Annotated in this window: 62 protein-coding genes and 5 tRNA genes (1 of these 67 only partly in view); 12 read left to right on the top strand and 55 right to left on the bottom strand. The window is 60.7% G+C overall.

What is annotated here, in order from left to right; all coding sequences use genetic code 11:
- Positions 1-51: 51 nt before the first annotated feature.
- Entirely contained in the window at positions 52-402 is a 351-nt protein-coding gene (locus tag H6979_11570; protein MCP5140480.1) for a helix-turn-helix domain-containing protein, read from the top strand.
- Entirely contained in the window at positions 399-1,706 is a 1,308-nt protein-coding gene (locus tag H6979_11565) for a type II toxin-antitoxin system HipA family toxin (GenBank protein MCP5140479.1), read from the top strand. Before H6979_11570 ends, H6979_11565 begins: the two co-directional genes overlap by 4 nt.
- Before the next feature lie 46 nt (positions 1,707-1,752).
- On the opposite strand, the gene H6979_11560 is transcribed toward H6979_11565, so the two are convergent.
- Positions 1,753-2,397 (bottom strand): hypothetical protein, encoded by a 645-nt coding sequence (locus H6979_11560; GenBank protein MCP5140478.1) that lies wholly within the window; start codon positions 2,395-2,397, stop codon positions 1,753-1,755.
- A gap of 359 nt (positions 2,398-2,756) precedes the next feature.
- On the opposite strand from H6979_11560, the gene H6979_11555 reads away from it, so the two are divergent.
- Genes H6979_11555 through H6979_11545 form a run of 3 tightly spaced genes read left to right on the top strand, consistent with a single transcriptional unit; the run spans position 2,757 to position 6,648 of the window.
- The gene (locus tag H6979_11555) at positions 2,757-3,722 is read left to right on the top strand and encodes a magnesium and cobalt transport protein CorA (GenBank protein ID MCP5140477.1); all 966 of its coding nucleotides are present in this window, start codon (positions 2,757-2,759) and stop codon (positions 3,720-3,722) included.
- Between the two features lie 24 nt (positions 3,723-3,746).
- Entirely contained in the window at positions 3,747-4,577 is an 831-nt protein-coding gene (locus tag H6979_11550) for a DUF1295 domain-containing protein (GenBank protein MCP5140476.1), read from the top strand.
- A 13-nt stretch (positions 4,578-4,590) separates the two neighbouring features.
- Complete coding sequence (locus H6979_11545) at positions 4,591-6,648, top strand: hypothetical protein (protein MCP5140475.1); 2,058 nt, start codon at positions 4,591-4,593, stop codon at positions 6,646-6,648.
- Positions 6,649-6,661: 13 nt separating this feature from the next.
- Here the strand turns inward: H6979_11545 and H6979_11540 are convergent, their stop codons facing one another.
- Both H6979_11540 and trpS read right to left on the bottom strand, forming a co-directional pair.
- Entirely contained in the window at positions 6,662-7,111 is a 450-nt protein-coding gene (locus H6979_11540) for a putative toxin-antitoxin system toxin component, PIN family (protein MCP5140474.1), read from the bottom strand.
- Positions 7,104-8,108 (bottom strand): tryptophan--tRNA ligase, encoded by a 1,005-nt coding sequence (gene trpS / locus H6979_11535; GenBank protein ID MCP5140473.1) that lies wholly within the window; start codon positions 8,106-8,108, stop codon positions 7,104-7,106. The genes H6979_11540 and trpS overlap by 8 nt, the downstream gene beginning before the upstream one ends.
- Positions 8,109-8,247: 139 nt before the next feature.
- Here trpS and pepQ point away from each other — a divergent pair, with 139 nt between their 5' ends.
- From pepQ to H6979_11520, 3 genes are read left to right on the top strand one after another with little or no spacing between them, the layout of a single operon-like run.
- Positions 8,248-9,573 (top strand): Xaa-Pro dipeptidase, encoded by a 1,326-nt coding sequence (gene pepQ / locus H6979_11530; GenBank protein MCP5140472.1) that lies wholly within the window; start codon positions 8,248-8,250, stop codon positions 9,571-9,573.
- Positions 9,574-9,586: 13 nt separating this feature from the next.
- A complete protein-coding gene (locus tag H6979_11525) occupies positions 9,587-10,696 on the top strand; it encodes an efflux RND transporter periplasmic adaptor subunit (GenBank protein ID MCP5140471.1) in 1,110 nt (369 codons plus the stop codon).
- 23 nt (positions 10,697-10,719) lie between these two features.
- On the top strand, positions 10,720-13,854 hold the full coding sequence (locus tag H6979_11520) for an efflux RND transporter permease subunit (protein MCP5140470.1): 3,135 nt from the start codon (positions 10,720-10,722) through the stop codon (positions 13,852-13,854).
- A gap of 60 nt (positions 13,855-13,914) precedes the next feature.
- On the opposite strand, the gene rplQ is transcribed toward H6979_11520, so the two are convergent.
- The 52 genes from rplQ to H6979_11260 form a co-directional block, all read right to left on the bottom strand.
- On the bottom strand, positions 13,915-14,406 hold the full coding sequence (gene rplQ, locus H6979_11515; GenBank protein MCP5140469.1) for a 50S ribosomal protein L17: 492 nt from the start codon (positions 14,404-14,406) through the stop codon (positions 13,915-13,917).
- A gap of 59 nt (positions 14,407-14,465) precedes the next feature.
- Positions 14,466-15,470: a DNA-directed RNA polymerase subunit alpha gene (rpoA, locus tag H6979_11510; protein MCP5140468.1), complete on the bottom strand. Its 1,005-nt coding sequence runs from the start codon at positions 15,468-15,470 to the stop codon at positions 14,466-14,468.
- Between the two features lie 26 nt (positions 15,471-15,496).
- A complete protein-coding gene (gene rpsD, locus H6979_11505) occupies positions 15,497-16,123 on the bottom strand; it encodes a 30S ribosomal protein S4 (protein MCP5140467.1) in 627 nt (208 codons plus the stop codon).
- Positions 16,124-16,134: 11 nt separating this feature from the next.
- On the bottom strand, positions 16,135-16,575 hold the full coding sequence (gene rpsK / locus H6979_11500; protein MCP5140466.1) for a 30S ribosomal protein S11: 441 nt from the start codon (positions 16,573-16,575) through the stop codon (positions 16,135-16,137).
- Positions 16,576-16,640: 65 nt separating this feature from the next.
- Entirely contained in the window at positions 16,641-16,997 is a 357-nt protein-coding gene (gene rpsM / locus H6979_11495; protein MCP5140465.1) for a 30S ribosomal protein S13, read from the bottom strand.
- 28 nt (positions 16,998-17,025) lie between these two features.
- Positions 17,026-17,139, bottom strand: a complete 114-nt coding sequence (gene rpmJ, locus H6979_11490; protein ID MCP5140464.1) for a 50S ribosomal protein L36 — start codon at positions 17,137-17,139, stop codon at positions 17,026-17,028.
- A gap of 24 nt (positions 17,140-17,163) precedes the next feature.
- A complete protein-coding gene (secY, locus tag H6979_11485; protein ID MCP5140463.1) occupies positions 17,164-18,507 on the bottom strand; it encodes a preprotein translocase subunit SecY in 1,344 nt (447 codons plus the stop codon).
- A gap of 23 nt (positions 18,508-18,530) precedes the next feature.
- Complete coding sequence (gene rplO, locus H6979_11480) at positions 18,531-18,959, bottom strand: 50S ribosomal protein L15 (protein ID MCP5140462.1); 429 nt, start codon at positions 18,957-18,959, stop codon at positions 18,531-18,533.
- 17 nt (positions 18,960-18,976) lie between these two features.
- Positions 18,977-19,165 (bottom strand): 50S ribosomal protein L30, encoded by a 189-nt coding sequence (rpmD, locus tag H6979_11475; protein MCP5140461.1) that lies wholly within the window; start codon positions 19,163-19,165, stop codon positions 18,977-18,979.
- A 44-nt stretch (positions 19,166-19,209) separates the two neighbouring features.
- Positions 19,210-19,716: a 30S ribosomal protein S5 gene (rpsE, locus tag H6979_11470; protein MCP5140460.1), complete on the bottom strand. Its 507-nt coding sequence runs from the start codon at positions 19,714-19,716 to the stop codon at positions 19,210-19,212.
- Between the two features lie 23 nt (positions 19,717-19,739).
- The gene (gene rplR, locus H6979_11465) at positions 19,740-20,093 is read right to left on the bottom strand and encodes a 50S ribosomal protein L18 (protein MCP5140459.1); all 354 of its coding nucleotides are present in this window, start codon (positions 20,091-20,093) and stop codon (positions 19,740-19,742) included.
- 44 nt (positions 20,094-20,137) lie between these two features.
- On the bottom strand, positions 20,138-20,671 hold the full coding sequence (rplF, locus tag H6979_11460; GenBank protein MCP5140458.1) for a 50S ribosomal protein L6: 534 nt from the start codon (positions 20,669-20,671) through the stop codon (positions 20,138-20,140).
- Between the two features lie 32 nt (positions 20,672-20,703).
- Positions 20,704-21,102: a 30S ribosomal protein S8 gene (gene rpsH, locus H6979_11455; protein ID MCP5140457.1), complete on the bottom strand. Its 399-nt coding sequence runs from the start codon at positions 21,100-21,102 to the stop codon at positions 20,704-20,706.
- Positions 21,103-21,176: 74 nt separating this feature from the next.
- A complete protein-coding gene (gene rpsN, locus H6979_11450) occupies positions 21,177-21,482 on the bottom strand; it encodes a 30S ribosomal protein S14 (GenBank protein ID MCP5140456.1) in 306 nt (101 codons plus the stop codon).
- Positions 21,483-21,498: 16 nt separating this feature from the next.
- The gene (gene rplE, locus H6979_11445) at positions 21,499-22,038 is read right to left on the bottom strand and encodes a 50S ribosomal protein L5 (protein MCP5140455.1); all 540 of its coding nucleotides are present in this window, start codon (positions 22,036-22,038) and stop codon (positions 21,499-21,501) included.
- A 51-nt stretch (positions 22,039-22,089) separates the two neighbouring features.
- Entirely contained in the window at positions 22,090-22,404 is a 315-nt protein-coding gene (gene rplX / locus H6979_11440) for a 50S ribosomal protein L24 (protein MCP5140454.1), read from the bottom strand.
- A 40-nt stretch (positions 22,405-22,444) separates the two neighbouring features.
- Positions 22,445-22,813: a 50S ribosomal protein L14 gene (gene rplN / locus H6979_11435; GenBank protein ID MCP5140453.1), complete on the bottom strand. Its 369-nt coding sequence runs from the start codon at positions 22,811-22,813 to the stop codon at positions 22,445-22,447.
- A gap of 70 nt (positions 22,814-22,883) precedes the next feature.
- Positions 22,884-23,174 carry a 30S ribosomal protein S17 gene (gene rpsQ / locus H6979_11430; GenBank protein MCP5140452.1) on the bottom strand — a complete coding sequence of 97 codons (291 nt, stop codon included), beginning with the start codon at positions 23,172-23,174 and terminating at the stop codon, positions 22,884-22,886.
- The gene (gene rpmC, locus H6979_11425; GenBank protein ID MCP5140451.1) at positions 23,171-23,383 is read right to left on the bottom strand and encodes a 50S ribosomal protein L29; all 213 of its coding nucleotides are present in this window, start codon (positions 23,381-23,383) and stop codon (positions 23,171-23,173) included. Before rpmC ends, rpsQ begins: the two co-directional genes overlap by 4 nt.
- 26 nt (positions 23,384-23,409) lie before the next feature.
- On the bottom strand, positions 23,410-23,823 hold the full coding sequence (gene rplP, locus H6979_11420) for a 50S ribosomal protein L16 (protein MCP5140450.1): 414 nt from the start codon (positions 23,821-23,823) through the stop codon (positions 23,410-23,412).
- A gap of 12 nt (positions 23,824-23,835) precedes the next feature.
- A complete protein-coding gene (rpsC, locus tag H6979_11415; protein MCP5140449.1) occupies positions 23,836-24,528 on the bottom strand; it encodes a 30S ribosomal protein S3 in 693 nt (230 codons plus the stop codon).
- A 4-nt stretch (positions 24,529-24,532) separates the two neighbouring features.
- Entirely contained in the window at positions 24,533-24,865 is a 333-nt protein-coding gene (rplV, locus tag H6979_11410) for a 50S ribosomal protein L22 (GenBank protein ID MCP5140448.1), read from the bottom strand.
- A 10-nt stretch (positions 24,866-24,875) separates the two neighbouring features.
- Positions 24,876-25,157, bottom strand: coding sequence for a 30S ribosomal protein S19 (gene rpsS, locus H6979_11405; protein ID MCP5140447.1), 282 nt, complete (start codon positions 25,155-25,157; stop codon positions 24,876-24,878).
- Positions 25,158-25,186: 29 nt separating this feature from the next.
- Complete coding sequence (rplB, locus tag H6979_11400; protein ID MCP5140446.1) at positions 25,187-26,014, bottom strand: 50S ribosomal protein L2; 828 nt, start codon at positions 26,012-26,014, stop codon at positions 25,187-25,189.
- Between the two features lie 49 nt (positions 26,015-26,063).
- Positions 26,064-26,372, bottom strand: a complete 309-nt coding sequence (gene rplW, locus H6979_11395) for a 50S ribosomal protein L23 (GenBank protein MCP5140445.1) — start codon at positions 26,370-26,372, stop codon at positions 26,064-26,066.
- Positions 26,369-26,971 (bottom strand): 50S ribosomal protein L4, encoded by a 603-nt coding sequence (gene rplD / locus H6979_11390; GenBank protein MCP5140444.1) that lies wholly within the window; start codon positions 26,969-26,971, stop codon positions 26,369-26,371. Before rplD ends, rplW begins: the two co-directional genes overlap by 4 nt.
- A gap of 7 nt (positions 26,972-26,978) precedes the next feature.
- A complete protein-coding gene (gene rplC, locus H6979_11385; protein MCP5140443.1) occupies positions 26,979-27,635 on the bottom strand; it encodes a 50S ribosomal protein L3 in 657 nt (218 codons plus the stop codon).
- A 304-nt stretch (positions 27,636-27,939) separates the two neighbouring features.
- Positions 27,940-28,254 (bottom strand): 30S ribosomal protein S10, encoded by a 315-nt coding sequence (gene rpsJ / locus H6979_11380; GenBank protein ID MCP5140442.1) that lies wholly within the window; start codon positions 28,252-28,254, stop codon positions 27,940-27,942.
- 20 nt (positions 28,255-28,274) lie between these two features.
- Positions 28,275-29,465 carry an elongation factor Tu gene (gene tuf, locus H6979_11375; protein MCP5140441.1) on the bottom strand — a complete coding sequence of 397 codons (1,191 nt, stop codon included), beginning with the start codon at positions 29,463-29,465 and terminating at the stop codon, positions 28,275-28,277.
- Positions 29,466-29,511: 46 nt separating this feature from the next.
- A complete protein-coding gene (gene fusA / locus H6979_11370) occupies positions 29,512-31,632 on the bottom strand; it encodes an elongation factor G (protein MCP5140440.1) in 2,121 nt (706 codons plus the stop codon).
- A gap of 51 nt (positions 31,633-31,683) precedes the next feature.
- A complete protein-coding gene (gene rpsG / locus H6979_11365; protein MCP5140439.1) occupies positions 31,684-32,163 on the bottom strand; it encodes a 30S ribosomal protein S7 in 480 nt (159 codons plus the stop codon).
- Positions 32,164-32,178: 15 nt separating this feature from the next.
- Complete coding sequence (gene rpsL, locus H6979_11360; protein ID MCP5140438.1) at positions 32,179-32,553, bottom strand: 30S ribosomal protein S12; 375 nt, start codon at positions 32,551-32,553, stop codon at positions 32,179-32,181.
- Positions 32,554-32,785: 232 nt separating this feature from the next.
- Positions 32,786-37,021: a DNA-directed RNA polymerase subunit beta' gene (gene rpoC / locus H6979_11355; protein ID MCP5140437.1), complete on the bottom strand. Its 4,236-nt coding sequence runs from the start codon at positions 37,019-37,021 to the stop codon at positions 32,786-32,788.
- A 59-nt stretch (positions 37,022-37,080) separates the two neighbouring features.
- Complete coding sequence (gene rpoB / locus H6979_11350; protein MCP5140436.1) at positions 37,081-41,160, bottom strand: DNA-directed RNA polymerase subunit beta; 4,080 nt, start codon at positions 41,158-41,160, stop codon at positions 37,081-37,083.
- Positions 41,161-41,316: 156 nt separating this feature from the next.
- Positions 41,317-41,694, bottom strand: a complete 378-nt coding sequence (gene rplL / locus H6979_11345; GenBank protein MCP5140435.1) for a 50S ribosomal protein L7/L12 — start codon at positions 41,692-41,694, stop codon at positions 41,317-41,319.
- A gap of 65 nt (positions 41,695-41,759) precedes the next feature.
- Entirely contained in the window at positions 41,760-42,287 is a 528-nt protein-coding gene (gene rplJ / locus H6979_11340) for a 50S ribosomal protein L10 (protein ID MCP5140434.1), read from the bottom strand.
- Between the two features lie 306 nt (positions 42,288-42,593).
- A complete protein-coding gene (rplA, locus tag H6979_11335; GenBank protein ID MCP5140433.1) occupies positions 42,594-43,289 on the bottom strand; it encodes a 50S ribosomal protein L1 in 696 nt (231 codons plus the stop codon).
- A gap of 1 nt (position 43,290) precedes the next feature.
- Positions 43,291-43,722, bottom strand: a complete 432-nt coding sequence (gene rplK / locus H6979_11330; protein ID MCP5140432.1) for a 50S ribosomal protein L11 — start codon at positions 43,720-43,722, stop codon at positions 43,291-43,293.
- A gap of 85 nt (positions 43,723-43,807) precedes the next feature.
- Positions 43,808-44,341, bottom strand: a complete 534-nt coding sequence (gene nusG, locus H6979_11325) for a transcription termination/antitermination protein NusG (GenBank protein MCP5140431.1) — start codon at positions 44,339-44,341, stop codon at positions 43,808-43,810.
- A 3-nt stretch (positions 44,342-44,344) separates the two neighbouring features.
- A complete protein-coding gene (secE, locus tag H6979_11320; protein ID MCP5140430.1) occupies positions 44,345-44,728 on the bottom strand; it encodes a preprotein translocase subunit SecE in 384 nt (127 codons plus the stop codon).
- 28 nt (positions 44,729-44,756) lie between these two features.
- Positions 44,757-44,832 (bottom strand) — tRNA-Trp (locus H6979_11315).
- A 19-nt stretch (positions 44,833-44,851) separates the two neighbouring features.
- On the bottom strand, positions 44,852-46,042 hold the full coding sequence (tuf, locus tag H6979_11310) for an elongation factor Tu (GenBank protein ID MCP5140429.1): 1,191 nt from the start codon (positions 46,040-46,042) through the stop codon (positions 44,852-44,854).
- Positions 46,043-46,134: 92 nt separating this feature from the next.
- Positions 46,135-46,210: transfer RNA gene (locus H6979_11305), tRNA-Thr, on the bottom strand.
- 19 nt (positions 46,211-46,229) lie between these two features.
- Positions 46,230-46,303 (bottom strand) — tRNA-Gly (locus tag H6979_11300).
- Between the two features lie 105 nt (positions 46,304-46,408).
- Positions 46,409-46,494 (bottom strand) — tRNA-Tyr (locus H6979_11295).
- A 58-nt stretch (positions 46,495-46,552) separates the two neighbouring features.
- Positions 46,553-46,624, bottom strand: a tRNA-Thr gene (locus tag H6979_11290).
- Between the two features lie 35 nt (positions 46,625-46,659).
- On the bottom strand, positions 46,660-47,328 hold the full coding sequence (locus tag H6979_11285) for an SPOR domain-containing protein (GenBank protein ID MCP5140428.1): 669 nt from the start codon (positions 47,326-47,328) through the stop codon (positions 46,660-46,662).
- A 14-nt stretch (positions 47,329-47,342) separates the two neighbouring features.
- The gene (locus tag H6979_11280) at positions 47,343-48,125 is read right to left on the bottom strand and encodes a type III pantothenate kinase (protein ID MCP5140427.1); all 783 of its coding nucleotides are present in this window, start codon (positions 48,123-48,125) and stop codon (positions 47,343-47,345) included.
- Positions 48,122-49,102, bottom strand: coding sequence for a biotin--[acetyl-CoA-carboxylase] ligase (locus H6979_11275; GenBank protein ID MCP5140426.1), 981 nt, complete (start codon positions 49,100-49,102; stop codon positions 48,122-48,124). The genes H6979_11280 and H6979_11275 overlap by 4 nt, the downstream gene beginning before the upstream one ends.
- A gap of 23 nt (positions 49,103-49,125) precedes the next feature.
- Positions 49,126-49,776, bottom strand: coding sequence for a glycerol-3-phosphate 1-O-acyltransferase PlsY (plsY, locus tag H6979_11270; GenBank protein ID MCP5140425.1), 651 nt, complete (start codon positions 49,774-49,776; stop codon positions 49,126-49,128).
- The gene (locus tag H6979_11265) at positions 49,769-51,601 is read right to left on the bottom strand and encodes a M61 family metallopeptidase (protein ID MCP5140424.1); all 1,833 of its coding nucleotides are present in this window, start codon (positions 51,599-51,601) and stop codon (positions 49,769-49,771) included. Before H6979_11265 ends, plsY begins: the two co-directional genes overlap by 8 nt.
- Before the next feature lie 31 nt (positions 51,602-51,632).
- Entirely contained in the window at positions 51,633-52,553 is a 921-nt protein-coding gene (locus tag H6979_11260; GenBank protein MCP5140423.1) for an amidinotransferase, read from the bottom strand.
- Between the two features lie 375 nt (positions 52,554-52,928).
- On the opposite strand from H6979_11260, the gene H6979_11255 reads away from it, so the two are divergent.
- The 4 genes in view from H6979_11255 to H6979_11240 are tightly spaced (each overlapping or abutting the next) and all read left to right on the top strand, a layout consistent with a single transcriptional unit that may run on beyond the window.
- Positions 52,929-54,266: a KamA family radical SAM protein gene (locus H6979_11255; GenBank protein MCP5140422.1), complete on the top strand. Its 1,338-nt coding sequence runs from the start codon at positions 52,929-52,931 to the stop codon at positions 54,264-54,266.
- The gene (locus H6979_11250) at positions 54,251-55,264 is read left to right on the top strand and encodes a D-alanine--D-alanine ligase (protein ID MCP5140421.1); all 1,014 of its coding nucleotides are present in this window, start codon (positions 54,251-54,253) and stop codon (positions 55,262-55,264) included. The genes H6979_11255 and H6979_11250 overlap by 16 nt, the downstream gene beginning before the upstream one ends.
- Positions 55,261-56,250, top strand: coding sequence for an ATP-grasp domain-containing protein (locus tag H6979_11245; GenBank protein ID MCP5140420.1), 990 nt, complete (start codon positions 55,261-55,263; stop codon positions 56,248-56,250). Before H6979_11250 ends, H6979_11245 begins: the two co-directional genes overlap by 4 nt.
- A protein-coding gene (locus H6979_11240; protein ID MCP5140419.1) for a GNAT family N-acetyltransferase crosses the window boundary here: on the top strand, positions 56,228-56,706 show its 5' portion. Its footprint extends 46 nt past the window's final position; only the first 479 of its 525 coding nucleotides appear in the window; its start codon is at positions 56,228-56,230; its stop codon lies off the right edge, out of view. Before H6979_11245 ends, H6979_11240 begins: the two co-directional genes overlap by 23 nt.

Raw genomic sequence — 56,706 nt, 5'->3', positions numbered from 1 at the left:
TATAGCGATATATAGTAATTTAAAGGCTTAATATCGTAATATATGGCGACTTTGAAAATATCCAGCTTGCTTACAGATGATGCGGCGCTGCACGAGATCGGCGAGCGTATTGCCGCGCGCCGGATCGATCTGCAGCTGACCCAGGCTGCCGTGGCCGAGCAGGCCGGCATTGCCAAGCGCACCCTCGAACGCATGGAAGCCGGCTATTCCTCGCAACTGTCCAGTCTGATCCGGGTGTTGCGGGTGCTCGATGCCCTGCCCGGTCTGGACAGCCTGATTCCCGAAACCGGCCCACGGCCCATGGATCTCCTGAAGCGCAAGAGCAAGGTGCGACAGCGGGCCTCGGGTCGACGCGCTGCCAGGCCGGCGAACAAGCCCTGGAGCTGGGACAAGGATGCATGAGCACGGTTGGCGAAGTCCGGCTGTGGGGCCGAACCATCGGCGCCGTCGCGCTGCAGGAAGGCGAGGAAGTCGCGGCATTTGAATACGACCCCGCCTTCGCGCAAAGCGGCATCCAGGTCGCACCGATTGCGATGCCGCTGTCCCGACAGGTGTATCGCTTCCCGGAGCTGTCCCGACAGACCTTTCTGGGCCTCCCCGGCCTGCTGGCTGACTCGCTGCCGGACAGGTTCGGCAACGCCTTGATCGATGCCTGGCTGGCCTCGCAGGGCCGGCAGCCGGCATCGTTCAACGCGGTGGAGCGACTTTGCTATACCGGTGAACGCGGCATGGGGGCGCTGGAATTTGCCCCCTCGATCGGCCCAAAGGCACGACAGACGAATCCCATCGAGATCGGGAAGCTCGTGGAGCTCGCGTCAGAGGTATTGACTCATCGAAACAAGCTGCAGGCTTCCTTTACCGACGCCGAGAAGGAGCATGCGCTGAGAGACATTCTGCGCGTGGGCACCTCCGCCGGTGGTGCAAGAGCCAAGGCGGTGATTGCCTGGAACCCTAAAACCAACGAAGTGCGGTCAGGCCAGGTGCAGGCCGCCAGGGGCTTCGAATACTGGCTGCTGAAATTCGACGGTGTCAGCGGCAACAAGGACAAGGAGCTGGAAGACCCGCAAGGCTACGGCATCATCGAGTATGCCTACGCCCTGATGGCGCGGGAGTGCGGCATCGACATCAGCGAGTGCCGCCTGTTTGAAGAGAATGGCCGGCGCCATTTCATGACGCGCCGTTTTGATCGCCTTGCCAGCGGGGAAAAACTGCATATGCAGTCGCTCTGTGCATTGGCGCACTATGATTTCAATCTGGCCGGCGCCTACAGCTACGAACAGGCGCTGCTCGTGATGCGCCAGTTGCAGCTACCCATGCAGTCCATCGAACAGCAGTTCCGGCGCATGGCCTTCAACATCGTGGCCCGCAATCAGGACGACCACGTGAAGAACATCGCTTTCCTGATGAACAAATCAGGCGAGTGGTCGCTCGCGCCGGCCTTCGACGTGACTTACAGCTTCAATCCCTCGGGAGCATGGACGGCCAGCCACCAGATGACGATGAACGGCAAGCGGGACCGGTTCACCATGGACGACTTCAATGCCTGTGCCAGGTCCGCGTCGATGAAACGGGGTCGCGCAGCGACCATCGTTGCCGAGGTGCAGGCCACGGCATCGAAGTGGCGATCGTTTGCCGAGCAAGCCGGCCTGCCGGAGGCGGTCTACGAGAAGATACAGCGGAGCCTGAATTTGCAGCCGTTTGCGTGAGACGGCCACGAAGAGACTCGCGTCGCAAACGCTGCTGTCCCAGCTTTCACCCCACCGCCTTCCAGATCCACCAAGCGCCCACCGAAATGCTGCCAAGTCCTGCGAATCGGCTGATGGCCCGGGCCCAGTTCGATGAAGCCGCAGATGCGCGGCGAAACGCCAGCGCCGCCAGCAGCGCATATGCGGTCATCGCGATGATGGTACCGGCGCCGAATGCCAGCAGGTAAGCCAGCCCCACCGCCCAGGGCTCCATCATCGTGACCGGCACCAACGCCACCACCGCACTGGTGCCAGCCAGTCCGTGCATGAGACCGACCATCGTCATTCCGCGCTTGCCGTGGTCATGATCGTGGTGATCGTGCCCGTCCGAAGAGTGTGCCGACGCGCGAAAATCCAGGTTGCGAGCGCCACGCATGACCCAGACACCAACCGCGACGAGGAGCGCGCCGACCAATGCCTCGCCCAGCGCATCGCAACTGACCGGCCAGCGGAGTCCCGTCGCGATGAGGATGCCTCCGGCGACCAACACGGCGATCGAGTGCCCCAGGCCCCAGCGAAGACCAAACCCGGCAGCATTGCGGAGCGCGGGACGCGTGCTGACAAAAGCGGTAACGGCAATCATGTGATCCACCTCGATGGCATGAGCCAGTCCGAGGAGAAATGCCGTGCTGAGTACGACCTCTGAATTCATCTGGATCCTCGACTGCGAGAAATGCGGGAATAGCCATATTGGCGGCCGTTCGCGTGAAGTGACAGGGATATTTGGCTTAGTATCCGAACCGATATGAGCGATCCCATCAACCAGCAGCCGATCGCGCGCACCATAGGCCGCCGCCAAGTGCGCGAAGGCGGGGCGCTTGGCCCGGCGAATCGCGAAGCAATGGCGCAGTTTGCGCAATACCGGACACGCGGGCCGGATTGAAATACCGGGGATTGCCGCTGCCCGGGAAGCCCTGAAACAGGCCACGCGATGCTGGCGCAGCATGCTGAATGGATTGCAAGGCCTATGCGATACTCACCCCATCCCCGCCCCGACAAGGAAAGGCCGCGATGATCGTCAACTGCATCGCTTACCGCGCTGGTAAAAGCCTCGGCGACATCTCCATCGATGCCATCAGCGATGTACTCAAGGAGCCCCACACCCTCGTCTGGCTCGGCGTGCATGAACCGGACAACCAGCTGTTGCGCAAGGTGCAGGAAGAGTTCTCGCTGCACGATCTCGCCATCGAAGATGCCCAGCACGCGCATCAGCGACCCAAGATCGAGGCCTATGCCGACTCGCTGTTCATCGTCGTCGAGACCGCACAGCTGGACCACCACGAGGTGCGCTTTGGCGAAACGCATCTGTTCGTGGGCCGTAACTTCATCATCACCATCCGGCATGGCGCCTCGGTGAGCTACGCGCCGGTCCGCCAGAAGTGTGAGGCTTTCCCGAATCGTCTCGCACTCGGCCCGGGGTTTGCGCTCTACTCGATCATCGATTTCGTGGTGGACAATTACCAGCCGGTCGCTGAAAGCCTGCAGGCACGCTTCGAGGAACTCGAACTGGATATCTTCGAGAAGTCCTTCGACCGTGAGGCCATCGCCGACCTGTACCGGCTCAAGGGCGAACTCATCAAGTTGCGCAATGCCGTCCTGCCGATCAACGACATCAGCAGCCAGCTGATCCGTTTTCACGAAGACGTGGTGCGCAAGGAACTGCGACCCTATTTCCGCGATATCGAAGACCATGTGAGCCGGATCATCAAGATGACCGACACGGTGCGGGAAATGCTCACCACTGCCATCCAGGTGAACCTGGCACTGGTCACCGTCGGCCAGAACGAAGTCGTGAAGCAGCTGGCCGGCTGGGGCGCCATCCTCGCCATCCCCACGGTGGTATTCAGCATGTACGGCATGAACTTCCACGTCATGCCGGAGCTCCACGCACGCTGGGGTTATCCGCTGGTCGTCGGGATCACGCTGACGGCCTGCGCACTGCTGTTTCGCCGCCTGCGCCGCGCCGACTGGCTCTGACAGAACCCATCCCGGAGAGACCCCATGCACGGCCCGCTGCGCATCATTTTTTCAATCACGCTGCTGTTGATGTGGGCCATCTTTGGCCTGTCTCTGGCAAACGGCAGCTGGACGATGACCAACTGGCTGATGCTCGGCCTCGCACATCTGGGCTGTGCCGTGGTGTTCATCAACTTTGCCTACCTGTTCTCCTACGGCTACGCGCTCAGCATGCTGATCGTTCACCTGGCCATACTGGCGCTCAGGCCCTCTCTGGCTGCCGCATTGATTGCCGGGCTTGCTGCCATCTATGGCGCACGCCTGTGGCGCTTCGTGCACGTGCGCTACCGGGGCGCGTCGTATCGCCGGATCAAGGTTCGCGGTGACACAGCCGACGCCACTTTGCCGGTGGCGCTGCGGCTCTACCTGTGGATCGCCGTGAGCTGGCTGATGACCTTCACGGCAATGACTGCCTGGCGTGTATCCGAAAGCGGCGTGCTGACACCGTGGATCGTGGCCGGTGCGCTGATCATGCTGGCCGGCCTGTTGCTGGAAACTGTTGCCGACCAGCAGAAGCAGGCCGGCAAGGCCCGCAATTCAGACAGCTTTGTCATCGACGGGCTCTACCGGCGCATCCGGCATCCCAATTATCTGGGCGAGATGGTCTTTCAGATCGGACTGATGGTGGCGTGCATCGGCTCGGCACAGAACTGGCTCGAATATGCCGCGTGCCTGATCGGCCCGACCTATATCGTGATCCTGATGTACTACGCGGGTCTCGGTGCCGATGAACAGCAACAGCAGCGCTACGGCGCAGACCCCGCCTACGGGCAATACCGGCAGCGCTCCGGTGCATTTCTGCCCGGCAAGGGCTAGGAAATTCACACTCTTGACGACAACAAATTCCACGATCCCTGCCGCCGCACTGGCCGTCCTTCTGCTGCTCGGAGGCTGCGGCGGAGGCGGATCGTCGGAATCCCCGGCGCCCCCGATCGTCGTCACCAGCCTCCTCGACTCTGCGACGCCTCCGGCGGGCATGACGACGCTCCGCTCGGCACTGGCGCTGGCCGCACCGGGCCAGCCGATCACCTTCGATGCAGCGCTCGATGGCGGCACGATCGCGCTGTCGATCGTCGCCAATGAACACACGATACTGAAGGGCGAGGTGATGGGCATCCGCAATGAGCCCAGCGGCCCCGTCTCGTACCTGATCGGGTACTTCGACCGGGATTACGGTCGATCGGCTCTCGAAGCGCGAAAGAATGTAGTCATCGATGCCTCGAGTCTGCCGCGGGGCATAACGATTGCGTGGACCGGAGGGGACCAGCCCGGCGCACGGGTGCTGGCCGTCGACGGCAATCTCACCCTCACGAACGTCTCGGTCACCGGAGGCAGTAGCGTCGCGGAGGCGATCTCGGTCACGTCTCCATACCCCCAGCCATGGACGCTGGCTCGCGGCGGTGCGCTGGCCGTCTGGGGCACGGCACGGCTCGTGAATTGCACGCTTTACGACAACCACGTCCGCGGTGATTTCGACTCGTCGCGGGATCGCGGCGCGTTCGGCGGTGCAGTCTATGCGGACCTCGTGGAGATGCAGGGTTGTGTTGTCAGCGGCAACTCGGTGCTGGGCGGCGGTGCCGCAGGCGGCGGTGTCTATTCCGTCGGCGGTGCCGGGCACTCGGGGACGAGATCGACGATTGACCAGTCCACGATCAGCGGCAACCGCATCAGCGGCCTGTTCACCTACGGAGCCGGCGTGTATTCGGACGGCGGCAGCATCGGCAACCAGAACAGTCTGGAGCTGACCAACAGCACCATCGCGAGAAATCTCGCCGAGCCCGCACCGGGACTGCCCGGATTCCTTCTGGCGATGGGCTACTGGCGCGGCGGCGGCGTCTACATGTCGAACGGTTACCTCGAGATCCAGAACTGCACGATCGTCGAGAATGAAGTCCGTGGCGTACCCCGCACGGACAGCCTGGGCCGGCGCAATCTCGCGGGCGGTATTGCAGCGACAGTCGGCAATGCGCACGCCACCGAGGACCTGATCATCGGCGACTCGATCGTCGCGGGAAACACGGTGCAGGAGGTCGGTGGGAGCCGCTACGCGCAGGATATCTACACCGGGTCGCTGTTCTACTTCCGCAGTGCGGGCTACAACCGGATCGGTGCACTCGATTTCAGCCAAATCCTCGTTCCGGTCGGCGAGCCCGGTTGGGCGTCGCTGAGCCGCAAGCATTACCCCCAGACTGGTGACGCCGCCGGTGTCGCCTTGACCGACGTCATCGACATGACTGGCGGGATCGCCCGATCGAACACGATCATTTCCGTTGGTACCGACCGGGGCGAGCTGGCGGTGCTGCATTACGCGCCGCAGGGCAACGCTCTCTGGCAGGTCCCGACGTCGGCCTGGCAGATCGAAGAAACTCTCGGCGAATACTCCGTCACGGCTGGTGCCGAGGACAACTTCCTCGAGATCGTGCTCAGCCGACTGGAGAATCGCTACACGCTGCCCGGCTTCGCCGCCGCCTTCCAGGCCGATTTCGAAGCGTTCCTGCAGTCAGTCGATTCGGATTCCGCGACACCTGGAGTGCAGCCCTACACCGATACCTCGGGCGCTCCGATCCAGACACTCGCCGCCACCCGGTTCTTTGGCCCGGCCCGGACCTGGCCACAGCAACTCGAGAACCATCCGTACATCGAGTTCTGGCACCGACTCGACATCGCGCTCGCCGCAGCATCGATTCCGGACCTCGGGCCAGAGTTGCTCGGGGATGCAGCATGGCGCGGGCTCTTCTCGACCGGCCACCTCAACGAGAATCCGGGCATCAACGTGACGATCAGCACGCGGCCGCGACTGACCGTCACGCCACTGCGCGTCGACCAGCTCGGTCGCGCCCGACCCTCGAACTCACCCGCCGATATCGGCGCGATCGAGGTGCCATGAGCGCACAGGCGCTTCAATGTCCGGGTTGCGCACGGAGTGGCGCATCGGCAGCGAGCCGCGCCCAGCTTTCCGGCGTGACGATCAACAGCCCCTGACGGCGGGTCTTGCGTGCCAGCTTGAGCAGATCGCGGTCCCTGGTGATCAGCCAGCCGGCCTGTGTCGAGAAAGCGAGATCCAGGAACTTCTGATCCAGCGGGTCGCGACACACCCAGGGCGCGGCATGAATCGCTTCCACCCGTGATGCCGTTGCCTGCCAGTTCTCAAGCAGCCGGGTCTGGCGTTCCGGCTCTACCGAGAACAGCCCTGGTCGGGCCAGGACCTCGGCGAACTCGGCATCTGTCGCAGCAGAGCGGACCGGTTGCAGCTGGCCGGCCGCAAACGCCGCGTGCAGGGGCTCGACGACGGGATCCCGGAACAGCCAAAGGGCCAGCAGCACATTGGTATCGACGACAGCTTTAACCAACCGGACGCAGACCTACCGCGTGGCGCAGTTCCTTCATGAACGGCACCGAGAGGCTGCGCGCACGTTCGGCACCTTCCTTCAACACACGTTCCACATACCCCGGATCAGCGATCAGCTTTTCATAGTTGCCGCGCGCTTCAGCCAGATGGGCGTCCAGATACTCGAACAGCTCTTTCTTGAGATCGCCCCAGCCGGCCCCCTCGGCATAACGACGGGCCAGCGCAGCGGTCTCTTCCGGCGTGGCGAAAGCCTGATAGATCTCGAACAGGGTTGAGCCCGCAGTTTCCTTGGGCTGGCCGGGCTCCAGCGAGTTGGTCTTGATGCGCATGATCAGCTTTCTGAGCTGGTTCGCCGGCACGAACAGCGGAATGGTGTTGTTGTAGCTCTTGCTCATCTTGCGGCCGTCGAGTCCGCTGAGTACCGCGGTATTCGGCGCGATAACCGCCTCGGGCAGCACGAAATGCTCACCGAACAGATGGTTGAAGCGCTGGCCGATGTCGCGCGCCATCTCCACATGCTGCTTCTGGTCCCTGCCGACCGGCACCCGGTGCGCCTTGAACATCAGGATGTCGGCGGCCATCAGTACCGGATAGGAGAACAGCCCCATGGTGATGCCCTTGTCCGGGTCCGCATCGCCGGCTTCCTGGTTGGCCTGCACCGCCGCCTTGTAGGCGTGGGCGCGATTCATCAGTCCCTTGGCGGTGATCGTGGTCAGCAGCCAGGTGAGTTCCGGAATTTCGGGGATATCCGACTGGCGATAGAAAACCGACCTGCTGGTATCGAGCCCGAGCGCCAGCCAGGTCGCCGCCACTTCCAGGCTGGACTTCTGCAGCGCCTCGGGATCCTGGTTTTTGACCAGCGCGTGATAGTCGGCGAGGAAGTAGAAAGATTGCACATCGCTGCGCCGGCTGGCGGCAATTGCCGGCCGGATTGCGCCGGCATAGTTGCCCAGATGCGGTGTGCCCGTGGTGGTTATGCCGGTGAGATGGGTTTCCATGATGTTCATATGATGCCGGAGTTCAGCAGCGCTGTTAAATCCGTGCGCAGCGGCGACCGATGCCGGAGCTGCCGTATGACGCCACTGCTATATATTGATTCCTTGGGCCACTATCGCTTCATTCGGGGAACCAGCCAGCATGCCGTCCTCATCCAGACTCTACGCCGCACACATCAAGAGCCTTTGTCAGCGCTACGATCGCGCGCTCCAAACCGGCGGCTTCGACGCCGTGCTGATCGGTGCCGGCCAGGCGCCGCCGGTCCACCGTGATGACCAGCACTACCCCTACCGCGCAGAGCCGCTGTTCCTGCAGTGGGCGCCACTGCTCGCGCATCCGGGCTCCGCCCTCCTGTACCGGCCGGGCAGGAAACCGCTGCTGCTGATCCTGGAACCGGTGGACTACTGGCACCAGCCGGCGCCCGTGCCCCGCGGACCCTGGCAGCGTGCGCTCGATATCCGCGTATTCGAGAAGCCCGCCGATCTGCGACGCCACCTGCCGCGCGCGGAAAAAGCGCTGGCTCTGCTCGGCGATCCCGCACAGTGGCGGGGACTGGCCATCGGTGGACGCAGGAATCCCCGGTCGCTGCTGGTACATCTCGATTACGACCGCGCCTGCAAGACGGCATGGGAGGTTCATTGCATCGAGCGGGCCACGGCGCAGGCGCTGGCAGGTCATCGGGCTGTGCACACTGCCTTTGATGCCGGGCTCAGCGAGTTTGAAATGGGCCTCATGTTTCTCGCCGCCTGCGGCCAGAGCGATGCTGAACTGCCCTACCCGGCCATCGTGGCGATGAACCGGAACGGCGCCACGCTGCATTACCAGCATCGCGACCGGCAACGCCTGCCGGCGCGCGAGCGCCACAGCCTGCTGCTTGACGCCGGATCCAGCGTCGCCGGCTATGCGTCCGACATCACCCGGACCTACGCCGCCCGACGCGGTGAATTCGCGGCCATGGTGCGGGACATGGACCGCACCCAGCAGCAGCTGTGCGCGCAGGTACGCCCCGGGGTGTCCTTCCCGGCGCTTCAGCTGAGCGCATTTACGGCGCTGGCCGGACTGCTGTCCCGCTGGGAACTGGTTCGCCTGTCTGCCGAGGAAATGGTGGAGCGACGCATTATCGACAGTTTCATGCCACACGGACTCGGTCATCTGCTTGGCCTGCAGGTCCACGATGTGGGCGGCGACCTGGCGAGTCCACTGGGGCGCACGCTGCCACGACCGAAGCGTTTTTCGCGCTTGCGGCTCACCCGCATGCTGGAACCCGGTATGGTGGTGACGATCGAGCCCGGCATCTACTTCATCGACTCGCTGCTGGCCAGATTGAAGAAGAGCCGCCACAGCCGGCAGGTGGACTGGAAGAAGGTTGCCGGGCTGCGCCGCTACGGCGGCATCCGTATCGAGGATAATGTGCTGGTCACCGCAGATGGCCACAGAAACCTGACGCGTGAAGCAGAAACCACTTGAACCAGGATCGCCCGTGACGCAAAACAACAACATGCCGGGCCGGCCTCGCGCCGGCAGCCGGACCTTGGCCCCTCTTGCAAGACTGATACCGGCGCTGCTGCTCGGCCTGCTGGCGGCCTGCGGTTCACGGTCCGATCAGGCGGATGGAAGCCGCAGCGGTGCGTCCGGGTTCGGTGCCGGGACACCTGTAACGGTCATTGCCCGGCGACTGGAGCCGCAATCCTTCATCGACCGTTACACGGCGCTCGGCACGGCACAGGCGAACGAGTCCATTGAGGTCACCGTCCGTTCCAGCAGCGTCGTCACGCGTATCGGCTTTCGTGAAGGCCAGCCGGTGAAGGCGGGGCAGATGCTGGTCGAGCTGGACACGCGGCAGGAAGCGGCCAGCCTCAGCCTCGCCGAAGCGCAGCTGAAGCAGGCCGAAAGCCAGTACCAGCGCAGTCAGGCCCTCGCAGCCACCCAGGTCGTATCGGCAGCCGACCTCGACCAGCTCGAAGCAAACCTGGCGGTCGCCAGAGCACAGGTGCGTGGTGCCCGGGCGCGGCTCGACACGCTGTCGGTCAAGGCGCCCTTCGCCGGCGTGGTCGGTCTGCGCAAGGTCAGTCTCGGTGACCTGGTCAGCCCGGATACCGTGATCACGACGCTCGATGATGTCAGCACGATCAAGCTCGGCTTCTCGGTTCCTGAGACCTTCATGGATACCGTCCATACCGGCATGCCGATCTCGGCTGCCACCACCGTTTATCCGGACCGGCAGTTTTCCGGCGAGGTGACGAGCATCGATTCCCGCGTCGATCCGGTCACGCGCTCGGTTGCCGTGATCGCCACCCTGCCCAATGCCGGGGGCGCACTGAAGCCCGGCATGTTCATGACCGTCAGCCTCGAAAAGCACCGCGACAAGGTGCTGCTGATCGCCGAAGAAAGCCTGATGCCGCGCGAAGGCCGCCAGTACGTTTTCGTCATCGAAAACGGCAAGGCCGCGGAGCGCGAAGTCCTGCTCGGCGGACGCACACCCGGCTTCGCCGAGATCCGTAGCGGCCTCGATGCGGGCGCGCTCGTGGTCACCGAGGGCACCCAGCGTCTGCACGAGGGCACACCGGTCAGCGTGACGCCCGATGGCTGAGCGGACGCGGGGAACAAGCAAACATGATCCTGTCTGACATATCAGTACGCCGCCCGGTGCTCGCCGGAGTCCTGAGCCTGATCCTGGTCATTCTTGGCTTGCTCGCTGTCAGCCGGCTGGCTGTGCGCGAATTTCCCAACATCGATCCGCCGGTCGTGACCGTGACGACAACCTACCGGGGCGCATCGGCCGAGGTTGTCGAGCGCCGCGTCACGCAGGTCATAGAGGATCAGATTTCGGGCATCGCCGGCGTGCAGAAGCTCACCTCGAGCAGCCAGGACGAGCGTTCGAACATCGTGATCGAGTTCGGCCTGGATCGCGACCCGGACGGTGCCGCCAACGATGTCCGCGAACGCGTGTCGCGGGTGCAGAAGCAGTTGCCCGATGGCGCGAATCCGCCCGAGATCACCAAACAGGATCAGGGCATGGACGCCACCCTGTATATCGGCGTGGACAGCCGGACACGCACGTTGATGGATCTCACCGACTACGCCGACAGAAACCTCGTCGACCGGTTGTCCGCCGTTGACGGCGTCGCCACGATCCGCCTGGCCGGCGCGCAGAAGACGGCCATGCGCATCTGGCTCGATCGCGATGCGCTCGCCGCCCGCGGGCTCACCGTGGAAGACGTGGAAAACACGCTAAGGAGAGAAAACGTCGAGCTGCCGGCGGGACGCATCGAGTCGCGGCAGCGCGAATTCTCGCTGCGCACGGCGACAGGCCTGGACAAGGTCGAGGACTTCGCGGCACTGGTTATCGGCCGCGGCAGCGACAATTACCTCACCCGGCTTGGCGAAGTGGCCGATGTACGCATCGAACCCGAGGACGCACGCTTCGTCTCGCGCTCGAACGGCATGGCGGGCATCAGTCTCGGCATCGTGCCGCAGGCGAACGCCAATATCCTGCAGGTCAACCGGGCTGTGCTGGCCGAGGTAGACCGGCTGCAGGACAGCCTGCCCGACGACCTGACAGTATCCACCAGTATCGATTTTTCACGCTTCATCGAGGAGTCGATGCGCGAGGTGGTCAAGGTACTTTTTGAAGCCCTGCTGCTGGTACTGGTGGTGATCTTCGCCTTTGTGGGCTCGCTGCGGGCGACGATCATCCCGGCCCTGACGATTCCTGTGGCGATCATCTCGGCCTTTATCGTCATGGCCGCACTGGGCTACACCATCAATACACTGACCTTGCTCGGCCTGGTGCTGGCCATCGGCCTGGTCGTCGATGATGCGATCGTCGTGCTCGAAAATATCGTGCGGAAAATGGAACTCGGTCGTCCGCCCCTGCTTGCGTCCATCGAAGGCAGTCGGGAGATCGGTTTCGCCGTGGTCTCGACCACGGCGGTACTGGTGGCCGTATTCGTACCGATCTCGTTCATGCCCGGCAATGTCGGACGCCTGTTCGGCGAATTCGGCATCTCCCTGGCAGCGGCCATTGCGGCATCGGGCCTTGTTGCCCTGACACTGGTACCGATGCTGACTTCAATACTTTATGCCGGCGGTGTGCGGCGGGGACGGCTGGCGACCTGGCTTGATGGTGTGTTCCAGCGGCTCACCGGAGCCTACCGGGCCTCACTCACGCGATTCATCCGGCTGCCCCGCGTTGCCGTCGTGCTGCTCGCACTGGTCGCAGTACTCGGCACTGTACTGTTCAGGAGCCTGCCCGGCGAATATGCGCCGGCCGAAGACCGCAACATGATGCTGATGACGATACGCGGCCCGGAAGGCGCATCGCCGGAGTATATGGACCGTCAGGTGCGGGTGATCGAGGGCCTGCTGAAGCCCTACGTCGAATCCGGTGATATCAAACGTGTGGTTTCCCGCACCGGCATGTGGGGCAGCGGTGGCGATGTAAATACGGCCTTCATCTATATGCCCCTGGTATCACGGGCCGAAAGGCAGCGCTCGGCCCAGGAACTCTCGGCCGAAATCCGCAAGCTGGTTGACAGGCTGCCGGGTGCCGTCGCCATGGTATTTCTGCCGCCGAGTCTGGCGATACGCTCCAGTGGCAGCGGACTGGCGGTGATACTCAGTGGCACCAGCTATGAAGACCTGAGCGACTGGCAGGACCTGATCATCAACAAGGTCAACGAAGAGAACCCGCGCATACTCGGCATGCGCTCGGACTTTTTTCCGGGAAAGCCGAAAATCCGGATTGCGATTGATCGGGATCGTGCTGCCGATCTCGGCGTTTCGCTGCAGACCATTGGCAATACGCTGGAAACGATGCTCGGGTCGAGGATCGTCACCAGTTTTGTCGAACGTGGCGAAGAGTACAACGTGATATTGCAGGGTGCGGCCCAGGACCGCGCCACGCCATCGGATCTGCAGAATATCTACGTGCGTTCGGATCGCTCGCCGCAGCTGATACCACTCGCGAGTCTGGTCCGGCTCGAGGAGGTCGCGGGTCCGAAGGAACTGAAGCGCTTCAATCAGTTGCGCTCGGTGACGCTGAGCGCGAGTCTGGCACCTGGCTATTCCATTGGCGAGGCCGTGAGCTACATGGAGCAGCTGATCGCCACGGAGCTGCCGCCAGAGGCGAAGATCGATTTTGACGGCGAGGCCCGCGAGTACAAGCAGTCGGGGAACGCGATCTACCTGACTTTCGGTTTTGCGATGATCGTGGTGTTCCTGATTCTCGCCGCGCAGTTCGAGAGCTTCAGGCATCCGCTGATCATCATGCTGACGGTACCGATGGCGATCACCGGCGGACTGGTTGGCCTCTGGGCATTCGGATCGTCGGTCAACGTCTACAGCCAGATCGGTGCGATCATGCTGATCGGACTGGCGGCAAAGAACGGCATCCTGATCGTTGAATTCGCCAATCAGCTGCGCGACCGGGGTACGGAGTTCTACGCGGCGATCATTTCGGCCGCCAGCATCCGTTTGCGCCCGGTGCTGATGACCAGCCTGTGTACGGCCTTCGGGGCCATCCCGCTGATTGCAGCTACCGGTGCCGGCACCGAATCGCGACGCACTCTTGGCGCTACGGTGTTTTTCGGCGTGACGATCTCGGTATTTCTGACCCTCTACCTGATTCCCGCGATTTACGTGTTGCTGGCGCGCAAGACGCAGTCGCCGGAGCATGTCAGTCGGGAGATCGAGCGCCTGCAGAGGGATGAGCCGGAGTCGCAGCCGGAATCAGCCACCGCACGCTGAAACAGGGCGGGACTTCAGGCCGGCAGGAGAAACGGCGGCCCTGAACGGGCCGCCCGTTGATCAGGCAGCGGCAGCCTTCCTGGCGGCCTTCTTGCGGGGCTTGGCAGCGGTCTTCGCTTCAGCCTTCGGCTTGGCGGCCGCCTTCTTCGCAACTTTCTTCCGACCCTTCGGCTCGGGTGCCGCATCAGCAGGCGCAGCGCGGTCGGTCAGCATGACCAGCGCCATCGGCGCACAGTCACCGGCGCGATAACCCATCTTCAGAATTCGCAGATAGCCACCCGGCCGGCTCTTGAAGCGAGGACCGAGTTCGTTGAACAGCTTGCCCACCGAGGTCCGGTCGCGCAACCGCGAGAAAGCCAGACGACGGCGTGCCAGCCCGTCTTCCTTCGCCAGCGTGATCAGGGGCTCGAGGACGCGGCGCAGTTCCTTCGCTTTCGGCACAGTCGTACGGATGGTCTCCTCGCAAATCAGCGAAGCGGCCATATTGCGGTACATGGCTGTCCGGTGGCTGCTCTTTCTGCCGAGCGCACGGCCGGCCTTACGGTGCATCATGGTGACAAATTCCGTTAAATCTTCAGATTCGCCGGATCAATACCGATCCGGGCGTTTACTCAGGCAGCCTGGTCGTCGTGCTTGAGCAGGCCAGGCGGCGGCCAGCTCTCGACACGCATGCCCAGGGACAGCCCATGGCTTTCCAGGACTTCCTTGATTTCGGTAAGCGACTTCTTGCCGAGGTTCGGCGTCCGCAGCAACTCGACTTCAGTGCGCTGAACCAGGTCCCCGATGTAGTTGATGTTCTCCGCCTTGAGGCAGTTCGCCGACCGCACCGTCAGCTCGAGTTCATCAACCGGACGCAGCAGGATCGGCTCGATCTGCGATTCGGTAGTCGAAGCAGCGGCTTCATCCTGACCACGCAGCTCGAGGAACACATCGAGCTGATCCTTGAGGATCGTGCCGGCACGCCGGATCGCGTCCTCCGGATTGATGGTGCCGTTGGTCTCCACGTCAAGCACCAGCTTGTCGAGGTCCGTGCGCTGCTCCACGCGGGCCGCTTCAACGGTATAGGTAACCTTGCGCACGGGGCTGAATGACGCGTCGAGGCGCAGATGCCCGATGGTGGCGGTGGTCTGCCCCTCGGCATCAACCTGCTGGGTAGCAGCCCGGTAACCGCGGCCACGCTCGACAGTCAGCAGGATCTTCAGTTCGCCGGCATTGGTGAGGTTGGCAATCACGTGCCGCGGGTTGACGACTTCCACATCGTGATCAGTGGTGATGTCACCCGCCGTAACCGGACCAGGGCCCTTGCGATGCAGGGTCAGTTCAACACGGTCGCGGGCGTGCATGCGCAACGCGACACCCTTGAGGTTGAGCAGGATTTCAACGACGTCTTCCTGCACGCCCTCGATGCTGGTGTACTCGTGGAGTACACCTTCGATTTCCGCCTCGACGATGGCGGCACCTGGCATGCTCGACAGCAGAACGCGACGCAGGGCATTACCCAGGGTATGACCGAAACCACGCTCAAGGGGTTCAATCACGATACGGGCGCGGTTGCCGGTCTCGGCCTGCACGCGAACGTTACGCGGCTTCAGAAACTCACTGATTGATGGTTGCATATGCGAACCCACTCTTGATTGACTGATTACTTGGAATACAACTCGACGACGAGGTTCTCGTTCACGTCGGGCAGGATATCTTCCCTGGCCGGCAGGGACTTCAGGGTTCCGGTCATGGTCTTGTCGTCGACCAGGACCCATTCCGGGAAGCCGACCTGGCTGGCCATGGCGATGGCGTTCTTGATCCGCGGCTGCTGCCTCGAGCGCTCACGCACCTCAACGATGTCGCCGGCCGAAACCTGGTACGAAGCGATATTGACAACCTTCTTGTTGACCAGGATCGCGCAGTGACTCACCAGCTGACGGGCCTCCGCACGCGTGGAACCAAAGCCCATCCGGTAGACCACGTTGTCCAGGCGACCCTCGAGAAGCTTGAGGAGGTTCTCACCGGTCGAACCCTTCATCTGCGACGCCTTGTGATAGGTGATGCGGAACTGCCGTTCCAGCACCCCGTACATGCGTCGCAGCTTCTGCTTTTCACGCAACTGGAGACCGTAACCCGAGAGGCGGGATTTCTTGGTCGCCTGCTGCTTGGTTCCCGGAGGCGTTTCCAGCTTGCACTTGGTCTCAAGTGGTTTGATGCCACTCTTCAGGAACAGGTCTGTACCTTCCCGGCGGGCAAGCTTGCAAGTCGGTCCACGATATCTGGCCATTACTCTTACCTTTAAACGCGCCGCTTCTTCGGCGGACGACAGCCGTTGTGCGGAATGGGCGTGATGTCTTCGATATTGCCGATACGAAAACCCACACCATTGAGTGACCGGACCGCTGATTCACGTCCCGGGCCCGGACCGCTGACCAGCACTTCCAGCGCCTTGACGCCATACTCCAGAGCGGCCTGACCGGCGCGCTCTGCAGCAACCTGGGCGGCAAACGGCGTGCTCTTGCGTGAGCCCTTGAAACCACAACTGCCAGCCGTTGCCCAGCTCAGCGTATTGCCCTGCCGGTCGGTGATCGTCACGATCGTATTGTTGAACGTGGAATGGATATGGGCGATGCCGTCGACGACATGCCGCTTGCCCTTCTTCCGCGCCTTGGTGGCAGCCGCAGCGGCAGTTTCCGCTTCGGGGGTCGGGGTATCTGGTGTTTCGGGTTCTTGTGCCATAAATCTCTCTGTAAACCTGTCGTGGCAGGCGCCATCACCGTCAGCCGGTGATGACTACCGTCCAGCTATCTTCTGATTGCCCGGCGCGGACCTTTGCGGGTCCTCGCATTGGTACGCGTGCGCTGCCCTCGCATCGGCAATCCCTTGCGATGGCGGATGCCCCGGTAACAGCCGAGATCCATGAGACGCTTGATGCTCATGGACACTTCCCGGCGCAGATCACCCTCGACCGGAAACCGCGCGATCTCGCCACGGATCCGTTCGACTTCGGGCTCGGTGAGGTCTTTCACCTTGACGTCCGGCGCAATGCCGGATGCCTCGCAGACATCGAGGGCACGCTGCCGCCCAACGCCGAAAATATGCGTTAACGCAATCCCCACATGCTTGTTGGGGGGGATGTTGATGCCCGCTATACGTGCCATTACACCTGCTCTCCAGTAACCGGAGCCATTAACCCTGGCGCTGCTTGTGACGGGGATCGCTGCAGATCACCCGTACCACGCGATTACGCCGAACGATCTTGCAGTTCCTGCAGATCTTCTTTACTGATGCCCGGACTTTCATATATCTACTCCTGTGGCCAGCTTCTTAACGGATCTGGCCAGCTCGTCCAATGCCGCTGAAATTGGCCTTCTTCAGCATGCTGTCGTATTGATGGGACATCGTGTGCGCCTGAAGTTGCGCCATGAAGTCCATCGTGACTACCACGATGATCATCAGCGAGGTTCCGCCGAAATAGAACGGTACCCGCCAGTAGAGAATCATGAACTCCGGCAGCATACATACCGCCACAACATAGAGGCCGCCCCAGAAGGTCAGCCGTGTGAGCACCTTGTCGATGTACTCGGAAGTCTGCTGCCCGGGCCGGATGCCGGGAATAAATGCGCCGCTCTTCTTCAGGTTGTCGGCTGTCTCGCGGGAATTAAACACCAGCGCCGTATAGAAGAAGCAGAAAAACATGATCATGCTGGCATACAGCATGATGTAGATCGGTTGACCCGGCGAGAGTTCCGCAGAAAGCGTCTGCAGCCAGCCGAAGCCCTGGGTGGTACCAAACCAGCCGGCGATTGTAGCCGGAAACAGGATGATGCTGGAGGCAAAGATTGGCGGGATGACGCCCGACATGTTGATCTTGAACGGCAGATGGCTGGACTGGCCGGCATAAACCCGACGCCCCTGCTGGCGGCGCGCATAGTTGACGGTAATCCTGCGCTGGCCGCGCTCCATGTACACCACGAACGCGGTGACCGCAATCACGAGCAGAACGAGGATGAGCGCGATTGCCGGGTTCATCTCCCCGGTATTCACGAGCTCAAGGGTGCCGCCGATGGCCGCCGGCAGACCGGAAATGATGCTGGCCAGAATGATCATCGAAATGCCGTTGCCCAGACCGCGCTCGGTGATCTGCTCACCAAGCCACATCAGGAACATCGTCCCGGTAACCAGCGTGATCGCAGCCGTAAAGACAAAATTGGGACCTGGATTGATCACGACTGACTGATTCTGCAGCGCGACAGCCGCGCCGATCGACTGCACAAGAGCCAGCCCGACCGTGCCAAAACGCGTGTACTGCGTCAGCTTGCGGCGCCCCGACTCGCCTTCCTTGCGCAACTGGCTCAACTGCGGGATGACCATACCGGCCATCTGCACAATAATCGAAGCCGAGATATAGGGCATCACGCCCAGCGCAAAAATGCTCAGCCGCGAAAGCGCTCCACCGGAGAACATGTTGAACATCGCGAGGATCGTGCCGGACTGCTGCTCAAAGAAGCGCGCCAGGGCTTGCGGGTCGATACCGGGGACGGGAATAAAGGTGCCGATCCGGTAGACCACGAGTGCGCCAAGCAGGAAAAACAGGCGCTTGCGCAACTCGGTGAAGCGCGGGGCTTCGCCGAGAGTTGCCGCAGGATTTGCCTTTCCGCCTTTTGCCACGATGTGTTCCGTCAGTCCTGCAATTATTCTTCGATGCTGCCGCCAGCCGCTTCAATGGCCTTGCGGGCACCCGGCGTGACCTTGATGCCACGCACCTTTACTGCCTTGGCGATCTTGCCGGAGCTGATCACCTTGGCCTTTTCGGCTTCCCGCGACACGATACCGGCATCCTTGAGGCTGGCCAGATCGATGATCTCTGCCTTCACGCGCTCGAGTTCATGCAAACGGACTTCAGCCGTCGTGCCAATCATCTGCGACACGAAGCCGATCTTCGGCAGCCGCCGTTGCAGCGGCATCTGACCGCCTTCGAAGCCGACCTTGTGATAACCGCCGGCGCGGGCCGACTGCCCCTTGTGCCCACGGCCACATGTCTTGCCCTGGCCGGCGGAACTGCCGCGACCAACGCGTTTCGGCGCCTTTCTCGATCCAGGCTTAAGCGTGTTCAGCTTCATATCTGCTTCCTTGTCTCTCAGGCCTGCTCGACACGCAACATATAGGCGATGCGATTGACCATGCCGCGATTCTCGGGCGTGTCATCGACCAGAACCGAGTGGTGCATCCGCCGCAGCCCGAGACCTGAAACGCAGGCCCGATGCTTCGGGAGACGACCAAACTTGCTCTTTACGAGCGTAACTTTCAGCTGCTTGGACTTTGCCATTGGCGCACCGTTTCCTTGAACCCGGAATTCCTGGTCAACTCGACTCAGGCGCCGGTGATTTCCGCCAGAGTCTTGCCGCGCTTGGCCGCAATCGTCTCGGGCGAGTACATGTCACTGAGCGCGTTCATCGTGGCGCGCACCACATTGATCGGATTACGTGAGCCGTAGCTCTTGGCCAGCACGTTGCGTACGCCGGCACACTCGAACACCGCACGCATCGCACCACCCGCGATGATTCCGGTACCGTCAGAGGCGGGCTGCATGTAAACACGGGTCGAACCGTGGTTGCCGGTGCGCGCATAGAAGAGCGTGTCCTTCTTCAGCGCCACGGTGCGCAGATTGCGACGTGCGGCCTGCATGGATTTCTGGATTGCGGCGGGCACTTCACGCGCCTTGCCGTAACCGAAGCCAACCTTGCCCTTGCCATCGCCAACGACCGTCAGAGCGGTAAAGCCGAACTGGCGGCCGCCCTTGACGACCTTGGCCACACGGTTAACCGCAACGAGCTTCTCGAGATAGTCATCGCCTTCACCCGAGCGGCCCTGGCCCAAACCTTCCTGTCTACGCGCCACTGTCAGAACTCCAAGCCGTTTTCGCGAGCCGCTTCAGCCAATGCCTTGACGCGCCCGTGATACTGAAAACCGGATCGGTCGAACGCCACACGCGTGACGCCAGCCGCCTTTGCCTTTTCGGCTATCGACCGGCCAACCACTGCCGCGGCGGCGATGTTGCCGGTGCCGTCGAGCGCTTCGCGCACGTCCTTTTGCAAGGTCGATGCCGAAACCACCACCGTACCGCCATCGGGTCCGATGATCTGCGCATACATGTGCCGCGGAGTCCGGTGAATCGTGAGCCGGGCAATGCCGAGCTCGCGGATCTTCGCCCGGGATCGCCGTGCACGTCTCAGTCTGTTGTCGTTCTTGGTCATAGCGCCTCTGAAGCAAGGGGTGTTGGATCAACTCAATCCGGCACCTATTTCTTCTTCGCCTCCTTCAGCACAACTCGTTCTGTGGAATACCGCACACCCTTGCCTTTGTAGGGCTCGGGCGGACGATAACTGCGGATATCAGCGGCGACCTGGCCGACCTGATGCTTGTCCGCACCCTTGATAAGGATCTCGGTCTGGCTCGGCGTATCGATGGTGATGCCATCGGGAACCGCATAGGCCACCGGATGGGAAAAGCCCAGCGTCAGATTGAGCTTTTTGCCCTGCGCCTGGGCGCGATAGCCGACGCCGACCAGCTCCAGCTTGCGCTCGAACCCCTTGGAAACGCCTTCAACCATGTTGGCGAGCAGGGCGCGGGTGGTTCCCGCAATGGCCCATGCACGCTGCTCCGGCTTGCGGCTGGTGACATTGGCCTGATCGTCGGCAATGTTCACTTCCACATCGCCGCTGAGCGACAGACGCAGTTCGCCCTTCGGACCCTTGACCTTGACCGTGCCTGCCGCCTGGGTCATCTCGACCCCCTTGGGCAGCAGCACCGGCTTCTTTGCGACTCTGGACATCTAGTTCATCCCGGATTTGTATTCAGCCTGCATCAGGAAACGACGCAGAGCACCTCTCCGCCATGCCCGCCAGCGCGGGCCGCACGGTCGCTCATTACACCAGCCGACGTCGAGACGATCGCAATCCCCAGGCCGCCCTGGACCTTCGGTACATCGCTCTTGCCACGATAGATGCGGAGGCCCGAACGGCTGACACGCCGGATCTCATCGATTACGGGGCGTCCTTCAAAGTACTTGAGTTCAATCTGCAGAACCGGCTTGTTGTTCTCACCCGGCTCTACCCGATATGAAGCGATATAGCCTTCATCCAGCAACACCTTCGCAATGGATTCCTTCTTCGTCGAAGAAGGCATGCTCACGGAAGGCAGGGAAACCCTCTGGCCATTCCGGATGCGGGTCAGCATGTCGGCGATCGGGTCGGAGATGCTCATGGATTCGTTTACTCGCTTCTGTCTGCTGTTTATGTCGCTGCCTGCCGGATCCGCCGGACAGGTTGCTGATCCGTTTACCAGCTGGCCTTGCGCATGCCGGGAATGTTGCCTTCCAGCGTGAGCTCACGAAGCTTGGTACGCGACAGGCCAAACTTCTGGTAGTAACCACGCGACCTTCCGGTGATTGAGCAACGGCTCCGCATGCGGCTCGGACTAGAATCCCGCGGCAGCGACTGCAGCTTTTCCTGCGCCGTCTGCTTGTCTTCGGGGCGCGACTTCGGGCTGGCAATTATGGCTTTCAGCTCCTGGCGCTTCTTTGCGTAGCGCTCCACGAGTTTTGCCCGTTTCACATCCCGGAGAACCATCGATTTCTTGGCCATATTCGGATTTATCCCGTCACTTGCGGAAAGGAAAGTTGAAGGCTTCAAGCAAGGCCCGCGCATGCTCATCGGTGCGGGCTGTTGTCGTAATCGTGATATCCATACCCCGGATCGAATCGATCTTGTCGTAGTCGATTTCCGGAAAGATGATCTGTTCCTGGATGCCCATGCTGTAGTTGCCACGGCCATCAAACGACCGGCCGTTCAGGCCACGGAAGTCGCGTACACGCGGTATGGCAATGTTGACCAGGCGGTCGAGAAACTCGTACATGCGGCTGCGACGCAGGGTGACCTTGCAGCCTACCGGATAACCCTCACGAACCTTGAAGGTTGCAACAGACTTGCGCGCGAGCGTGATCTGCGGCTTCTGGCCGGCGATACCCGTCATGTCCTGCACGGCCTTCTCGATCACTTTCTTGTCGGTGATCGTCTCACCCACGCCCATGTTCAGCGTGATCTTGGTGATCCGCGGCACTTCCATCACATTGTCGATACCGAGCCGCTCACGCAGTTTTGGCACGATAGTGGTGACGTATTCTTGCTGTAGTCTGGTCATAAACTTGCTGGGATTCTGTTGACCCGCTGTTCTGGCTCAGCCAGACACGGATCAGATATCCACGACCTCTTTGTTCGACTTGAAGTACCTGACTTTCCGGCCATCTTCCAGAGTACGGAAACCGATGCGATCACCCTTGTTGGTCACGGGATTGAACAGCATGACATTGGAGATATGCAGGGGCATCTCTTTCTCGATGATACCGCCCTGCAGACCCTTGTTCGGGTTCGGACGCTGATGCCGCTTCACGACATTTGCACCTTCAACCCAGACTCGGTCGCCATCCACCTTGGTAACGGTTCCACGCCGACCCTTGTCGCGGCCGGTGCTGACGATTACCTGGTCGTTTTTCCTGATCCTGTTCACGACTCTACCTTCCACTGAGTTCGCCACACTCTGGCAATACTCAGAGCACCTCCGGTGCCAGAGAAATGATCTTCATGAAGTTCTCGTTACGCAGTTCCCGGGTGACTGGCCCGAAAATTCGCGTGCCGATTGGCTCCAGCTTGTTGTTCAACAGCACAGCCGCATTGCCGTCGAAGCGAATCACCGATCCGTCGGGCCGCCGCACGCCTTTGCGGGTACGTACCACGACCGCGTTGTAGACCTCGCCCTTCTTGACCCGACCCCGGGGGATCGCGTCCTTGATACTGACCTTGATGACGTCGCCGATATACGCGTAACGACGGCGGCTGCCACCAAGCACCTTGATGCACATCATCTGGCGAGCACCGCTGTTATCGGCGGCCGCGAGGTATGTTTGCATTTGGATCATGATCGATTCCCGATAAAACCAGCGTTGCTAAGGCTTCTGCTGTGAGACCGGCATCCCTTTTGGGGAATACCTACTCCACCTCTGCCCGCTTGATAACCTCGACGAGCCGCCAGGCCTTGCGCTTCGAGTAGGGCCGGCACTCGGTAATGGAAACAACATCTCCCTTCTGCGAGGTGTTGTCCTCGTCGTGCGCCAGCAGCTTTGTGGTGCGGCGAACGTACTTGCTGTATTGCGGATGCTTGACGAGCCGCTCGACCACAACAGCAATTGTCTTCTGCATGCTGTTGCTGACTACCGTACCCGTCAGTGTCCGGATCGGTGCAGCGGAATCAGCGGCCTGGCCGCTCACGTTGTCGCTCATGCCGCACCGCCGGTCTTCGTCTTGTTGCTCTGCTCAGTCATCAATGTCTTTATCCGCGCTATGTTTTTCCGCACCTTGGCGAACTGATCCGGCTTGCTCAGCTGGCCGGTTGCACGCTGCATGCGCAGATTGAACTGCTCTTTGCGCAAGCCAAGCAGTTCTTCGCCCAGCTGGGCCTCGGTCTTCTTGCGCAGTTCGGTCAGCTTCATCGCCTGAATCCTCAAATACCGGACGTCTAGACAACGTGCCGGCTGACAAACGTGGTCGCTACAGGCAGCTTTGACGCCGCCAGGCGGAAGGCTTCACGGGCAATCGCCTCGGTCACCCCTTCCATCTCGTAAAGCACTGTGCCGGGCTGCACCTGGGCCACCCAGAACTCGACGTTACCCTTGCCACTTCCCTGCCGGACTTCCAGCGGCTTGGCAGTGATCGGCTTGTCCGGGAATACCCGGATCCATACCTTGCCACCACGCTTTACATAGCGGGTCATCGCCCGGCGCGCGGCCTCAATCTGGCGGGCCGTAAGCCGGCAACGGTCCGTTGCCTTCAGCCCGTACTCGCCGAAAGCGACGGTATTGCCGCGCTGCGCGAGGCCACGGTTACGGCCCTTGAACTGCTTTCTGAACTTGGTGCGTTTTGGCTGCAACATTTCGTCAATTCCTTAACGCGCGGCCGCAGCCGGAGCTGCCGCTTCTTCCGTCGCGACTTCCTGGCGGGAATCGAACACTTCGCCGCGGAAAATCCAGACTTTCACACCGATGACCCCATAGGTGGTCATCGCTTCTGCCAATGCGTAATCGATATCTGCGCGGAAGGTATGCAGTGGCACCCGTCCTTCCCGCGTCCACTCGGTTCGCGCGATCTCGCCGCCATTCAGGCGACCCGAAACCTGCACCTTGATGCCGAGCGCACCCAGACGCATCGTGTTCTGCACTGAGCGCTTCATGGCCCGGCGGAACATCACGCGCCGCTCGAGCTGCTGCGCAATGCCTTCGGCGACCAGCTTGGCATCCAGCTCCGGTTTGCGGATCTCTGCAATATTGATCCGCACATCGGCGACCGGCATTTTCAGCAGCTTGGCCACCTGGGCCCGCAGGCTCTCGATATCCTCGCCCTTCTTGCCGATGACGACACCAGGCCGCGCCGTATGAATCGTGATATGGGCCTTGCGTGCCGGCCGCTCAATCAGGATCTTGCTTACCGAAGCCTCCTTGAGTTTCTTCTTCAGAAACTCACGGATCTTGTAATCCATCGCAATGTAATGCGGGAAAGTGCGCTGGTCGGCGTACCACTTGGACGACCAGTCCCGAGTGATACCGAGCCGGATCCCGATCGGATTGACCTTTTGTCCCATGCTGCTATTCGTCCGCGACTTGTATGGTGATATGACTGCTGCGCTTCTGGCGAGGCGAAGCCCGACCCTTCGCGGAAGCGCGGAACCGACGCAGTCGCGGCGCTTCATTCACGAAGACGGTAGATACCCTCAACTCGTCGATATCTGCCGCGTTATTGTGTTCTGCGTTGGCGATAGCCGAATCGAGTACCTTCTTCAGCAGAAGAGCGCCCTTCTTCGGCATCAGCTCCAGGATCTGCTTGGCACCGGCAACCGACTTGCCGCGAATGGCATCGGCAACCAGCCGGCACTTCTGCGGCGAGATGCGCGCGTACTTCAATGTGGCTGAAACCTGCATATCCGGATCCTTAACCTGCAGCCTTGGTCTTCTTGTCGCCCGAGTGCCCCTTGAAGGTCCGGGTTACGGCAAATTCGCCGAGCTTGTGGCCGACCATGTTCTCGGTAATCAGCACCGGGATGTGGTCGCGCCCGTTATGAATGGCAATCGTGAGACCTACCATTTCCGGCAGGATCGTCGAACGTCTCGACCATGTCTTGATTGGCCGACGATTATTGGTGCCGACCGCCACCCTGACCTTGTTGGCCAGATGCAGATCGATAAACGGCCCCTTTTTTACGGAACGTGCCACGATTCAAAATCCTTTGACGGTACCTGTCGTTACTTCTTGTCGCGCCGACGCACGATCATTCCGGCAGTTCGCTTGTTGTGCCGGGTCTTGTAGCCCTTGGTCTTTACGCCCCATGGCGTGACGGGATGGCGACCACCGGAGGTCTTGCCTTCGCCGCCGCCGTGCGGGTGATCGACCGGATTCATCGCAACGCCGCGGACCGTTGGCCGAATACCGCGCCAGCGCTTCGCGCCGGCCTTGCCGAACTTACGGAGGTTGTGCTCTTCGCGGCCAACCTCGCCGATCGTCGCGCGGCACTCCACATGCACCTTCCGCATCTCGCCGGAGCGCAGCCGGACGGTCGCATATGTGCCCTCACGGGCCACGATCTGGATACCGGTACCGGCAGCACGTGCGAGCTGCGCACCCTTGCCGGGCTTCAGTTCGACGGCATGCACCAGCGTACCAACCGGGATGTTCCGCAGTGGCATGGCATTGCCGGTCTTGATCGGTGAATCGCGACCGGAAACAACACTGTCCCCCGCAGCAAGCCCTTTGGGCGCAATGATGTAGCGACGCTCGCCGTCTGCGTACAGCAGCAGGGCGATATGCGCGCTACGATTCGGATCGTATTCAATATGCTCGACCTTCGCCGGGATTCCGTCCTTGTCGCGCTTGAAGTCGATGATCCGGTATAACCGCTTGTGACCACCACCCTTGTGCCGCGTGGTGATCCGGCCATGGCTGTTGTGACCGGTAGCGCGGCCGATCTGCACGACGAGCGGCGCATGTGGCGCACCCTTGTGCAGGTCCGGTGTCGTCACCTTGACGACGAAACGACGCCCAGGGGAGGTTGGTTTTGTTTGCTGGAGTGCCATGGTTTAAGCCCTAGGGTCTCTTGATCGAACGTCTTTCTTCCGGAGCCTGTCAGGCGTTCCCGTGGAAGTCGATATCCTGGCCTTCGGCCAGCGTTACATAGGCCTTCTTCCAGTCCTGGCGCTTGCCGATGCTGCGACCGAGCCGCTTCACCTTGCCGGCCACATGCACAACCTGCACAGCGGTAACCTTGACGCCGAACATCAGCTCAACAGCGCGCTTTACCTGCTTCTTGTCAGCGTCGCGACGCACCTTGAACACAAACTGCCTGACTTTCTCCGCAACCCGGCTGCTCTTTTCGGAAAGATGCGGCCCGACCAATACGGACATCAGTTTTTCATTGGCGAGATTGACGGTCATGACAAACGCTCCCCGACAGCCTTGACTGCAGCAGCAGTCGCCAGCACTTTCTCAAAGCGGACGAGCGCAAGCGGGTTCAGGCTGTGAATATCGACAACATCAACCCAGTGGAGATTTTGCGCCGACAAACGCAGGTTATCCTTGCATTCGTCGACAAGAATGAGCACACGCTGCAAGCCAAGGCCCTGCAGCAAGGCAACCAGATCGCGGGTCTTCGGCCGGGCAATGTCGATATCATCAACAACGACGAGACGCTCCTGCCGTATCAGCTCCGAGAAAACCGACCGCATTGCGGCCTGATACATCTTCCGGTTGACCTTCTGACTGTAGTCGCGGGGTTTGGCCGCGAAAGCCCGACCGCCGCCAACCCAGATCGGGCCACGGGTGGTACCGGCACGGGCGCGACCGCTACCCTTTTGCTTGTGTGGCTTGCGTCCACCGCCCCGGACTTCAGCGCGGGTCTTCTGCGCCTTCGTACCGGCCCGGCCACCCGCCATATAGGCGGTAATGACCTGATGAATCAACGCCTCGTTGAATTTGGCGCCAAAGGTATCGTCAGACACCTCAAGGCTGCCGCCGCCGTGAATTGCGAGCTTCATCTCTGCCTCAGCCCTTCTTCTTGCGGCGAATCTTCGCGGCGGGCTTGACCACCACGTGCGAACCCGCATGCCCTGGCACAGCACCCTTGACCAGCAGCAGGTTGCGCTCCGCGTCAACCCGTACAACGGCCAGATTCAGTGTGCTGCGTCCGATATTGCCCAGATGACCCGACATCCGCTTGCCCTTGAACACCCGGCCCGGAGTCTGGCGCTGGCCGATGGACCCCGGAACACGGTGCGAGACCGAGTTACCGTGAGTTGCATCCTGGCCGGCAAAATGGTGCCGCTTGATGGTGCCGGCATATCCCTTGCCGATCGTGGTACCACGAACATCGACAAGCTGCCCGGCAGCAAACGCCTCGACAGTAATTTGTGACCCCTGGGGATGCGCACCAGCCTCTTCCTCGCTGACACGGAACTCCCACATGCCCTCACCCGGCTCTACGCCGGCCTTGGCATACTCGCCCGCCAGCGTCTTGCTGATGCGACTGAGCTTGACCGAGCCCGTGGTGACCTTGATTGCCGAATAGCCATCCGAGTCGACCGACTTGACCCGCGTAACGCGGTTCGGCAGTGCCTCAATGACAGTTACAGGCACAGAAGCGCCATCTTCAGTGAAGATTCGCGTCATTCCGCGCTTTCGCCCTACCAGACCGATGGCCATCTCGCTATACCTTGGTCGCCTTGCCGGCTACTGGCCCGGGAATCCGGAGCGGAAGCGGCTGTCCACCATCTTCTGGCGGTCGTAGCCGTTCCATCGGAGACCCCGAACCCGCGCCGTACGGCGGATTCAACAATTTTGTTATGTGGCCCGTCCGGGGCCACGGCAGTCTATTCAGCCTTGCTCTTGAGTGGCAAAGCCCGCTTCCGGACCGGAGCCACCGACGCTTTGTGCACCGCAGGGAACCTGTCGGCACCTACTGCGTAGCCGGTTAGTATAACAGTCTTCTAGCCCAGTTCAATTTCCGCTAGTTCAACTTTATCTGTACGTCGACCCCAGCCGGAAGTTCCAGCTTCATCAAGGCGTCCACCGTCTTGTCGGTCGGTTCCACGATATCCATCAACCGCTTGTGGGTCCGGATTTCGTACTGATCCCGGGCGTCCTTGTCGACGTGTGGCGAGGTCAGAACGGTAAACCGCTCAATGCGGCTGGGCAGAGGAACCGGGCCATGAACCTGGGCACCAGTGCGCTTGGCGGTCTCAACGATCTCGCGTGCCGACGTGTCGAGCAGGCGATGATCAAACGCCTTCAACCGGATCCTGATGTTCTGACTCTTGGCCATTTTCTTTACTACCTTTGCTCTTACTTGAGAATTTTCGCGACCACGCCGGCGCCGACGGTACGGCCACCTTCGCGGATCGCGAAGCGCAGACCTTCTTCCATCGCGATCGGATTGATCAGCGTCACCACCATCTTGATGTTGTCACCCGGCATGACCATCTCCACACCCTCGGGCAACTCGCAGGCACCCGTCACGTCGGTCGTCCGGAAGTAAAACTGTGGCCGGTAACCCTTGAAGAACGGCGTATGACGACCACCCTCTTCCTTCGTCAGCACGTACACCTCAGCCTCAAACTGCGTGTGCGGATTGATCGAACCCGGCTTCGCCAGCACCTGACCGCGCTCCACGTCTTCACGCTTCGTTCCGCGCAACAGCACACCCACGTTGTCGCCCGCCTGACCGTCGTCCAGCAGCTTGCGGAACATCTCAACGCCCGTGCAGGTCGTCTTTGTCGTGTCCTTGATGCCGACGATCTCGACTTCCTCGCCAACCTTGATCCGCCCGCGCTCGATACGCCCCGTCACCACCGTGCCGCGACCCGAGATCGAGAACACGTCCTCGATCGGCATCAGGAATGCACCGTCAACCGCACGCTCCGGCACCGGTATGAAGCTGTCCATCGCCGCAACCAGCTTCTCAACGCTCTGCGAGCCCATCTCGCTGGTATCACCTTCCCAGGCCTTCAGCGCCGAACCGGTGATCACCGGTGTCGTGTCACCCGGAAACTTGTACATCGAGAGCAGCTCGCGCACTTCCATCTCGACCAGCTCCAGGAGCTCGGCGTCGTCAACCATGTCCGCCTTGTTCAGGTACACCACGATGTACGGCACACCGACCTGGCGGGCCAGCAAAATGTGTTCCCGCGTCTGCGGCATCGGACCATCCGCTGCCGATACCACCAGGATCGCACCGTCCATCTGCGCCGCACCCGTGATCATGTTCTTCACGTAGTCAGCGTGTCCCGGGCAATCCACGTGCGCGTAGTGACGCGCCTCGCTCTCGTACTCCACGTGCGCTGTCGCAATCGTGATGCCGCGCGCCTTCTCTTCCGGCGCCTTGTCAATCTGGTCGTACGCGCTCACCTCACCGCCGAACTTCGCCGCCATCACCTTGGTCAGCGCCGCTGTCAGCGTCGTCTTCCCGTGATCCACGTGACCGATCGTTCCGACATTGACGTGGGGCTTCGTACGCTCAAATTTGGCTTTCGACATGACCAGCTCTCTCTTCGATCTGTTTGTGCTTCTGTTACATCCGCAGTCACGGCGTCAACCGTGCGCGGCATTCTTCCTGTTTCTCGGCCGACAAGTCAGCAACATTGAAGGGAGCTTCAATGTACTTCCCGAATACCATCGAGTAGGTGGCGCGGCCCCGGGACATGGAGCGGAGTGCGGTAGCATAGCCAAACATCCCGGCCAGTGGCACCTCCGCGCGCACCAGCTTGCCGAGCGCACAGTCATCAATACCCGTCAGGACGCCGCGACGGCGGGCAATATCGCCGGTAATTTCCCCCATGAAACAGTCAGGCGTACTGACCTCGACCTTCATGATCGGCTCGAGCAACAATGACCCGGCCCTTGCGCAGCCCTCCCGAAAGGCCGTCGAGGCGGCCATTCTGAAGGCCAGATCGGTGGATTCAGAGGGGTGATGCGAACCGCCAGTCACCGCAACCCTGACATCAACAACCGGATAGCCGTCGCGGATACCGTTTGCCATCTGCTCACGGATACCCTGATCAATCGCCGCAATGAACTGGCCAGGGACCGAATCGGCTGAAGCCCGGTTCTCAAAAACATAGCCGCTGCCGCGCGGCAGCGGCTGAATGTGCAATTTGACATGCGCATACTGGACCCCGGCATCAGGCTCCGGGACGAGGAAGCGCCCTTCCTGCTCGACGCTGCTGCGAACGGTCTCCCGCCATGCAATTTGCGGCCGCCCGACATTTACAGCCACATCGAATTCACGGCTCATCCGGTCAACGATGGTCTCGAGATGCAGTTCGCCCATGCCGGCTACAACGGCCCGACCCGAATCGTCATCTGTCCACACGTGGAACGAAGGGTCTTCCTGCGCGAGCTGCTGCAGCACGGCCCCGATACGCTCCTGATCAACCCCGGTCTTCGGCTCAAGGGCCACCGAAATGACCGGTTGGGGGAAATCGATCTTCTGCAACGTGATGATGCTGGAGGGATCGCACAGGGTATCGCCGGTACTGACATCGCCGAGGCCGGCCGCTGCCGCAATATCGCCAGCCCGGACTTCGGGAATATCATCGCGTTCGTTGGCATGCATCTGAACGAGCCGGCCAATCTGGTGGCTTGCGCCTGTGGACGGATTGAGAATCTGGTCGCCGACAGAAAGAACGCCGGAATACACGCGGAAGAAAGTGAGATTCCCGGCGATGGGATCTGCCGCCACCTTGAACGCCAGCGCACAGAACGGTTCATCGTCACTGACAATTCGCGTACCGGATTCGCCGTTCTCTAGGATGCCAATCACCGGGGGCTTGTCTGCCGGTGACGGCAGGTAATCGACGATCGCATCCAGCACGGCCTGAACACCCTTGTTCCGGAATGCAGAACCGCAGGTCACCGGAACGATTTCGTTGCGAAGCGTACGCAGGCGAAGACCGTAGCTGATCTCTTCCGCAGAAAGATCACCGTGCTCGAGGTATTTTTTCAGCAGTTTTTCATCGCCATCTGCAGCTGCTTCTACAAGCTTCTCGCGGTACTCGCGTACGAGACCGGTCATGGCTGGCGAAATTTCGCCTTTTTCAAAGTTGACGCCCTGGCTCTCGTCATCCCAGTAAATAGCGGTCATCCTGACCAGATCAACGACACCCCTGAAGCCGTCAGCCACACCCACCGGCAGCTGCAGTAATACGGGATTGGCGCGGAGCCGGTCCCGCATCTGGCGTACGACACGGAAGAAATCCGCACCCGGGCGGTCCATCTTGTTGATGAAGGCGATGCGCGGCAGGCAATAATTGTTGGCCTGATGCCATACGGTTTCGGACTGCGCCTCGACGCCTCCAACTGCACAGAACAGGCTTACACCACCATCGAGTACGCGCAGACACCGCTCGACTTCGATGGTGAAGTCGACATGTCCCGGCGTATCGATGATATTGATGCGGTGTTCGGGAAACTGCCGGTCCATGCCGGACCAGAAGCAGGTAGTGGCTGCGGAAGTAATCGTAATGCCGCGTTCCTGCTCGAGCTCCATCCAGTCCATGGTCGCTGCGCCATCATCGACTTCGCCGATCCGGTGCGAGACGCCCGTATAGAACAGGATGCGCTCTATTGTGGTGGTCTTGCCCGCATCAATATGTGCAGAAATACCGATATTGCGGTACTGCTCGATTGCGGTAGCCCGTGGCACGTCAGTTCCTTGCGTCGCACAACATCTTGAGATATTCGGACGCGACCGGCTCTACCAGCGGTAGTGAGAGAAGGCGCGGTTGGCTTCAGCCATCCGGTGCGTATCTTCACGCTTCTTCACGGCTGCACCACGATTGTCGATGGCATCGAGAATCTCATGCGCCAGGCGATGCGCCATGGACTTCTCCGAGCGTACACGCGCTGCATCGATAACCCAGCGCATGGCAAGCGTCTGGCGGCGTGCCGGGCGAACTTCGACCGGAACCTGATAGGTAGCACCGCCAACCCGCCGCGACTTGACCTCAACCATCGGCTTGACGTTATCCAGCGCCTTGCCAAACAACTCGACGGCCTTCTGCTCATCCTGGCCGCTACGCTCGACGATGCGGTCCAGGGCCCCGTAGATGATCCCTTCGGCAACGGATTTCTTTCCGGAGCACATGATCATGTTGGTGAACTTGGCCAGCAGATCGCTGCTGTACTTGGGATCCGGCAGGATCGTGCGTTTCGGTGCTGATGTTCTTCTAGACATATGCGTAACTCCAGGTCAGCTCTTCGGGCGCTTGGCGCCATATTTGGACCGGCCCTGACGGCGTTCATTTACGCCCGCACAGTCGAGGGTGCCGCGGATCGTGTGATAGCGCACACCCGGAAGATCCTTTACACGGCCACCGCGAATCATGACGACCGAGTGCTCCTGCAGGTTGTGACCCTCGCCGCCGATATAACTGGTGACTTCATAGCCATTCGTCAGGCGGACACGCGCCACCTTGCGCAGTGCCGAATTGGGCTTTTTCGGGGTCGTGGTATAGACGCGGGTGCATACACCGCGCTTCTGCGGGCTCCCGGCCAGTGCAGGAACTTTGCTCTTGTAAGTAGGAGCACTCCGGGGCTTGCGCACCAATTGATTGACTGTGGCCATAGAGACTAGCTACTCAAAGTTAACGGAAAAAAATCAGCCCGTGGGCGCCCCGAACAACTTCCGGGGTCCACATGTCGGGCTGACGGCCAGGACCAGGCCGTGCTGGGCCTGAACCTCTTGTTATGCTTGAACGGAACCGACAGGCGCACCAACCGGGTGCGCCCACGGCGCGCCGAACCGGGGATTCTAGAGCCCGGCTGGAAATAGTGTCAAGCCGACCCCCAAACATCCCTTATTCGGCGCTGTCGCCTTCTCCCTCGGACGGACCGTCAGCCGCTCCGTCGTCATCACCCAGGCCAGCGCTTACTGCCGACTGCTCCAGTCCTTGCAACTCCATCCGCAGTTCCTGCTCGCGGGACTGCTGCTGCTCGGTGTGGTGCCGGTATCCGGTTCCCGCAGGAATCAGTCGCCCGACGATCACGTTTTCCTTCAGACCGCGCAAATCGTCCCGCAGGCCCTTGACCGCAGCTTCGGTCAGCACCCGCGTGGTCTCCTGGAATGAGGCCGCCGAGATGAAGGACTCGGTAGCCAATGATGCCTTGGTAATACCCAGCAACAACGGCTCCGCCTGCGCTATCTGCTTGTCCTTTGACGTCGCAAGTTCATTCAGGTCCAGAAGCCGCGAACGCTCGAGGTTTTCGCCAGGCAGCAAACCGGTCTCACCCGGATCGGATACCTCGACCTTCTTCAGCATCTGGCGAATGATCGTCTCGATATGCTTGTCGTTGATCTTCACGCCCTGCAGGCGATAGACGTCCTGGATTTCACGAACCAGGTAGTCTGCGAGCCGCGTAACCCCCTGCAGGCGCAGGATATCGTGCGGGTTTGGCTCGCCATCAGCGATCATTTCGCCGCGCGTAACCTGCTCACCCTCGAATACACCCAGATGACGCCACTTGGGGATCAACTCCTCATGCTTCTCACCACTCTCGTCCGTAATGACGAGGCGGCGCTTGCCCTTGGTCTCCTTGCCAAAGCTCACGGTACCGCTGAATTCGGCCAGGATGGCCGGATCCTTTGGTTTGCGAGCCTCAAACAGGTCAGCAACGCGAGGCAGACCGCCGGTGATATCACGGGTCTTCGACGATTCCTGCGGAATACGCGCGATAACGTCACCGACTGAAACGCGCGCCCCATCGGCCATCGTCACCACTGCGCCGACGGGCAGGGCATAGACCGCTGGAATATCGGTGTTGGCAAAACAGATTTCCTGACCCTTGGCATTGACCAGCTTTGCCGTGGGCCGCAGGTCACGGCCACTGATACCGCGCTGCTTCGGATCCCTGATCAGGTAGCTCGAAAGACCGGTGACCTCGTCAACCTGCTCGGAAACAGATACGTCTTCAACGAAATCCTGGAATTTGAGAAAACCGCCGACTTCTGCAACCACGGGATGCGTATGTGGATCCCAGGTCGCGACGATCTGCCCGCCATTGACCTTGTCGCCATCATCGACCGCAATAACGGCACCATAAGGAATCCGGTAACGCTCGCGCTCCCGCCCCTGATCGTCAATGACGCCGATTTCACCGGAACGGCTGACGGCCACAAGATAATCCTTCTCGTGGCGTACGGTCTTCACGTTATGCAGGCGGATTGTGCCTGGCCGCTTTACCTCGATGCTGGTTGCCGCAGCAGCCCGTGATGCAGCACCGCCGATGTGAAAGGTACGCATCGTCAACTGCGTCCCCGGTTCACCGATCGACTGCGCAGCGATGACGCCGACGGCTTCGCCGATATTCACGAGGTGCCCACGCGCCAGATCACGGCCATAGCACAGGCCACACACACCGTGCCGCGTATCGCAGGTGATCGGCGATCGCACTTTCACGAGGTCAACGCTGGCCTCTTCAAGCTCGCGAACCTTGTGCTCATCCAGCAGCTCACCGGCCTCGAGGAGCACCTGCTTGGTACCCGGCCGCAAAACCTGGTCTGCCAGCACCCGGCCGAGCACCCGCTCTCGCAGCGGCTCGACCACGTCCCCGCCTTCCACGAGCGGGCTCATATACAAGCCATTGGTGGTACCGCAATCCTCACAGGACACGACCAGATCCTGGGCAACGTCCACCAGGCGCCTGGTCAGATAACCGGAGTTGGCGGTCTTCAGTGCCGTATCGGCCAGACCCTTCCGCGCACCATGCGTCGAAATGAAGTACTGGAGTACGTCCAGCCCCTCACGGAAGTTCGCGGTGATCGGCGTTTCGATGATGGACCCGTCGGGCTTGGCCATCAGGCCGCGCATACCGGCAAGCTGCCGGATCTGGGCCGCGGAACCTCGGGCACCGGAATCGGCCATCATGAAGATGGCGTTAAACGACGCCTGCTTGACAGTTTCGCCCTTGGCATTGACCGTCGACTCGGTACCCAGCTTTTCCATCATGGCCTTCGCCACCAGATCATTGGTGCGCGACCAGATATCGACAACCTTGTTATAGCGTTCACCATTGGTAACGAGACCGCTGGCAAACTGGTCCTGGATTTCCTTTACCTCCGTCTCAGCCGTCTTGAGAATGGAAACCTTCTCCTCCGGCACGACCATGTCGTTTACGCCGATGGAGATACCTGACCGGGTGGCGTAGGCAAAACCGGTGTACATGAGCTGGTCGGCAAACACGACGGTCTTTTTCAGGCCAACCTGGCGGTAGCATGCATTGATGCTGCCGGATATGGCTTTCTTGTCCATATTCCGGTTGACCATCGAGAAATCGAGCCCCTCGGGCACGATCTCGGACAGCAGCGCGCGACCGACCGTGGTATCAACAAGCTTGATCACCGTGACGACATTGCCGTCAGCGTCCAGGCTCGTATGCGGGATGCGCGCCTTGATCCGCGCGTGAAGTTCGACAGTCCGGCTTTCATAGGCTCGATGCACTTCGCTGACGTCAGCAAACACCATGCCTTCACCGCGGGCGTTTATGCGCTCACGGGTCATGTAATAGAGGCCGAGCACCACGTCCTGCGACGGAACGATGATTGGCTCACCGTTGGCCGGCGACAGGATGTTGTTTGTCGACATCATGAGCGCCCGCGCTTCGAGCTGTGCTTCCAGCGAAAGCGGCACATGGACGGCCATCTGGTCGCCGTCGAAGTCGGCGTTGAAGGCGGTGCAAACCAGCGGATGCAGCTGAATGGCCTTGCCTTCGATCAGCACGGGCTCAAAGGCCTGAATGCCGAGACGATGGAGGGTCGGCGCACGATTCAGCAGCACCGGGTGCTCGCGGATGACCTCCTCGAGGATATCCCACACCTCGGGGCCTTCACGTTCAACGAGCCGTTTGGCCGCCTTGATCGTGGAAGCCTCGCCGCGGAGCTGCAGCTTGGAAAAGATGAATGGCTTGAAAAGTTCGAGCGCCATCTTCTTCGGCAGACCGCACTGATGCAGCTTCAGCGTCGGACCAACCACGATGACAGAGCGGCCGGAATAATCGACGCGCTTGCCCAGCAGGTTCTGCCGGAATCGGCCTTGCTTGCCCTTTATCATGTCAGCGAGGGACTTGAGCGGACGGCGGTTCGTGCCGGTTATGGCCCGGCCGCGGCGGCCGTTGTCCAGCAGCGCATCGACTGCTTCCTGCAGCATGCGCTTTTCGTTGCGGACGATGATGTCCGGCGCATTCAGCTCCAGCAACCGGCGCAGCCGGTTGTTACGGTTGATGACACGACGATAGAGGTCATTGAGATCAGAGGTCGCAAACCGGCCACCATCCAGTGGAACCAGCGGACGCAGGTCCGGCGGCAGCACCGGCAATACGGTAAGCACCATCCATTCGGGACGATTGCCGGACTCGATGAAGGCATCGATCAGCTTCAGTCGCTTTGACAGGCGCTTGATCTTGGTTTCGGAGTTGGTGGCAGCAATCTCTTCGCGAACCTTGATCACTTCGCGCGGCAGATCGATCGTACGCAGCATGTGATGGACGGCTTCGGCACCCATGCGGGCATCGAACTCGTCGCCATGCTGCTCTACTGCCTCAAGATACTGCTCGTCGGTCAGGAGTTGCGCGCGCTCCAGAGGCGTCATGCCCGGGTCGATGACCACGAAGGCCTCGAAATACAGGACACGCTCGATCTCGCGCAGGGTCATGTCGAGCATCAGGCCGATGCGCGAGGGCAGAGACTTCAGGAACCAGATATGCGCAACCGGGCTTGCGAGTTCGATATGACCCATGCGGTCACGACGGACCTTGGCCTGCGTCACCTCGACGCCGCACTTCTCGCAGACTACACCACGATGCTTGAGGCGCTTGTACTTGCCGCAAAGACACTCATAGTCCTTGATCGGACCAAAGATCTTGGCGCAGAACAGGCCATCGCGCTCGGGCTTGAAAGTCCGGTAATTGATCGTCTCCGGCTTCTTGACCTCACCGAAAGACCACGAACGGATCCTCTCCGGCGAAGCCAGCTGGATTCGGATCGCGTCGAAGTCCTCGACCGTATGCTGCTGCTTGAAAAGCTTCAGTAGGTCTCTCATGTATCACCACCTGCCATTGTTCGGTCCGCGCGTTTACTGATTTCCGGTAGCCGCGTGAGTTAGTCCTTCTCGAGTTCCATATTGATGGCGAGAGAACGGATTTCCTTGACGAGTACATTGAATGACTCGGGCATTCCGGCCGCTACCTCATGCGTATCGTCCACGATGTTCTTGTACATCTTGGTACGACCCTGCACGTCATCAGACTTGACGGTCAGCATCTCCTGCAGCGTGTACGACGCACCGTATGCTTCAAGCGCCCAGACTTCCATCTCACCGAAGCGCTGGCCGCCGAACTGGGCCTTGCCACCCAGCGGCTGCTGCGTAACCAGACTGTACGGACCGGTTGAGCGCGCATGCATCTTGTCATCAACCAGATGATTGAGCTTCAGCATGTACATGTAGCCAACGGTCGTCGTTCGGTCGAATGCCTCGCCCGTGCGTCCGTCATACAGCTGCGCCTGGCCAGAAAGCGGCAAGTCCGCAAGCTGCAGCAGGCTCTTTATCTCGTCTTCGCTGGCACCGTCGAACACCGGGGTCGCAATCGGCACACCATGCCGGAGGTTGCCGGACAGCTCGTCGATCTCGGTATCGGTCAGCTCGCTGAGTTTGACCTTCTGTCCGCCGGTCTTGTTGTAGATCTCGTCGAGAAACTTTCGCTTCTCGGCCATGGCGGCATTTGCGTCGATCAGTGCTCCGATCTTGCGACCGAGTTCCTTGGCCGCCCAGCCCAGATGGGTCTCCAGCACCTGGCCGATGTTCATGCGCGAGGGCACACCGAGCGGGTTGAGGACGATGTCGACCGGGGTTCCGTCTGCCAGGTACGGCATGTCTTCCACCGGCACGATGGTGGAGATGACACCCTTGTTGCCGTGACGCCCTGCCATCTTGTCGCCAGGCTGAATACGACGCTTGACGGCCAGATAGACCTTGACCATCTTCAGCACGCCGGGCGCCAGGTCATCGCCGGCGGTTATCTTCTTGCGCTTTTCCTCGAAGCGACGGTCGAACTCCTGGCGCTGCTGACGAAGGCGCTCGGCAGCCTGCTCGAGCTGCGCATTCGCATCATCGTTGGTCAGGCGGATCTCGAACCACTTCTCGCGGGCCAGTTCAGCCAGATAGCCCTGCGTGATCCGGCCACCCGACTTGAGTGATCCCGGACCGCCTTCGCTCTGCTTGCCGACCAGCATGCGCTCGACACGCTGGAAGATGTCCTCTTCGAGGATGCGCAACTGATCGTCAAAGTCCTTGCGCACGCTCTCGAGCTCGGCGGTTTCGATCGCCAGTGCCCGGCTGTCCTTGTCCACGCCGTCACGGGTGAAGACACGAACGTCGATAACCGTACCGTCCATGCCGGGCGGTACCCGCAGGCCCGTATCCTTTACGTCCGAAGCTTTCTCGCCAAAGATCGCACGCAGGAGCTTCTCCTCCGGCGTCAGCTGGGTTTCGCCCTTGGGCGTAACCTTGCCGACGAGGATATCTCCGGCACGCACCTCGGCGCCAATATAGGCAATACCTGCCTCATCCAGCTTGGCGAGCGCAGTCTCGCCGACATTGGGGATATCGGCAGTGATTTCCTCGGGCCCGAGCTTCGTATCGCGGGCGACACAGGCGAGCTCTTCGATGTGAATCGTCGTGAAACGATCCTCTTCGACCAGCCGCTCGGAAAGCAGGATGGAATCTTCGAAGTTGTATCCGTTCCAGGGCATGAAAGCCACGAGCAGGTTCTGCCCGAGCGCAAGCTCGCCGAGACTGGTGGAGGCACCGTCAGCGAGCACGTCACGCTTCGCGATCACGTCGCCGGCCTTTACCAGCGGCCGCTGATTGATACAGGTGTTCTGGTTGGAACGCGTGTACTTCGTCAGGTTGTAGATGTCGACACCCGGCTCACCGGCGATGGTCTCATCGTCGTTGACCCGAACAACAATACGCGAGGCATCAACGGAATCCACCGTGCCGCCACGACGGGCAACGACAGTAACGCCGGAATCCACCGCAACCGCCCGTTCCATTCCGGTACCGACCAGCGGCACATCGGAACGCAACGTGGGCACAGCCTGACGCTGCATGTTCGCGCCCATGAGGGCGCGGTTTGCGTCGTCATGCTCCAGGAACGGAATCAGCGACGCAGCGACCGAAACGGTCTGCTTTGGCGACACGTCCATGAAGTCGATTCGTTCGCGCGGCAACAAAGTGAATTCGTTCTGGTGTCTTACCGATACCAGCTCTTCAACGAACGCACCTTTGGAGTCCATTTCGGCATTCGCCTGCGCAATGACGTGCAGGCCTTCTTCAATGGCCGACAGATACTCGATTTCGTCCGTTACCCGGCCATTCTTGACCTTGCGGTACGGCGTCTCGAGGAAGCCATAATCGTTGGTCCGCGCATAAACAGACAGGGAATTGATCAAGCCGATGTTCGGGCCTTCCGGCGTTTCGATCGGGCAGACCCTGCCGTAGTGCGTCGGATGCACGTCACGGACTTCGAAGCCGGCACGCTCACGGGTCAGGCCACCCGGGCCAAGTGCCGATACGCGACGCTTGTGGGTAACCTCGGAGAGCGGATTGTTCTGGTCCATGAACTGTGAGAGCTGGCTGGACCCGAAGAACTCCTTGACCGCCGCCGCAACCGGCTTGGCGTTGATGAGTTCCTGCGGCATGAGGCCTTCGGAGTCGGCAATTGTCAGGCGCTCCTTGACCGCGCGCTCGACCCGCACCAGGCCGACGCGGAAGGCGTTCTCAGCCATTTCACCGACACTGCGAACACGGCGGTTGCCGAGGTGATCGATATCATCTACCTGGCCACGACCGTTACGGATTTCCATAAGCGTCCGCAGCGTGTCGATGATGTCTTCCTTGGTGAGCACGCCTGTACCCGTAATCTCCGTCCGTCCAACACGCCGGTTGAACTTCATTCGCCCCACGCCCGAGAGGTCATAGCGCTCGGCATTGAAGAACAGGTTATGGAACAGGTTCTCGGCCGCATCCTTGGTCGGTGGCTCGCCCGGACGCATCATGCGATACACCTCGACGAGTGCATCTAGTCGCGTGACGGATGAGTCGATTCGCAGGGTGTTCGAGATATACGGACCGCGATCCAGATCGTTCACATAAAGTGTCTGGATATGCTTCACGCCCTTCTCGATGAACTGGTCAACCATCGCCAGGGTCAGCTCATCATTGGCGCGTGCAAGCAGTTCGCCGGTTGCCTTGTCGACGACGTCGTGAGCAAGGATCTTGCCTTCCAGATATTCCCTGGGAACCTCCAGTGTCTTGGCACCGGAGTCTTCAAGCTCGCGAACGTGGCGGGCGCTGATTCTGCGGCCTTCTTCGACGATCAGCTTGCGGCCGATCTTGATGTCAAAGGTCGCGGTGTCACCACGCAAACGCTGCGGAACGAGCCCGAACTCGAATCCCTTCGAGGAAAGGTAGAAGTCATTCTTCTCGAAGAAGAGATCAAGCATCTCCTGGTTCGAAAGGTTGAGCGCCCGCAAGATGATGGTGACGGGCAGCTTGCGCCGCCGATCGATTCGGGCAAACACGCAATCCTTCGGATCAAATTCAAAATCCAGCCACGAACCGCGGTACGGAATGATTCTTGCCGAGAAGAGCAGCTTGCCCGACGAATGGGTCTTGCCCTTGTCATGGTCAAAAAACACGCCTGGCGAACGGTGCAACTGGGATACGATCACCCGCTCCGTACCATTCACCACAAAGGTACCGTGCTCGGTCATCAGCGGCATTTCGCCGAGATAGACCTCCTGCTCACGGACTTCCTTGACAACTTTTTTGCTCGCTGACGCTTCCTTGTCATAGATGACCAGGCGCACCTGGACGCGCAGTGGGGCAGCATAGGTTAGCCCCCGCAGCTGGCATTCCTTGACGTCAAACACTGGCTCACCCAGCCGATAGCTGAGGTATTCGAGTGCGGCGCTACCAGAGTAGCTGATGATCGGGAACACGCTCTTGAAAGCAGCGTGCAGCCCGATGTCATTGCGGCCCTCGACAGACTTGTCTTCCTGCAAGAATTTCTTGTAGGAATCAACCTGAATGGAGAGGAGTGGAGGAACGCCAAGGATGCTCGGCCGTTTGCCAAAATCCTTGCGGATACGCTTCTTGTCGGTAAAGGAAAAAGTCATGACGCAGCACCTCTGTCAGGGCACCCGTAGTCGGAATACGGAGCAAAGATGGCCACGGCCGGCACCTGCGGTACCGACCGTTGCCACAAACTCCCAAATCGCATCAGCGCGAGCCTCACAGCCCGCACAGGCCATAAAGCATCAGCCTGCAACCGCTCACTTGATCTCTGCGGTAGCGCCGGCTTCTTCGAGCTGCTTCTTGATGGCCGCCGCGTCGTCTTTCGAGACGCCTTCCTTGACGACCGACGGCGCGCCCTCTACCAGATCCTTGGCTTCTTTCAGACCGAGGTTGGTAATGGTACGGATCGCCTTGATGACGCCGACCTTGTTTTCGCCGAAGGCCTTGAGGGTCACCGTGAATTCAGTCTGCTCCTCGACTGCAGCAGCGGCGACGGTGCCACCCGCGGCAGCAACTGCTACCGGCGCAGCGGCTGATACACCCCACGAATCTTCGAGCATCTTCACGAGCTCGACGATCTCCATGATGGGCTTGGCGCTCAGTTCGCTGAGCAGTTCCTGGTTCGAAAGAGCCATGGTCAAATCTCCTTGAGTACTTAATTAAGTCGGGTTATCCGAATACGGTAAAAACTGATGCAGCCTCAGGCGACCTCTTCCGCCTTCCCGCGCGCCGCGAGTACCCGCGCAACGAGTGCGGGGGGCTCTGCAAGCGTACGGACCAGCTTGGTAGCTGGCGCCAGAAAGACACCGAGCAGCATGGCCCGGGCCTGATCCAGCGTGGGCAGACTCGCTAGGCGCTCAAGATCAGCCGGACCGTAGAGCACGCCACCGATGGCGACGGCCTTGGTAACCAGCTTTTCATTGGTCTTGGCGAAATCCTTGAATACCCGGGCAGCAGCGCCCGGATCTTCGCGGGAAAACGCCAGGATGAGCGGCCCCTTGAGGGTCTCCTTGAGGCATGCAAACTCGGTGCCTTCAACGGCCCGTTTGGCGAGGGTGTTCTTGACCACGCGGACGTAGACGCCCTGGCTGCGGGCTTTGGCCCGCAGGTCGGTAATCTGCGCCACTGACATGCCGCGATACTCAGCCGCTATGGCTGACATCGCGGATGCGGCGATCACGTTCACCTCTTCGACAAGAGCCTGCTTGTCTTCGAGTCGCAATGCCATCGTTCACTCCTGATGCGAAAGTCACTGTCGCCGCCGTTCGCCCATGCGGCGAAACTCGCGGCTCCGATGGCGGCCGTCACCAGGTCGTACTGATTCGGGTAACACCATCTGCGCAGGCCACTTCGAGCAAGGCCATTAAGGCGTCAGGAAAAGCATCCCTTCGCCACCTGCGGTCTTCGATGTTGCGTTCGTGGAGTCCTGTAGCCGGACTCCGCGAAACCGGCTGAAGTTCAAACTGAATCTCCGGCCTTCATCACCGGCCGCCCTGTTTTACGGGGCTGCGCGGCTATTCATTGCTGACAGCGGTCAAATATCCAGGCTGGCCTGATCGATCATCACGCCCGGTCCCATGGTTGAGGACACGGTCAGACGTTTCAGATACTGGCCCTTCGCCGCTGCCGGCTTCACCTTCTTGATGTCGTTCAACAGTGCGAGCAGATTGTCGCGCAGTGCAGCAACATCGAAACTTGCCTTGCCGATCGGGCAGTGCACAACACCACCTTTGTCGGCACGAAAACGGACCTGGCCGGCTTTGGCGTTGCGCACGGCGGTCTCGACATCCTGGGTCACCGTCCCGACCTTGGGATTTGGCATCAGGCCACGCGGACCGAGAATGCGGCCCAGCTGACCGACGATCCGCATGGCGTCGGGTGTGGCGATCACCGTATCGAAGTCGATGGATCCGGCCTTCATCTGCTCAGCCAGGTCTTCAAAACCAACCGCATCGGCGCCTGCTGCCCGCGCCTTGTCGGCGTTTTGCCCCTGGGCAAATACGGCGACACGGACAGTCTTGCCCGTGCCATGAGGCAGCAGGGCGGAACCGCGCACGACCTGATCGGATTTCTTTGCGTCAATTCCGAGATTGACTGCAACATCTACCGTCTCGGCAAACTTGGCCGTAGCCAGTTCCTTGACGAGCGCCAGTGCCTCATCGATGGAATAGTTCTTTTCCGCGGAAACCTTGCCCTGCCAGGCCTTGGTACGTTTGCTTTGAGCTGACATCTCAGACGCCCTCCACATCAAGGCCCATACTGCGGGCGCTGCCCGCAATCGTACGGACTGCCGCATCGAGCCCGGCTGCCGTGAGATCCGGCATCTTTGCCTTGGCAATTTCTTCAAGCTGCTGGCGAGAAACCTTGCCGACCTTCTTGGTATTGGGGGTGCCGCTGCCCTTGTCCAGCCCAAGGGCTTTCTTCAGCAGAATCGCAGCCGGCGGCGTCTTGATGACGAAAGTGAAGCTGCGGTCGTTATAGACGGTGATAACCACCGGCATGATCAGCCCGGCTTCCATCTTCTGCGTCTGCGCATTGAACGCCTTGCAGAATTCCATGATATTGACCCCGGCCTGGCCGAGCGCAGGGCCTATGGGCGGACTCGGGTTTGCCTTGCCGGCAGGGACCTGCAGCTTGACGTATTTGTCGACTTTCTTGGCCATCAGACCTTCTTCCTGTCAGTGGGTACAAACGCCTCTTCAGAGGCTCCCCGTACCGCCCCCATGAAGGAGCGGCGCTTACTTGAGCTCAGCCTTTCTCTACCTGGCTGAATTCAAGCTCTACCGGTGTGGATCGGCCCAGAATCTGGACCGCTACCCGGAGTTTGTTCTTCTCGTAATTGACCTGCTCAACCACGCCATTGAAATCGTTGAACGGACCATCCGTAACGCGCACAACTTCGCCGGGCTCGAACAGTACCTTCGGCCTCGGCTTGTCGACACCTTCTTCAACCCGATGCAGGATCGCATTGGCCTCAGCATCGGTAATCGGCGCCGGCTTGTCACTTGATCCACCAATAAACCCGAGCACCTTCGGCACCTCCTTGACCATGTGCCAGGTCTCGTCATCCATCTCCATCTGCACGAGGACATAACCGGGAAAGAACTTGCGCTCGCTCTTCCGCTTCTGCCCCTCACGCATTTCGACGACTTCTTCGGTCGGCACGATGATCTTGCCAAACTTGTGCTCGAGCCCGTCGCGCTTTACTCGTTCCTCAAGCGATCGTTTGACCTTGTTCTCGAAGTTGGAATACGCGTGAATCACATACCAGCGGAGCGGCATGACCTAGGCTCCCTGGCCGGTAACAGCGCGTGTAATCATCAACAACACGAAATCCAGACTCCAGAAGAAAAAGCCAAGTATCAGCAGAAAGATAAACACCGTAATCGTCGTCTGCATGGTTTCCTGGCGGTTAGGCCAGATAACCTTCCGGATCTCCACGCGCGACCCGAGAATGAACTGCCATATCACCTGCCCTTGCCGGGTCTGGTAGAGCAGCGCTGCGCCAATACCAAAACCGGCAAGAATACCTATCACGCGGAGGACAATCGAAGCGCCCTCGAAGTAATAGTAGGCAACGATCGAAGCGAGCACGACCAGGCACGCAGCCGCCAGCAACGCCGTATCGATCAGCGCCGGTCTGGCTTTTGTTTCGCTACTGTTAGTCATGCTTACCAGACAACGTATCGCAGGTTTATGGCAGGCCAGGAGGGTCTCGAACCCCCAACCTGCGGTTTTGGAGACCGCCGCTCTGCCAATTGAGCTACTGGCCTTTGGAAAATAACCTTCGTCTTACTTGAGAATTTTCGCGACCACGCCGGCGCCGACGGTACGGCCACCTTCGCGGATCGCGAAGCGCAGACCTTCTTCCATCGCGATCGGATTGATCAGCGTCACCACCATCTTGATGTTGTCACCCGGCATGACCATCTCCACACCCTCGGGCAACTCGCAGGCACCCGTCACGTCGGTCGTCCGGAAGTAAAACTGTGGCCGGTAACCCTTGAAGAACGGCGTATGACGACCACCCTCTTCCTTCGTCAGCACGTACACCTCAGCCTCAAACTGCGTGTGCGGATTGATCGAACCCGGCTTCGCCAGCACCTGACCGCGCTCCACGTCTTCACGCTTCGTTCCGCGCAACAGCACACCCACGTTGTCGCCCGCCTGACCGTCGTCCAGCAGCTTGCGGAACATCTCAACGCCCGTGCAGGTCGTCTTTGTCGTGTCCTTGATGCCGACGATCTCGACTTCCTCGCCAACCTTGATCCGCCCGCGCTCGATACGCCCCGTCACCACCGTGCCGCGACCCGAGATCGAGAACACGTCCTCGATCGGCATCAGGAATGCACCGTCAACCGCACGCTCCGGCACCGGTATGAAGCTGTCCATCGCCGCAACCAGCTTCTCAACGCTCTGCGAGCCCATCTCGCTGGTATCACCTTCCCAGGCCTTCAGCGCCGAACCGGTGATCACCGGTGTCGTGTCACCCGGAAACTTGTACATCGAGAGCAGCTCGCGCACTTCCATCTCGACCAGCTCCAGGAGCTCGGCGTCGTCAACCATGTCCGCCTTGTTCAGGTACACCACGATGTACGGCACACCGACCTGGCGGGCCAGCAAAATGTGTTCCCGCGTCTGCGGCATCGGACCATCCGCTGCCGATACCACCAGGATCGCACCGTCCATCTGCGCCGCACCCGTGATCATGTTCTTCACGTAGTCAGCGTGTCCCGGGCAATCCACGTGCGCGTAGTGACGCGCCTCGCTCTCGTACTCCACGTGCGCTGTCGCAATCGTGATGCCGCGCGCCTTCTCTTCCGGCGCCTTGTCAATCTGGTCGTACGCGCTCACCTCACCGCCGAACTTCGCCGCCATCACCTTGGTCAGCGCCGCTGTCAGCGTCGTCTTCCCGTGATCCACGTGACCGATCGTTCCGACATTGACGTGGGGCTTCGTACGCTCAAATTTGGCTTTCGACATGACCAGCTCTCTCTTCGATCTGTTTGTGCTTCTGTTACATCCGCAGTCACGGCGTCAACCGCGGCTCACCCAATTCATTTATGCACGACTCTTGGAGCCCACAACCGGAGTTGAACCGGTGACCTCTTCCTTACCAAGGAAGTGCTCTACCAACTGAGCTATGTGGGCAAATCACATCTCCCAAAACTGGAGCGGGTGATGGGAATCGAACCCACGTCATCAGTTTGGAAAACTGAGGTTCTACCATTGAACTACACCCGCCACCCTCCAAGCGTCTCAGCTCCGGACGGCAGCGAAGGGGCAGCAGGCGTACAACTTCAGCCACAAGGACAGAAGGCCCGCCTACAAACGCCCTCCTGAAGCTCTTGGTGGAGGGGGTAGGATTCGAACCTACGAAGGCGTAAGCCAGCAGATTTACAGTCTGCCCCCGTTGGCCGCTTGGGTACCCCTCCGCTAAGTCAAGCAGAGCATTGTCTGGCGACCGGCTTCCGCTGTCAACCTAAAGTGCTATGCCGGAAGAGGGACTTGAACCCCCAACCTACCGCTTACAAAGCGGTTGCTCTGCCATTGAGCTATTCCGGCCCGTCACCTTTCTGCGCCCGCATTATATATACGGCTTACGGGGGCGCTACCGGCCGCGGCATCAAATCCGTTGAAGCGGGACAGGGCAGGCTCTCAGCGCGGAGAATCCGGTCGTAGCCGATGGCGAGGTTTCTGAGGAGCGCCTGCTGATCGCCCCCCGGATCCGAGACCAGCCAGTATTCGGCAGCAGTCTTGTACCGCTCGCGCATAACGGCCTGGATTCCGGCCCGGCGCGCGGCTTCGATGACACCTTCAGCACCGCCCAGTTCACGAAATACCCCGAGACTGATGACGGTTACAGGCCCGTCCTGCATCACATAGGCATCCGGAAGCTCCGCCCGCAGCAGTCGCTGCCGGGCAATCTCCGCTTGCTCCTTGTCCGCAAAGCCCTGAACCTGAACCCAATGACCAAGCCATACGCGCGCTTCCCGCGGTACGACTCTGACCTTGATGCCCCGCTTGGCCAAAGTAGCCGAAAGCTGCTGCGCGGCGCTGGCATCCGGTATTGGCCCGATATAGACACACTGCGAGGCGGCATCGGCGGTATCTGGCCCCGTCGAGGCTCGGGAGTTCGACTGCCCATATATTGGCAGTTCATTGGCATCGGTGGCCGGCAGGGCGGCCGATGGCTCAGGATCAACCCAGAGTACCCACCCAAGCAGAAGCAGGTTGGCGAGCAATAAAATCAGGAAGATATTACGCACAGGCGCCCCTGCACTCAGACAACTTCATAACAGGCCGGATCAAGGGCCAGGCCTTCGAGAACCAGATCAGGATCATAGGCCGCCGGCGCATCGAGCAACCGGGCGAACTGCGCACCATCACCCCCCGTTATCACCAACTGTGCCGCCCCGGCTTTACTGTTCAGCCTTGCAAGAGAATCGGCAACCAGCGCTACGCAGGCGCGCGCCACCCCTAACCGGATCGCGTCAGCGGTATCGGTACCGAGCGCATCTCTGTCTGCAGCGCAGATTGTCGGCATTTCAGGAGAAAATCCGGGACCGGCAAACTGATCCAGATCGCCCGTTTCCTGGCGCAGCGCGGCCACCATCAATGCAACGCCCGGGAAGATCAGCCCCCCGGAGTGGGTGCCGTCCGCAGCAATGACATCCAGGGTGACGGCTGTGCCGGCATCGACAACGCAAAGTGGGCCAGGGCGCTTCCGCCAAGCCGCGCACATCGCAAGCCAGCGGTCAACGCCCAGCTGAGCCGGTTCGCGATAGCCATTCTTCAGGCCGTATGCCGCGGCGCGTGATCGAGCAAAAACCGGGCTGAACCCGAAACGCGCAAAGACGGCTTCGGCAACCAGCTTTCCGGCCGCAGGACCGGCCACATTGGCAACCCGTACTTCGTCGGGAACGGCAGAATCACGCAGCAACTCGGTCAATGCTGCTGGAAGTCCATGGTTCCGATGAGTCGCGTGGCCAGCCCCGACCAGCCCCTCACCTGGCGACCAGGCCCATTTCAACCGGGTATTGCCGAGATCCAGCAACAGCCTCATGGTTGCCGCCGCAACGTAACATCACCGGCGAAGACAGGCTTTAACACATTCCCAGCTTCGACCAACAAGGCACCATCATCGGCGATTCCTCGTGCAACTCCGTTCAACGTCTGCAATCCGATCGATACGTTAACAGCCTGGCCAAGTAAATAGTCCCAGCTACGCCAACGCGGCGCAAAGGCCGCAAACCCCGATCCGGCAAATTCGCTCAGGTTTCGATAAAGCGCGTTCAGCAAGGATCCAGCCAGCTGATTGCGAGACACTTGCTTGCCCGGAACAAGCTCGTCAAGCGTCGCCGGCCGCAGGTTGCCGCCATCGGCATCTACCTCAGCACCCAGAGCAGGCGATACGCGCACATTCAGGCCAATACCGACCACTACACGCAGCGGCCCGCCCGCCTCGCCAGCCACATCCACCAGAATACCGCCGAGTTTGCCGCCGTTCGCGACGATGTCGTTGGGCCATTTCAGCTGGACAGCTGCGGGCGGTACAACGCTGACCAATGCCTCGGCAACCGCAACGCCTATTACCAGTCCCAATGCCGCCAGATCGCGCGGCGCGACCTCATAGCACCACGATACCGACAGGCATAAACCGTGTCCCAGAGGAGAAAACCAGCGCCGGCCACGGCGACCACGCCCGCCCGATTGATACTCCGCGACACAAACAAACATCGCACCGGGTGCCGGCGCTGGCATTGTCGCCAGGATCTCGCTCGTCGATGCGGTTGTCAGCAAGACGTCCAGGCGCGCCAGCGCGGCCTTCGTCTCACGGCTCAGAACCTTCCGGATCGGGTCCTCGGCCAGCAATTCGAGCGGAGCCCCCAGCCGGTAACCCCGGCGCCGATCGGCAACGACTGTCAGGCCGGTATTCCTTAGCGCCCGAATCTGCTTCCAGATTGCAGCCCGGGAGAGACCCAGATCAGCCCCCAGCTGGACACCCGTGTGCCAGGCGCCGTCAGCCAGCAGGGTGAGCAACGCATGTCGTGAGGCGTCCACAACTAGCGCGGACGGCGCCGTAACAACATCGCCCTTTCAATACGGTTTTCATTTCCGGCCCGCAGGCGACGGATGTTGGCGCGATGCGTAAAGACTATGAACAGGGCAAGGCCGGTCAGAAACACGAGCAATGGTAGCTGCCCGTCCAGACCGCTGATCAGCAACCAGATCGGCAGAGCCACCGCGGTCAGCATGGTGGCAAGACCGACGAAGCCGGTCGTGACCAGGACGATCACCCAGACCAGTACGCCGGGCAATGCGAGCGACGGTGCGATACCCAGCAACGCCCCGATTGCGGTTGCCGCCCCCTTGCCGCCGGCAAATCCGAACCAGACGGGGTAGCAATGCCCGACCACTGACGCGCCCGCACAGGCGAGCATCAACCAGGTTCGGGAAATCTCGGGGTCCAGAAAAACGCCCGGGAGGGCAATTGTGGGAAGCAGCCACGGCGGCAAAAAGCCCTTGGCGATATCGATCAATATGACGCGCAGGGCAAACCACTTTCCCTGGGTACGCAAGGCATTGGTTCCACCGGCGTTACCGCTCCCCTGCGTACGAATATCAATACCGCCCGCCAGCTTGCCGACGACAAGCGCGCCGGTCAGCGAGCCGACCAGGTAACTGATCAATACCTTCAGGCCAAGTTCAAGCATTCGATCCAAGCCAGCAGTCGCGGCGCACGACGGCATCGGCACCCGCTTGCGGATCAAGGCTCAGGTAACAGGTATCGCGGGGTGCAAGCATGGTGCGCAGAGTCATGCTCATCAGCTGCTGATCACGAAATATATAACAGCTGCAATTGCCATCCACCGCCAACCGGTCAACCAGGGCCTCGCAGCCTTCGGCAGTGGCCGGATGCCCATCAAGCGCCACCAGTTCGTCCCCGGCAGTGATTCCCGCTATTTGCGCAGGACCACCATCGATCACCTGGGTGACTTTCGTCCGGCCATCCATATTCTTGATCTTCATGCCCAGCCAGGCGCGAGGCTTGCCCTGCCGGCGTCCAGATACGCCACCGGCATCACTTTCGCTCTCCCGGCCCCGCATATGCAGGAGAACACCAAACTGGGCGAGAAGGATACCGAGCGGCGGATCGACGGTCGTCCGCAGGTTCTGGTGAAAGAATGCCTTGAGATCGAGACCACAGACCTGTTCTGCCATGCGCTCGAAGTCTCCTTCGTAAAGACCGCGGCTGTCGTCGCCGCCAAATTCGCGCCACAGCGCCTGCATTACGGAGTCCAGGGAGCGGGCTCCATCGGAGCGGAAGCGAATTTCCAGATCCAGCGCCAGTGCTACAAGTGAGCCTTTCAGGTAATAGCTGACGGTCGAATTCGGCGAATTCTCATCAGGCCGGTAGAACTTGATCCAGGCATCAAAACTCGCGTCTTCCAGGGTCTGATGGCGGCGGCCACTGGTGCGGTAGAGCTTGGTCAGGCTGCGCCCGAGCAATTCCAGGTATTGCTCCTGGGTGATCAGCCCGGCACGCAACAGCGCCATCTCATCGTAGTACGAGGTGATTCCCTCGAAAATCCAGAGCTGGCGTGTGTATGCCTCCCGTGACAGATCCGCGCCAACAAACTCCGCCGGCCGAATGCGTTTGACGTGCCAAGCATGAAAGTATTCGTGGCTGACCAGCCCGAGAAACCGGCGATACCCGGCATCCCTATCGTCTGGACCATGCCGTGGCAGGTCATTTCGCCGGCAAATCAGCGCCGACGACTCGCGATGCTCCAGTCCGCCATAACCATCGGCAACTGCGCGCAGGAGAAACAGATAGCTTTGCATCGGTGCGGGCCGGCCAAAAAAGTCTATTTGCCAGGCGCACAGACGGGCCAGATCCATCTGCAGCCTCGGCAGATCGACCTCTTCGTGGCCAATCATGGCCAGCGCGTGAGGCGTGCCGGCCGCCTCGAAATCGATCACCGTGAGCCTGCCCATGAGCACAGGGTGATCGATCAGATCCGTATAACCAGCCGCATGGAACGCGCCAAATTCGCCAGCAGCGCCAGTCAGCCGCGGCAGACTGGTTGCCAGCTGCCAGACGATATCGGGCGGCAGCTCCGGTGGATCGATATGCACGACGTAGCTGTCCTGCTCCTGGCCGCTCACTTGCAGAAAAAGGCAGACCCCATTGAAGAACCCGCAGCTGCCATCCAGCCAGGCGCCGCGCACCGAGGGGTCGGCGGCGTAAATCACCGCAGTCACCAGCAATGCCCCCGCCACCGGCACCGCATGCCAGCTGTGCTTGTCCAACTTGCGCAGCGTGACCGGTTCACCATCGCTCATCGCCTCAATCCGCACGATGTGGCGCGCATAATCACGGATCAGGTAGCTGCCCGGTATCCATGCCGGCAGGCTGAGCACCTGGCCTTCCGGATCAGGATGTTCGATGCGGCAAGTTACCTCATACAGGTGAGCGCCGAGGCTGTGGGGGCGAACGTGGTAGACAACGGCGGTCTGGCTGACTGAACTGTTCATGGATCCGGATGCTGCAACGAGTCTGTCGAACTCATACAGATGGGGAGTCTAGCTGAGCCGGACGCGGCAGGTAGATCTCCGCCAACATGCAACGTACGCTCCCGCCCCCCACGCGCTCGATAGTCCCAACATCCACCGGCAACAGTGCGGTATACCGCTCAAGCACCCGCCGTTGCTCCGGCTGGAGACTCCGCAGGGCGGTTTCGGAGAGCACCAGCAAAGGACCCCCCGGGGAATCCACTTCCAGGCAGTTTGCAGCGAACTGCAGGACCTGGCCCGCGGATACGGTCAGCAACCGGCGGTTTGATGCAACCAGTTCCGCACGTACGGCCTGACGCTCGGCCGGATCGCTGATTGCGTCGCTGCAAAGGATTGCGATATGCCGCCCGAGACTCATCAGCACATTCGTGTGGTAGACCGCTTGCCCCGCCCCCAGGCTGGCGCTGAATGCCACGACCCGGTAGCCGGTAAGACGGGCAAATTCAGCGAGGGCCGCTTCGTGAGTGCGGCCTGAACGGGCCGCAAATGCCGTGCGGCGAGGCCGGTCGAGTACCAGGCTGCCGGTGCCCTCAAGATAGCTGCCGGACTGCTCCAGCTCCGACAAGTCGATCACCCGGCGCACATGAAACCCGCTGCCAAGCGCAAGCCTGTCGAGGATATCGGGGCGACGCTCCGCACGCCGGTTGAGCGCTGCCATCGGGTACAGCACAACCGTACCGTCGCAATGTGTGGACATCCAGTTATTGGGGAACACCGCGTCTGGCGTCCCGCCCCAGGGGGCATCCGCGACAACGAAGGTCTGCACGCCGGCCTGGTCCAGAGCGCTTACCACGCCATCGAACTCCCTCATGGCTTGTGCCGACAATACTTCGGGGGCACGCGTCGTGGCGCGCTGGAACTGATTCGACGCAGCCGTCTGGTGATTTGGCCCAAAGTGGCTCGGACGAATCATGAGCAGATGCCGGGTCGCCTGGCGTTTGTCGCACAGCAGGTCGGCAGAACTCATATCAGGACCACCCTCTGGAACCTCACGACCAACCGGACTGACACAGGCTAAAGTATTTCTTCATGGTGCCGACCCTGCCATCAGACGGGCACTGCCATCCTGCACAGGCAGGTACCTGGCATCAGGCGACCGGGCGAAACCATCGGTGTTTGACTTGTGTTGCATTTCGAAAACCGGCGCGTATATTACCGGCCGACCGAGACAGAAACGTCAGTCACGCATCACGACATATCACAGTAAGACGTTGCCCCAGCAGGGACTCCAGTTGCTACTGTCTCGAAAACCCATCTACGGTTCCTCTACCCAGACGAGGTGAACTCGATGCCGAGAGTATTGTCCGTTGTGGACAGCCCTGTTCCGGATTCCGTTGCGAACCTGTCTGATAGCGAGGAGCCACCGAACGCTGCGCCTGGAATCGTCATTCCAGGCATTCAGTCGCCACTCACGTCTCCGCCGGTCAACCTTAGCGCCGTTCCATCGTCAAAACATACCGTTCCGAGGCTAGCGGTCAGTGCCCGGAGCGACGCCTTTCGTCGCCGCTTCTACCCGCAGGCGGGCCTGCGTGACTGGAACGACTGGCGATGGCAAAACCGCCATCGGGTGCGCAGCCTCGCTGATCTGGACCGAATGTTTCGGCTGACCGATGACGAGCGGCAAGCTATTGAAGCGCACCACGGTGCCCTGCCCCTCGGCATCACCCCCTATTACGCAAGCCTTATTGATGCCGATAACCCCACCCAGGCACTGCGCAGAACCGTAATCCCCGTACTGGGCGAATATCTCAAGTCCAAAGGCGAGTCAGATGACCCGCTCGGCGAGGACGCAAGCAGCCCCTTGCCCGGACTGGTGCACCGGTATCCGGACCGGGTGCTGCTGCTGGTCACAAATTTCTGCTCGGTATATTGCCGCTACTGCACACGGGCCAGGATGGTCGGCTCAGTCGGCGAACGCAGCATCCGCAAGCACGACCTGGAGCGGGCAATCGACTACATTGCCGCGACGCCAGTAATTCGTGACGTGCTCTTGTCCGGTGGCGACCCTTTGAGCCTCGACGACGAGCGGCTGGAGTGGATTCTGAAGCGGTTACGGCAAATCCCCCATGTCGAGTTCATTCGCATCGGCTCCAAACAGCCGGTCGTACAGCCACAGCGGATTACCCCGGCACTCACCCGAATCCTCAAGCGCTACCATCCGCTGTGGATGAGTCTGCACTTCACCCATCCGGATGAACTGACGCCCGAGGTGGCCGAGGCCTGTGCACGGCTGGCGGATGCCGGTATCCCGCTCGGCAGTCAGACTGTGCTGCTGAAAGGCGTCAACGACAGCGTCGCGACGATGCGGGAACTGGTGCACGGGCTGCTCCGCATACGCGTGCGGCCGTACTACCTGTATCAGTGCGACCCGATTTCGGGATCGTCACACTTCCGTACGCCGGTCGAGAAGGGGCTGGAGATCATTCGTGGTCTGCGTGGCCACACCACCGGCTACGCGATCCCGACCTACGTGATCGATGCGCCGGAAGGCGGCGGCAAGATTCCGCTGGCCCCGGACTATGTCGTCGGTCGCGACGAGGATGACCTGCTGCTCCGCAATTACGCCGACGTCATATACCGTTATCCGGATCCCCGCCCAGAAAGCTCCGGATGCACGTCGGCCTGACCTACGACCTCCGCGACGAATATCTCGCCGCCGGTTACAGCGAGGTCGACACCGCCGAGTTCGATCAGCCGGAAACTATCGACGCGATAGCTGGCGCATTGCAGAGACAGGGTATCGTCGTCGACCGGATCGGCAATGCCCGACAGCTGAGCAGCCGATTGGTGGCTGGCGACCGCTGGGATCTGGTTTTCAACTTCTGCGAGGGGCTGTACGGATTTGGCCGTGAGGCGCTGGTACCGGCACTGCTGGACGCATGGCGGATCCCTTATGTGTTCTCGGATCCGCTGGCCTGTGCGGTAACGTTACACAAGGGTGTAGCCAAGCATGTGGTCCGCGGCAATGGTCTCGCGACCCCCGACTTCGCCGTCATCGAAACATCGGCCGACATCGCCAAGGTCGCGCTGCGCTATCCGCTCTTCGCAAAACCGGTCGCAGAAGGCACCGGCAAGGGAGTTTCAGCGGCATCCCGCGTGGAATCGCCTGCAGCACTCGAGCGCGTTTGCCTGACTCTGCTGGATCAATACCGCCAACCCGTCCTGGTGGAGGATTTCCTGCCGGGCCGGGAATTTACCGTCGGGGTCCTCGGAACAGGCGCGGCAGCTGAGGCCATCGGCACAATGGAAGTACAACTCGGACCAAAAGCCGATCAGGGGATTTACACTTTCGACAACAAGGAACATTGGGAAGGCAGGGTCAGCTATTCGCTGCTGGCCGAGGAACCCCTGTTGCAGGAAATTGAGAACCTGGCTGTCAGCGCCTGGCGTGCGCTTGGCTGTCGGGACGGTGGCCGGCTCGATATCCGGCTTGATGCCCGTGGGACACCCAACTTCATAGAAGCAAATCCACTGGCTGGCCTGCACCCCGGGCACTCGGATCTGCCGTTTATCTGCAAGTTCAAGGGCATCCCATATGACGAACTGATTCGCCGTATCGTCGCTTCGGCATTGAGCCGCGCGACGCAGCAGCTGGCAGGCAATCCTGGGGTGCCTCGCCAATGAAAGGTACAGGCAAGGTTCTCATCATTCATAACGAGGTAACGGATGAATCCCCGGCCGATGCGCGCGACATCCTCGATCAGATTCGATGCGTATCTCGGGCTTTGAAGGCCGAAGGATACGAAGTCAGCACGCTGGCGGTCGGCCTGCAACTTGAAGACACAAAAGGACATTTGCTTAAGCAGCGGCCCGATATCGTTTTCAATCTCGTAGAGGCCATAGACGAAAGCGGGCAGCTGATTCCGGTTGCCACCTCACTTCTGGATCACCTGCGTATTCCCTACACGGGCGCAGGTACCGAGGCGTTGATGCTTACCTCAAACAAGATATTGACGAAGCAGTGGCTTAGGCTGCACGACATTGCCACCGCCGACTGGTGGGATCCTGATACCACACCACCAGTCAGGCCGGCCAAGGGCCGCTGGATTACAAAGCCCCTGTACGAGGACGCATCGATTGGCATGGACGATGCGTCCGTAGTAACGGATTTCAGTGAAGTCGCAGACCGTATAACCCAAAAGCAGCGGATACGTCCTGGTCGCTGGTTCGCCGAGCAGTTCATAGAGGGACGGGAGATCAACGTCGCGCTGCTAGGTGGGACGGAAAGGCCGCAGATTCTGCCCATTCCCGAAATCCAGTTCGTGAATTTTCCGGCCGACAAGCCCCGGATTGTCGGTTATGCAGCGAAATGGGCGGAAAACTCCTTTGAGAGCCGACACACGGTACGGCGGTTTATCGACCCGCAGCAGGAGGCTTCGCTCTGTGAGCAACTGGGGCAGGTGGCGTTGCGCTGCTGGGATATTTTTCAGCTCCGCGGCTATGCGCGAGTGGACTTCCGGATAGATGCCGATGGCCAGCCATGGGTCCTCGAAGTAAACGCCAATCCCTGTATTTCACCCGATGCCGGATTTGCCGCCGCGCTCGCCGAAGAGGACATTAGCTACTCCGAAGCGATCCAGCGAATTGTTGCCGCAGCACAACCATTCTGATCGCCTTCATATGAAACCGCCGGTTTTCAGGCACGATCTGACCGACACGGACCCCGATCAGATTGAGGCGCTGGTTCGCTCGACCGGCTTCTTCAGCTCTGAGGAAATCGCGATTGCACGTGAACTGGCAGATGACGCCCTGACACAGGGCGATGCCGGGCACTATCGATTCATCGTTGCGGAGGCGGATAGTCAGCTGCGCGGTTACGCCTGTTTCGGAAGGATTCCGGGAACGCGCTCCGCCTGGGATCTCTACTGGATCGTCGTGGCACCGGAGTCCCAGTCGAGCGGACTGGGAAGAGCGATCCTGAATCAGGTGGAGGCACGGGTTGAATCGGCCTCTGGCGACAGGCTGTACGCAGAGACTTCTTCAGTCAGGAAATATGCGCCGACCCGAAGTTTTTACGAGCGGTCCGGCTTCGATCAGGCAGCCATGCTCCCCGACTTTTACGCCCC

It is taken from the genome of Chromatiales bacterium (assembly GCA_024234935.1).
Taxonomy (GTDB): Bacteria; Pseudomonadota; Gammaproteobacteria; order Steroidobacterales.
This window is presented reverse-complemented; position numbering and strand designations above follow the sequence as displayed.

Coding starts and splice junctions, on each gene's coding strand:
- H6979_11250 (MCP5140421.1), top strand. CDS start 54,251: ATGCACGTCGGCCTGACCTACGACCTCCGCGACGAATATCTCGCCGCC.
- rplE (MCP5140455.1), bottom strand. CDS start 22,038: ATGACCAGACTACAGCAAGAATACGTCACCACTATCGTGCCAAAACTG.
- rpoC (MCP5140437.1), bottom strand. CDS start 37,021: ATGAGAGACCTACTGAAGCTTTTCAAGCAGCAGCATACGGTCGAGGAC.
- H6979_11565 (MCP5140479.1), top strand. CDS start 399: ATGAGCACGGTTGGCGAAGTCCGGCTGTGGGGCCGAACCATCGGCGCC.
- rplF (MCP5140458.1), bottom strand. CDS start 20,671: ATGTCCAGAGTCGCAAAGAAGCCGGTGCTGCTGCCCAAGGGGGTCGAG.
- rpsJ (MCP5140442.1), bottom strand. CDS start 28,254: ATGGCCAAGAGTCAGAACATCAGGATCCGGTTGAAGGCGTTTGATCAT.
- nusG (MCP5140431.1), bottom strand. CDS start 44,341: ATGCCGCTCCGCTGGTATGTGATTCACGCGTATTCCAACTTCGAGAAC.
- rplR (MCP5140459.1), bottom strand. CDS start 20,093: ATGACCAAGAACGACAACAGACTGAGACGTGCACGGCGATCCCGGGCG.
- H6979_11555 (MCP5140477.1), top strand. CDS start 2,757: ATGATCGTCAACTGCATCGCTTACCGCGCTGGTAAAAGCCTCGGCGAC.
- H6979_11260 (MCP5140423.1), bottom strand. CDS start 52,553: ATGATTCGTCCGAGCCACTTTGGGCCAAATCACCAGACGGCTGCGTCG.
- rplO (MCP5140462.1), bottom strand. CDS start 18,959: ATGAAGCTGAACACGCTTAAGCCTGGATCGAGAAAGGCGCCGAAACGC.
- rpsN (MCP5140456.1), bottom strand. CDS start 21,482: ATGGCCAAGAAATCGATGGTTCTCCGGGATGTGAAACGGGCAAAACTC.
- rpsL (MCP5140438.1), bottom strand. CDS start 32,553: ATGGCCACAGTCAATCAATTGGTGCGCAAGCCCCGGAGTGCTCCTACT.
- rplQ (MCP5140469.1), bottom strand. CDS start 14,406: ATGATGCACCGTAAGGCCGGCCGTGCGCTCGGCAGAAAGAGCAGCCAC.
- rpsG (MCP5140439.1), bottom strand. CDS start 32,163: ATGTCTAGAAGAACATCAGCACCGAAACGCACGATCCTGCCGGATCCC.
- rpsH (MCP5140457.1), bottom strand. CDS start 21,102: ATGAGCATCTCCGACCCGATCGCCGACATGCTGACCCGCATCCGGAAT.
- rpsK (MCP5140466.1), bottom strand. CDS start 16,575: ATGGCACAAGAACCCGAAACACCAGATACCCCGACCCCCGAAGCGGAA.
- rplP (MCP5140450.1), bottom strand. CDS start 23,823: ATGTTGCAGCCAAAACGCACCAAGTTCAGAAAGCAGTTCAAGGGCCGT.
- rplL (MCP5140435.1), bottom strand. CDS start 41,694: ATGGCTCTTTCGAACCAGGAACTGCTCAGCGAACTGAGCGCCAAGCCC.
- H6979_11280 (MCP5140427.1), bottom strand. CDS start 48,125: ATGAGGCTGTTGCTGGATCTCGGCAATACCCGGTTGAAATGGGCCTGG.
- tuf (MCP5140441.1), bottom strand. CDS start 29,465: ATGTCGAAAGCCAAATTTGAGCGTACGAAGCCCCACGTCAATGTCGGA.
- rplW (MCP5140445.1), bottom strand. CDS start 26,372: ATGACCGTCAATCTCGCCAATGAAAAACTGATGTCCGTATTGGTCGGG.
- rpoB (MCP5140436.1), bottom strand. CDS start 41,160: ATGACTTTTTCCTTTACCGACAAGAAGCGTATCCGCAAGGATTTTGGC.
- tuf (MCP5140429.1), bottom strand. CDS start 46,042: ATGTCGAAAGCCAAATTTGAGCGTACGAAGCCCCACGTCAATGTCGGA.
- rplB (MCP5140446.1), bottom strand. CDS start 26,014: ATGGCACTCCAGCAAACAAAACCAACCTCCCCTGGGCGTCGTTTCGTC.
- rpmD (MCP5140461.1), bottom strand. CDS start 19,165: ATGGCAAAGTCCAAGCAGCTGAAAGTTACGCTCGTAAAGAGCAAGTTT.
- rpsQ (MCP5140452.1), bottom strand. CDS start 23,174: ATGAGCGACAACGTGAGCGGCCAGGCCGCTGATTCCGCTGCACCGATC.
- trpS (MCP5140473.1), bottom strand. CDS start 8,108: ATGGAAACCCATCTCACCGGCATAACCACCACGGGCACACCGCATCTG.
- rplK (MCP5140432.1), bottom strand. CDS start 43,722: ATGGCCAAGAAAGTCGACAAATACGTCAAGCTGCAGGTCCCTGCCGGC.
- H6979_11245 (MCP5140420.1), top strand. CDS start 55,261: ATGAAAGGTACAGGCAAGGTTCTCATCATTCATAACGAGGTAACGGAT.
- rplN (MCP5140453.1), bottom strand. CDS start 22,813: ATGATCCAAATGCAAACATACCTCGCGGCCGCCGATAACAGCGGTGCT.
- H6979_11265 (MCP5140424.1), bottom strand. CDS start 51,601: ATGAACAGTTCAGTCAGCCAGACCGCCGTTGTCTACCACGTTCGCCCC.
- pepQ (MCP5140472.1), top strand. CDS start 8,248: ATGCCGTCCTCATCCAGACTCTACGCCGCACACATCAAGAGCCTTTGT.
- rplC (MCP5140443.1), bottom strand. CDS start 27,635: ATGGCCATCGGTCTGGTAGGGCGAAAGCGCGGAATGACGCGAATCTTC.
- H6979_11550 (MCP5140476.1), top strand. CDS start 3,747: ATGCACGGCCCGCTGCGCATCATTTTTTCAATCACGCTGCTGTTGATG.
- plsY (MCP5140425.1), bottom strand. CDS start 49,776: ATGCTTGAACTTGGCCTGAAGGTATTGATCAGTTACCTGGTCGGCTCG.
- rpmC (MCP5140451.1), bottom strand. CDS start 23,383: ATGAAGCTGACCGAACTGCGCAAGAAGACCGAGGCCCAGCTGGGCGAA.
- H6979_11560 (MCP5140478.1), bottom strand. CDS start 2,397: ATGAATTCAGAGGTCGTACTCAGCACGGCATTTCTCCTCGGACTGGCT.
- rplD (MCP5140444.1), bottom strand. CDS start 26,971: ATGAAGCTCGCAATTCACGGCGGCGGCAGCCTTGAGGTGTCTGACGAT.
- rplJ (MCP5140434.1), bottom strand. CDS start 42,287: ATGGCATTGCGACTCGAAGACAAGCAGGCTCTTGTCGAAGAGGTGAAC.
- rpsC (MCP5140449.1), bottom strand. CDS start 24,528: ATGGGACAAAAGGTCAATCCGATCGGGATCCGGCTCGGTATCACTCGG.
- rpsM (MCP5140465.1), bottom strand. CDS start 16,997: ATGGCACGTATAGCGGGCATCAACATCCCCCCCAACAAGCATGTGGGG.
- rplV (MCP5140448.1), bottom strand. CDS start 24,865: ATGCAGGTTTCAGCCACATTGAAGTACGCGCGCATCTCGCCGCAGAAG.
- rpsD (MCP5140467.1), bottom strand. CDS start 16,123: ATGGCCAGATATCGTGGACCGACTTGCAAGCTTGCCCGCCGGGAAGGT.
- H6979_11520 (MCP5140470.1), top strand. CDS start 10,720: ATGATCCTGTCTGACATATCAGTACGCCGCCCGGTGCTCGCCGGAGTC.
- secE (MCP5140430.1), bottom strand. CDS start 44,728: ATGACTAACAGTAGCGAAACAAAAGCCAGACCGGCGCTGATCGATACG.
- rpoA (MCP5140468.1), bottom strand. CDS start 15,470: ATGCAACCATCAATCAGTGAGTTTCTGAAGCCGCGTAACGTTCGCGTG.
- H6979_11255 (MCP5140422.1), top strand. CDS start 52,929: ATGCCGAGAGTATTGTCCGTTGTGGACAGCCCTGTTCCGGATTCCGTT.
- rpmJ (MCP5140464.1), bottom strand. CDS start 17,139: ATGAAAGTCCGGGCATCAGTAAAGAAGATCTGCAGGAACTGCAAGATC.
- rplA (MCP5140433.1), bottom strand. CDS start 43,289: ATGTCAGCTCAAAGCAAACGTACCAAGGCCTGGCAGGGCAAGGTTTCC.